At 69.7% G+C, this 41,778-nt stretch carries 44 protein-coding genes and 2 pseudogenes; 21 read left to right on the forward strand and 25 right to left on the reverse strand.

Annotated elements, in window-relative coordinates:
* Both QH470_RS24800 and QH470_RS24805 read left to right on the forward strand, forming a co-directional pair.
* The coding region (locus QH470_RS24800) for an amidohydrolase family protein (RefSeq protein WP_280274743.1) at positions 1-893 on the forward strand (893 nt) is incomplete at its 5' end.
* A gap of 157 nt (positions 894-1,050) precedes the next feature.
* Complete coding sequence (locus tag QH470_RS24805; protein ID WP_280274744.1) at positions 1,051-2,574, forward strand: flavin-containing monooxygenase; 1,524 nt, start codon at positions 1,051-1,053, stop codon at positions 2,572-2,574.
* Here the strand turns inward: QH470_RS24805 and QH470_RS24810 are convergent.
* Genes QH470_RS24810 through QH470_RS24820 form a run of 3 tightly spaced genes read right to left on the reverse strand, consistent with a single transcriptional unit; the run spans position 2,532 to position 6,938 of the window.
* The gene (locus QH470_RS24810; protein ID WP_280274745.1) at positions 2,532-3,326 is read right to left on the reverse strand and encodes a helical backbone metal receptor; all 795 of its coding nucleotides are present in this window, start codon (positions 3,324-3,326) and stop codon (positions 2,532-2,534) included. The genes QH470_RS24805 and QH470_RS24810 overlap by 43 nt on opposite strands.
* A gap of 5 nt (positions 3,327-3,331) precedes the next feature.
* Entirely contained in the window at positions 3,332-4,102 is a 771-nt protein-coding gene (locus QH470_RS24815; protein ID WP_280274746.1) for an SWIM zinc finger family protein, read from the reverse strand.
* A 13-nt stretch (positions 4,103-4,115) separates the two neighbouring features.
* Positions 4,116-6,938: a DEAD/DEAH box helicase gene (locus QH470_RS24820; protein ID WP_280274747.1), complete on the reverse strand. Its 2,823-nt coding sequence runs from the start codon at positions 6,936-6,938 to the stop codon at positions 4,116-4,118.
* A 187-nt stretch (positions 6,939-7,125) separates the two neighbouring features.
* Between QH470_RS24820 and QH470_RS24825 the strand changes: the two genes are divergently transcribed.
* On the forward strand, positions 7,126-7,398 hold the full coding sequence (locus tag QH470_RS24825) for a hypothetical protein (RefSeq protein ID WP_280274748.1): 273 nt from the start codon (positions 7,126-7,128) through the stop codon (positions 7,396-7,398).
* Positions 7,399-7,516: 118 nt separating this feature from the next.
* Entirely contained in the window at positions 7,517-8,185 is a 669-nt protein-coding gene (locus QH470_RS24830) for an HNH endonuclease family protein (protein WP_280274749.1), read from the forward strand.
* A gap of 19 nt (positions 8,186-8,204) precedes the next feature.
* Here the strand turns inward: QH470_RS24830 and QH470_RS24835 are convergent, their stop codons facing one another.
* From QH470_RS24835 to QH470_RS24845, 3 genes and pseudogenes are all read right to left on the reverse strand, one after another.
* Entirely contained in the window at positions 8,205-9,026 is an 822-nt protein-coding gene (locus tag QH470_RS24835) for a sulfurtransferase (RefSeq protein ID WP_280274750.1), read from the reverse strand.
* Positions 9,027-9,139: 113 nt separating this feature from the next.
* Positions 9,140-10,292: pseudogene (locus tag QH470_RS24840) on the reverse strand (benzoate/H(+) symporter BenE family transporter).
* A 131-nt stretch (positions 10,293-10,423) separates the two neighbouring features.
* Positions 10,424-10,984 carry an Lrp/AsnC family transcriptional regulator gene (locus tag QH470_RS24845; protein WP_280274751.1) on the reverse strand — a complete coding sequence of 187 codons (561 nt, stop codon included), beginning with the start codon at positions 10,982-10,984 and terminating at the stop codon, positions 10,424-10,426.
* Between the two features lie 210 nt (positions 10,985-11,194).
* Between QH470_RS24845 and pdhA the strand changes: the two genes are divergently transcribed.
* The 3 genes from pdhA to QH470_RS24860 are packed head-to-tail and all read left to right on the forward strand — an operon-like array spanning position 11,195 to position 14,673.
* Complete coding sequence (gene pdhA, locus QH470_RS24850) at positions 11,195-12,292, forward strand: pyruvate dehydrogenase (acetyl-transferring) E1 component subunit alpha (protein WP_280274752.1); 1,098 nt, start codon at positions 11,195-11,197, stop codon at positions 12,290-12,292.
* Positions 12,289-13,269, forward strand: a complete 981-nt coding sequence (locus tag QH470_RS24855; RefSeq protein ID WP_280274753.1) for an alpha-ketoacid dehydrogenase subunit beta — start codon at positions 12,289-12,291, stop codon at positions 13,267-13,269. The genes pdhA and QH470_RS24855 overlap by 4 nt, the downstream gene beginning before the upstream one ends.
* 27 nt (positions 13,270-13,296) lie before the next feature.
* Positions 13,297-14,673, forward strand: a complete 1,377-nt coding sequence (locus tag QH470_RS24860; protein WP_280274754.1) for a dihydrolipoamide acetyltransferase family protein — start codon at positions 13,297-13,299, stop codon at positions 14,671-14,673.
* On the opposite strand, the gene QH470_RS24865 is transcribed toward QH470_RS24860, so the two are convergent.
* Together QH470_RS24865 and QH470_RS24870 are read right to left on the reverse strand one after the other, a co-directional pair.
* On the reverse strand, positions 14,674-15,066 hold the full coding sequence (locus tag QH470_RS24865; RefSeq protein WP_280274784.1) for an acyl-CoA thioesterase: 393 nt from the start codon (positions 15,064-15,066) through the stop codon (positions 14,674-14,676).
* Between the two features lie 71 nt (positions 15,067-15,137).
* Positions 15,138-16,184, reverse strand: coding sequence for an AraC family transcriptional regulator (locus QH470_RS24870; protein ID WP_280274755.1), 1,047 nt, complete (start codon positions 16,182-16,184; stop codon positions 15,138-15,140).
* A gap of 237 nt (positions 16,185-16,421) precedes the next feature.
* On the opposite strand from QH470_RS24870, the gene QH470_RS24875 reads away from it, so the two are divergent.
* The 4 genes from QH470_RS24875 to QH470_RS24890 all read left to right on the forward strand — a co-directional run bounded on the left by QH470_RS24875 (position 16,422) and on the right by QH470_RS24890 (position 19,590).
* The gene (locus QH470_RS24875) at positions 16,422-17,855 is read left to right on the forward strand and encodes an MFS transporter (RefSeq protein ID WP_280274756.1); all 1,434 of its coding nucleotides are present in this window, start codon (positions 16,422-16,424) and stop codon (positions 17,853-17,855) included.
* A gap of 10 nt (positions 17,856-17,865) precedes the next feature.
* Positions 17,866-18,441, forward strand: coding sequence for a TetR/AcrR family transcriptional regulator (locus QH470_RS24880; RefSeq protein WP_280274757.1), 576 nt, complete (start codon positions 17,866-17,868; stop codon positions 18,439-18,441).
* A 72-nt stretch (positions 18,442-18,513) separates the two neighbouring features.
* Complete coding sequence (locus QH470_RS24885; RefSeq protein WP_280274758.1) at positions 18,514-19,302, forward strand: oxidoreductase; 789 nt, start codon at positions 18,514-18,516, stop codon at positions 19,300-19,302.
* 24 nt (positions 19,303-19,326) lie between these two features.
* Entirely contained in the window at positions 19,327-19,590 is a 264-nt protein-coding gene (locus tag QH470_RS24890) for a ribosomal protein L7/L12 (protein WP_280274759.1), read from the forward strand.
* Positions 19,591-19,602: 12 nt separating this feature from the next.
* Here the strand turns inward: QH470_RS24890 and QH470_RS24895 are convergent, their stop codons facing one another.
* Complete coding sequence (locus QH470_RS24895) at positions 19,603-19,887, reverse strand: hypothetical protein (protein WP_342213874.1); 285 nt, start codon at positions 19,885-19,887, stop codon at positions 19,603-19,605.
* A gap of 203 nt (positions 19,888-20,090) precedes the next feature.
* Between QH470_RS24895 and QH470_RS24900 the strand changes: the two genes are divergently transcribed.
* Positions 20,091-20,876, forward strand: coding sequence for a maleylpyruvate isomerase family mycothiol-dependent enzyme (locus QH470_RS24900; protein WP_280274761.1), 786 nt, complete (start codon positions 20,091-20,093; stop codon positions 20,874-20,876).
* A 66-nt stretch (positions 20,877-20,942) separates the two neighbouring features.
* Here QH470_RS24900 and QH470_RS24905 read toward each other — a convergent pair whose 3' ends face one another.
* From QH470_RS24905 to QH470_RS24915, 3 genes are read right to left on the reverse strand one after another with little or no spacing between them, the layout of a single operon-like run.
* Positions 20,943-22,355, reverse strand: coding sequence for an NAD(P)(+) transhydrogenase (Re/Si-specific) subunit beta (locus QH470_RS24905; RefSeq protein WP_280274762.1), 1,413 nt, complete (start codon positions 22,353-22,355; stop codon positions 20,943-20,945).
* Between the two features lie 3 nt (positions 22,356-22,358).
* Entirely contained in the window at positions 22,359-22,682 is a 324-nt protein-coding gene (locus QH470_RS24910) for an NAD(P) transhydrogenase subunit alpha part 2 (RefSeq protein ID WP_280274763.1), read from the reverse strand.
* The gene (locus QH470_RS24915) at positions 22,682-23,809 is read right to left on the reverse strand and encodes a Re/Si-specific NAD(P)(+) transhydrogenase subunit alpha (protein ID WP_280274764.1); all 1,128 of its coding nucleotides are present in this window, start codon (positions 23,807-23,809) and stop codon (positions 22,682-22,684) included. Before QH470_RS24915 ends, QH470_RS24910 begins: the two co-directional genes overlap by 1 nt.
* Positions 23,810-24,078: 269 nt before the next feature.
* Here QH470_RS24915 and QH470_RS24920 point away from each other — a divergent pair, with 269 nt between their 5' ends.
* The 4 genes from QH470_RS24920 (at position 24,079) to QH470_RS24935 (ending at position 26,915) form a co-directional block, all read left to right on the forward strand.
* Positions 24,079-24,528, forward strand: a complete 450-nt coding sequence (locus QH470_RS24920; RefSeq protein ID WP_280274765.1) for an HIT domain-containing protein — start codon at positions 24,079-24,081, stop codon at positions 24,526-24,528.
* Positions 24,525-25,349 (forward strand): maleylpyruvate isomerase family mycothiol-dependent enzyme, encoded by an 825-nt coding sequence (locus QH470_RS24925; protein WP_280274766.1) that lies wholly within the window; start codon positions 24,525-24,527, stop codon positions 25,347-25,349. Before QH470_RS24920 ends, QH470_RS24925 begins: the two co-directional genes overlap by 4 nt.
* Position 25,350: 1 nt before the next feature.
* Entirely contained in the window at positions 25,351-26,019 is a 669-nt protein-coding gene (locus QH470_RS24930) for a Type 1 glutamine amidotransferase-like domain-containing protein (RefSeq protein WP_280274767.1), read from the forward strand.
* 224 nt (positions 26,020-26,243) lie between these two features.
* Positions 26,244-26,915, forward strand: a complete 672-nt coding sequence (locus QH470_RS24935) for an MFS transporter (RefSeq protein WP_280274768.1) — start codon at positions 26,244-26,246, stop codon at positions 26,913-26,915.
* Between the two features lie 71 nt (positions 26,916-26,986).
* Here QH470_RS24935 and QH470_RS24940 read toward each other — a convergent pair whose 3' ends face one another.
* Positions 26,987-27,307, reverse strand: a complete 321-nt coding sequence (locus QH470_RS24940) for a GroES family chaperonin (protein WP_280274769.1) — start codon at positions 27,305-27,307, stop codon at positions 26,987-26,989.
* 41 nt (positions 27,308-27,348) lie between these two features.
* Between QH470_RS24940 and QH470_RS24945 the strand changes: the two genes are divergently transcribed.
* Both QH470_RS24945 and QH470_RS24950 read left to right on the forward strand, forming a co-directional pair.
* On the forward strand, positions 27,349-28,707 hold the full coding sequence (locus tag QH470_RS24945; protein WP_280274770.1) for an FAD-binding oxidoreductase: 1,359 nt from the start codon (positions 27,349-27,351) through the stop codon (positions 28,705-28,707).
* A gap of 39 nt (positions 28,708-28,746) precedes the next feature.
* A complete protein-coding gene (locus tag QH470_RS24950) occupies positions 28,747-29,037 on the forward strand; it encodes a GNAT family N-acetyltransferase (protein ID WP_280274771.1) in 291 nt (96 codons plus the stop codon).
* A gap of 15 nt (positions 29,038-29,052) precedes the next feature.
* Here QH470_RS24950 and QH470_RS24955 read toward each other — a convergent pair whose 3' ends face one another.
* The 5 genes from QH470_RS24955 to QH470_RS24975 form a co-directional block, all read right to left on the reverse strand.
* Positions 29,053-29,391 carry a hypothetical protein gene (locus QH470_RS24955; RefSeq protein WP_280274772.1) on the reverse strand — a complete coding sequence of 113 codons (339 nt, stop codon included), beginning with the start codon at positions 29,389-29,391 and terminating at the stop codon, positions 29,053-29,055.
* 98 nt (positions 29,392-29,489) lie between these two features.
* Positions 29,490-30,647 (reverse strand): acyl-CoA dehydrogenase, encoded by a 1,158-nt coding sequence (locus tag QH470_RS24960; RefSeq protein WP_280274773.1) that lies wholly within the window; start codon positions 30,645-30,647, stop codon positions 29,490-29,492.
* A 170-nt stretch (positions 30,648-30,817) separates the two neighbouring features.
* Positions 30,818-31,471: a TetR family transcriptional regulator gene (locus QH470_RS24965; RefSeq protein ID WP_280274774.1), complete on the reverse strand. Its 654-nt coding sequence runs from the start codon at positions 31,469-31,471 to the stop codon at positions 30,818-30,820.
* A gap of 15 nt (positions 31,472-31,486) precedes the next feature.
* Positions 31,487-31,990, reverse strand: a complete 504-nt coding sequence (purE, locus tag QH470_RS24970; RefSeq protein WP_280274775.1) for a 5-(carboxyamino)imidazole ribonucleotide mutase — start codon at positions 31,988-31,990, stop codon at positions 31,487-31,489.
* Positions 31,983-33,155, reverse strand: coding sequence for a 5-(carboxyamino)imidazole ribonucleotide synthase (locus QH470_RS24975; RefSeq protein WP_280274776.1), 1,173 nt, complete (start codon positions 33,153-33,155; stop codon positions 31,983-31,985). Before QH470_RS24975 ends, purE begins: the two co-directional genes overlap by 8 nt.
* 121 nt (positions 33,156-33,276) lie before the next feature.
* On the opposite strand from QH470_RS24975, the gene QH470_RS24980 reads away from it, so the two are divergent.
* Positions 33,277-33,822 (forward strand): GtrA family protein, encoded by a 546-nt coding sequence (locus QH470_RS24980; RefSeq protein ID WP_280274777.1) that lies wholly within the window; start codon positions 33,277-33,279, stop codon positions 33,820-33,822.
* 153 nt (positions 33,823-33,975) lie between these two features.
* On the opposite strand, the gene QH470_RS24985 is transcribed toward QH470_RS24980, so the two are convergent.
* From QH470_RS24985 to QH470_RS24995, 3 genes are read right to left on the reverse strand one after another with little or no spacing between them, the layout of a single operon-like run.
* Entirely contained in the window at positions 33,976-35,289 is a 1,314-nt protein-coding gene (locus tag QH470_RS24985) for a sensor histidine kinase (RefSeq protein ID WP_280274778.1), read from the reverse strand.
* A gap of 7 nt (positions 35,290-35,296) precedes the next feature.
* Positions 35,297-35,974 (reverse strand): response regulator transcription factor, encoded by a 678-nt coding sequence (locus QH470_RS24990; RefSeq protein WP_195100056.1) that lies wholly within the window; start codon positions 35,972-35,974, stop codon positions 35,297-35,299.
* Positions 35,975-35,999: 25 nt separating this feature from the next.
* Positions 36,000-36,533, reverse strand: coding sequence for a PH domain-containing protein (locus QH470_RS24995; RefSeq protein ID WP_280274779.1), 534 nt, complete (start codon positions 36,531-36,533; stop codon positions 36,000-36,002).
* 199 nt (positions 36,534-36,732) lie between these two features.
* Here QH470_RS24995 and QH470_RS25000 point away from each other — a divergent pair, with 199 nt between their 5' ends.
* Complete coding sequence (locus tag QH470_RS25000) at positions 36,733-37,683, forward strand: acyl-ACP desaturase (RefSeq protein ID WP_280274780.1); 951 nt, start codon at positions 36,733-36,735, stop codon at positions 37,681-37,683.
* 29 nt (positions 37,684-37,712) lie between these two features.
* Here QH470_RS25000 and QH470_RS25005 read toward each other — a convergent pair whose 3' ends face one another.
* The 4 genes and pseudogenes from QH470_RS25005 to QH470_RS25020 form a co-directional block, all read right to left on the reverse strand.
* The gene (locus QH470_RS25005) at positions 37,713-38,513 is read right to left on the reverse strand and encodes a biotin--[acetyl-CoA-carboxylase] ligase (protein WP_425302773.1); all 801 of its coding nucleotides are present in this window, start codon (positions 38,511-38,513) and stop codon (positions 37,713-37,715) included.
* 69 nt (positions 38,514-38,582) lie between these two features.
* Entirely contained in the window at positions 38,583-38,774 is a 192-nt protein-coding gene (locus tag QH470_RS25010; protein WP_280274781.1) for a hypothetical protein, read from the reverse strand.
* A 144-nt stretch (positions 38,775-38,918) separates the two neighbouring features.
* Positions 38,919-39,257, reverse strand: coding sequence for a hypothetical protein (locus QH470_RS25015; RefSeq protein ID WP_280274782.1), 339 nt, complete (start codon positions 39,255-39,257; stop codon positions 38,919-38,921).
* A gap of 125 nt (positions 39,258-39,382) precedes the next feature.
* Positions 39,383-39,763: pseudogene (locus tag QH470_RS25020) on the reverse strand (DUF1707 SHOCT-like domain-containing protein); the annotation flags it as partial.
* Positions 39,764-39,880: 117 nt separating this feature from the next.
* On the opposite strand from QH470_RS25020, the gene QH470_RS25025 reads away from it, so the two are divergent.
* Positions 39,881-41,575 (forward strand): serine/threonine-protein kinase, encoded by a 1,695-nt coding sequence (locus QH470_RS25025; RefSeq protein ID WP_280274783.1) that lies wholly within the window; start codon positions 39,881-39,883, stop codon positions 41,573-41,575.
* The last annotated feature ends 203 nt before the right edge of the window (positions 41,576-41,778 follow it).

Below are 41,778 nucleotides of genomic sequence, written 5' to 3' on the forward strand. Positions count from 1 at the left end.
TGCCCGCCGACTACCGGGCCGATCTGGGCGCCGTGCCGGTCGAGGCGCTCGTGCACGTCGAGGTCGAATGGGCGGGTAAGGCGCCGGCGGCCAAGGCCGACGAGACGCGCTGGGTGGCGAGCCTGCCCTTCGGCGTCGACACGCCCGCCCTGGGCGCGATCGTCGGCAGCGGCGACCCCGCGGCCGAGGGCTTCGCCGCGCTGATCGACGCGCATCAGTCGGCGTCGTCGCTGTTCCGCGGCATCCGGACGATGGTGGCGCATCACCCCGACCCCAGCGTGCGCTCGTTCTGTCCGGTGCCGGGCGCGCTGACCACCAAGGCGTTCCTCGACGGTTTCGCGGTGCTGGCCGAGCGTGGGCTGTCGTTCGACGGCTGGGTGTACTCGCATCAATTGCCGGAGGTGACCGCGCTGGCGCAGCGCTATCCCGAGGTGACCATCGTGCTCGACCATCTCGGCACGCCCGCCGGGATCTTCGGCCCGGTCGGCAAGCGCACCGGCGTGAATCCCGGGGCGCGGCGCGAGCTGTTCGTCCGGTGGCGCGACGATATCGCCACGCTCGCCACCCATCCGAACGTGGTGGCCAAGGTGAGCGGGATGGCCATGCCGATCCTCGGCCACCCCGTCCCGGCGCGCGGCAATCCGACCCCGGCGCCGGAACTGCTGGAGCGGGCCGCGCCGCTGCTGCACCACGCCTTGGATGTCTTCGGCGCGCAGCGCCTGATCTGGGGCTCCGATTTCCCGGTGGACAAGCCGATCACCAGCGTCGGCAACAGCGCCCGGGTGGTGGTCGACGTGCTCGCCGACCACGGTGGCGGAGCGGCGGAACTCGACCAGATCTTCCGCGGCAATGCCCAGCGGGTGTACGGGATCGACGCCGAGCTACTGGCCTGACCGAATCCCATTGCCCACCAGGCTATTTCACCGTGTCACGCGACGACTTCACCACCACCGCCCTGCGGGCGCTGGGTGGCGGCTGAGCGCGGTGCTGGCGTCAGGGGTCCGTTCGTGGCCTAATGGTGGCGGGCGGCCAGTGGCGGCAGGAGGGTCCATGAGCGAGCAGACGACGCGGTCCGCGGATTACGAGGTGATCATCGTCGGGGCCGGGTTCTCCGGGATCGGCGCGGCGATCAAGCTGCGCGAAGACGGGTTCGAGGATTTCCTGATCGTGGACGATGCCGACGGGGTGGGCGGCACCTGGCATTGGAATACGTATCCCGGTATCGCCGTGGATATTCCGTCGTTCAGCTACCAGTTCTCGTTCGAGCAGAGTCCGGAGTGGTCACGGGTGTACGCGCCCGGCCGCGAACTCGCGGCCTACGCCGAGCACTGCACCGACAAGTACGGGCTGCGGCCGCGAATCCGCTTCCGCACCACCATCTCCGACGCCGAGTTCGACACGGACGGCGACCTCTGGCGATTGCGCACCACCGACGGCGACGAACTCACCGCGCGCTATGTCATCGCGGCCACCGGCGTGCTCACCCGGCCGAAACTGCCCGACATTCCCGGTGTGGAATCGTTCGCGGGCCGCACCATGCACACCTCCCGCTGGGACCATTCCGCGGACCTGCGCGGCAAGCGAGTCGCGATCATCGGCACGGGGGCCTCCGCGATACAGGTCATCCCATCGATCGCGCCGGACGTCGAGCGGCTGGTGGTCTTCCAGCGCACGCCGATCTGGTGCCTGCCGCGGCCGGACGCGACGCTGCCCCCGCCCGTGCGGTGGGCGCTGCGGCACCTGCCGGGCGGGCCAACGCTGGCGCGGCTGGCCAGCCAGGCGTTCGTCGAGCTGACCTTTCCCCTGTCGGCGCACTACTACTCCACCCTGCCGCTGGCGAAGCTCGGCGAACGCAGCGGGCGGGCGCATCTGCGCAAACAGGTGCGCGACCCGGCGATCCGGGACAAGCTCACCCCGCGCTACGCGCTCGGCTGCAAGCGGCCCGGATTCTCCAACGACTACCTCGCCACCTTCAACCGCGACAACGTGCTGCTGGAGACCGACCCGATCGCCGAGATCACCCCGACCGGCGTGCGTACCCGCACCGGCGCCATCCACGAGGCCGACGTACTGATCCTGGCGACCGGCTTCAAGGTGATGGAGGCCGGGAACATGCCGACCTTCGCGCTGCGCGGCGTCGACGGGCTGGACCTCGAGAAATGGTGGGACGAGAACCGTCTGCAGGCCTACGAGGGCGTGAGCGTGCCCGGCTTCCCGAATTTCTTCTCCATCATCGGGCCCTACGGATACAACGGGTCGTCGTACTTCACACTCATCGAGATGCAGACCCACCACATCCTGCGGCTACTGCGGCACGCCCGCCGCAAGCGGGTCACGCGGGTGGAGGTGACCCGCGCGGCCAACGAGCGGTACTTCCGCGAGATGCTGGATCGCCGTGCCGGACAAGTGTTCTGGCAGGACAGCTGCACGGTGGCCAACAGCTATTACTTCGACAAGAACGGCGATGTGCCGCTGCGCCCGATGAGCACCGTCGAAGCCGCTTGGCGGGCAGCGCATTTCGACCTCGGCGACTATCGGTTCGAGTCGGGGGCCACGGACGCCCGGGCCAGCTGAGCGGTGAGTTCGGCCCGCGCGGTGACCAGTGACGGGCCGTACCAAGTGAGGCTGCGGCCGGACACCAGGGCCACCGGAATACCCGGAAACGCCTCGGGCCCATCGGTTTCGGTGAACACGTAGGGCTCGTCCGGCAGCACGGCCAGTTCGACGCCGGCGGTCAGCTCCGGCCCGGACACCGTGGGGTAGCGCTCGTCGCGGTCGGCGTGCACGAGCCGCAAGCCGAGACGGCGGGCCAGATCACCGGTGAAGGTGTCGCGTCCGACCACCATCCACGGATCACGCCACACCGGGATCACCGTGTCGCGCAACGGTTCCGGCGCGGGCGCGGCCCAGACCTCTTCCGCCGCACGCAGCCAGGCGGGCGAACGGATACCGAGGGCCAGTTCGAACAGCCTCGTCATGGCGGTGAACGCCGCCGGTACCGTCTCGATCCTGGTGACCCACACCGGAATTCCCGCCGCGCGCAGGCGGTCGACATCGAGGCGCCGGTTCTCCTCCTGGTTGCAGACCACCAGGTCCGGGTCCAGCTCGGCGATGCGCCGGACATTCGGGTTCTTCGTCCCGCGTACCCGCTCGACCGCGAGATCGCCGGGGTGCGTGCACCATTCCGTGGCCGCGATCAGCCGCTCCGGGCAGGTCGCCGCGATGGCCTCGGTGAGCGACGGCACCAAGGAGACGACCCGGCGTACCGGGCGGCGCACCGGCACCTCCGTATCGAGATCGTCGCGCGGGATGTCGGCTGTGGTCATCGGTTCTATCCCCTGCCCAGCGCCCGGTAGCGGTCGCGCAGTTCCCGCAGGCCGGTCTCGGCGATGTGCTCGTCCTCGGCGGTCATCCGCAGCGCGCGGCGCAGCGGGACCGGGTCCAGGTCGTCGAGGGCGGGGCGGAACTCCGGCCGCGGGAGGCCGGGCAGCGCGATGTTCTCCCCGTACAGGTCGTCGGAGACCGTTGTGCCCGCGTCGTTCTGGACGCCGCTGATCAGCGTGTCCAGTTCGAGGCCGCGCAGCGTGAGCATGATCGACGGCTCGGCGTCGAGGCGTTCGGCGACGATGTAGCAGACCGCGGCCACGTGCTTGCACGGCCAGCCGGAATCGGGGCAGCTGCAGCCGAAGTCGAGTTCGGCGGCCGTGGTCGGCAGCAGTAGTGGTCCGAGTTCCTGCGGCAGGGCGCCCGAGGCCAGCTGGACGAGCATGCCGGGTGTATCGCGGACCAGGTCGATCAGTTCGTCCAGCCGCTCGTCGCGCAGTTGCCGCAGGGTCAGCACAGAGGTGAACGGGCGCGGCTGGCTGCCCTGCACCTCGGCCGTCACCGCGCCCGGCTCGACGTGGTAGGTCACCACCTGCCCGGAGCGGGCGTAGGTGCGCCCGCGCGTCAGCCGTCCCGCGTCGGCGACCTGCTCGACCGCCTCGATGAACGACCGGCCCCACCAGGTGCGGGCGAACGACCCGCGCCGACTGCGGGGTTCGACCCCGCCGCGCACCGGGCGGCGCTTGCCGTACTGGCTGTAATCGGTGAACGGGCTCATGCCGCCGCCTCGCTCATTCGCCCACCGCCTCGGACCCGAGGGTGAACAGTCGCTGGATCTCGTCGTTGCTGAATTCGGTGATCCAGTTCTCGCCGGTGCCGACGGTCAGATCGGCCAATTCCTGTTTGCCGCTGATCATGTCGTCGATGCGCTCCTCGATGGTGTCGACGCAGACCAGCTTGCGCACCTGGACGTCGCGGCGCTGGCCGATCCGGAAGGCGCGGTCGGTGGCCTGGTTCTCCACCGCCGGATTCCACCAGCGGTCCAGGTGCACCACATGATTGGCGGCGGTGAGATTCAGCCCGGTGCCACCGGCCTTGAGCGACAGCAACATCAGCGGCGGGCCGACGACGCTCTGGAAATTCTCGACCATGCCGTCGCGCCGCTTCTTGGACACCCCGCCGTGCAGGAACGGGATCGGAGTGCCGAACCGCTCGGTCAGGTACGGCTCGACCAACTCGCCGAACTCGCGGAACTGGGTGAACAGCAACGCCTTCTCGCCGTCGGCGAGTACCGCCTCCAGGACGTCCTCCACCAGCGCCAGTTTGCCCGAGCGGTGCTGCCCGCGCCGCAGCACCGCGGAGCCGTCGCCGAGGAAATGCGCGGGATGATTGCACACCTGCTTGAGCCGGGTCAGCGCGGCGAGCACCACGCCCTTGCGCTGAATGTCCTTGGACTGCTTCAGTTTCGCCATCATGTCGTCGACGACGGCCTGATACAGCGCGGCCTGCTCCACGGTGAGGTTGGCACGCACCGTCATCTCGATCTTGTCGGGCAGGTCGGAGATCACCGCGGGATCGGTCTTGACCCGGCGCAGCACGAACGGCGCGGTGACCGTGCGCAGCCGGGTGATCGCGTTCTCGTCGTGCTCGCGTTCGATCGGCACGGCGAAGCGGGCGTGGAACTGCGAGGCCTTGCCCAGCAGGTTCGGCGCCGCGAAATCGAGGATCGAGCGCAGTTCCTCCAGCCGGTTCTCCACCGGGGTTCCGGTGAGCGCCAGGCGTTGTCGCGCCGGGATGTGGCGCGCGGCACGGGACTGGCGGGTATTGGCGTTCTTGATGTGCTGCGCCTCGTCCAGCACCACCCGCTCCCACGGCTGCCGTTTCAGCTCCTCGACATCGCGGGCCAGCAGCGCGTAGGTGGTGATCACCAGGTCCGAATCCGTCACGGCCGCATCGAATTTCGCACCGGATCGGCGACCGGCGCCGTGATGCACCAGCACGCGCAGTTCGGGCGCGAAGCGCTCGGCCTCGCGCTGCCAGTTGCCGACCACCGACATCGGGCACACCAGCAGGGTCGGGCCCGGCGCGGAAGCTCTTGCGGCGGTTTCCCTTTCGTGCAGCAGCAGGGCGAGCACCTGCACCGTCTTGCCCAGGCCCATATCGTCGGCCAGGATGCCGCCGCAGCCGTACCGGTTCATCGTGGCCAGCCAGGACAGGCCGCGCAGCTGATACGGCCGCAGCTCCGCCTTCAGGCCCGCGGGCGGGTCGACCGGCTCGGCCGTGCGGGTCGACTCGAGCAGTCCGGCCGCCCAGCCGGTGGCGCGCACCTGCTCGATCGGCACGTCCTTCACCTCGGTCGTGGCGATCTGGGCGAGCAGGTCGGTGAGCGTGCCCGTCGTGTCGGAGGTGCGGCCGTCCAGGTAGGCCGCGGCGGCGGCCAGCGCCCGGTGGTCGGCCTGGACCCACTGCCCGCGCAGCCGCACCAGATCCGATTTGGACCGGACCAGCCGGGCCATCTCGGCCGGGGTCAGCACGATGTCGCCGAGCGCGAGTTCCCAGCGGTAGGAGACCAGCCCGCTCAGGCCGACCGCGGTCTCGGTGGCGGCCGGGCTCTGCACGGCCAGGCGCATGCTGGGGGCGACGATCCGCCAGGCACGCGGCAACAACAGTTGCACACCGGCCGCGTGCAGCGCGTGCGCGCCGTGCGCCACCAGGTCCTGGACCACCGCGGTCGGGAGCAGGAAGTCCAGGCCGCCCGGGTCGCGCGGCAGTTCGCGCAGCATCGGGTACGCCTGGACCGCCGCGGCCACCTTCTCCGTCGTGAGCTTCAACTGGCCCGGGTCGCCCTGGATCGGAACCGGTTGCGGGGCTTCGCCTTCCGCGCGCAGACACACCTCGAGCCGCCAGAGCGCGTCGGTGTCTGCCGCGCCCGTCTCCGGCTCCTCCTCGGGCTCCAGCAGGCGCAGCACCAGTTCCGGCTCGCCGAGGGTGAGGCTGGTGCGCCACTCCTCCAGCGCCGCGGACACTCGGTGCGACCCGGTTTCCAGCGGCACGTCCTCGGTCAGGGCCGCAACCAGCGGGTGGGTGTGCCGCGCCGCGACCAGATGCGCGCGGGCGACCGGATCCGCCAGCTCGCTCACCATGTTCTCGAGCACGGCGGAGGGGCGGGCGCCGACCCGCAGCGCGGGCGGCATCGCGGCGGCCAGCTCGGCCAGCCAGGCGCGCTGCCGCTGCCCGCCGACCAGCCGCCAGCGGACCCACCACGCGCCGTCGTCGCGACGGAGTTCGGGCACCACCCGCCCGGCCCGCACCCACCGATCGATGCCGTGCGCGACGTGCGCGAGGAACCGCAGATCGGCGGCGACCAGATGGTCAGGCAGCCGTTGGAGCAGCACCTCGGCGGCGGCAGACGGGGTCAACGCGTGCGCGCGCACCTCGGTGAGTTCCGGGCCCTCGGCGCCCGCGACCAGCACCTGTGCCCGATGTCGGAACCGCGCGCCCGTGAGCACCGCGCCCAGCGGATCGGGCAGGGCGGACTGCGCATCGGGTGCGCCGGATTCGGGATGGCGCCACAGCACCAGCCCCGCTCCGGGAGTCCACAACCCGTGCAGCATCCATCCATCCAATCAGCCGCCACCGACACGACTCGCGGCCGTCCCGCCGCACTGTGAGCAGAACGGTGTTTCCGCCGACAGCTGTCAGGCTACGAATAAGCAGCGCTCCGTCGGCCCGGACGACGGAGGCTCGTAACCCATCGACCGGGACGAGGATCGCGCCACCCGGCGCGCAGTAGGAGGATACGTGCGACCTGTCAAAGCCGGAATCGTCGCCGCGGCCCTGACCGCCGCCACCCTCGCGGCGGCCACCCAGCCCGCGGCCGCCGACGAGCCCGCGCCCAGCGGACCCGACGAGATCATCTCGATCGATATCAACCTGCTCGGCTGCTCCCTCGGCGCCGGCCTGGGCCTGGATCTGCTGCTCGCGCTCACGGCCGGGAACGGTTCGAGCGCCGTCGTGGGTTCCGGCCTGGCAACCCGGCTGCGCGCCGCCGGTTGCCTCCCGTGGAAGCCGTAACTCGGCATTCCGAGTGAAACAGCTTGCCCGGAACTGATTCCTGTCGGTGCCCGGGTGTAGACCTGACTTCGTGCGATGGGGAGGGCGCGGCGGGTGGGCGGCGGCAGCAGCCGTCGTAGTGGCGGCTGTCGGGGCGTTGGTCGCGGGCTGTTCGATTCTTCCCGGCGATCCGCCCGCCCCGGGCAGTCCTACGCGAACGCAGTTGGAGAGTCTGCTCGTGGCGGTGCGTGTCGTCGACAAGCGCGCCCGTCCCGGCGGATATCAGCGCGGCTGCCGCGCCGGGGAGGGGTGCGTCTTCGGCGCGGCCTGGTCCGACGACCACGACGGCCCCGGCGGACACGACGGCTGCGATTCCCGCAACAGCGTGCTCACCCGGCAACTGACCGCGGTGCGGCACCGTCCGGGCACCCGCGACTGCGTGGTGCTCGCCGGTGTCCTGCAAGATCCCTACACCGGCAAGCGCATCGACTTCGACAAGTCCCGCGCACGGGCGGTACAGATCGACCACGTCTATCCCCTGGCCGCCGCCTGGGACATGGGCGCGGCGAATTGGCCCCTCCCCCAACGCCTCCGGTTCGCCAACGACCTCGACTTCAATCTCCTCGCCGTAGACGGCCCCACCAACGAGGACAAGGGCGACCGCACTCCCGCCGACTGGCTCCCACCCGCCCACGCCTACCGCTGCTTCTACGCCGGTAAATACCTCACCGCCGCAACCCGATACGACCTCCCGATCACCACCGCCGACCGAGACGCCCTACGCCGGGTGACCCGAGGCTGCCCCTGAAGACACCTCGGGCGGGATCTCAGTCGGTGGCGACCGGACGCTTGGGGTCGTTGGACCATTGCGACCAGGAGCCGGGGTACAGGGTGGCGTCGATCCCGGCTACCGCCAGGGCGGCGACCTCGTGGGCCGCCGTGACTCCGGAGCCGCAGTAGACCGCTACGGCGTCCGAGTCGAGGTTCGCGAAACGGGCTCGCAGTTCCTCGGGGGATTTGAATGTGCCGTCGGCTCTGAGGTTTTCGGCGGTGGGCGCGCTGATCGCGCCGGGGATGTGACCTGCGCGCGGGTCGACGGGCTCGGTCTCGCCGCGGTAGCGCTCCCCGGCGCGGGCGTCGAGTAGCGAGCCCGGCCAGTTCGCCGCGCCGTCGGCGTCGGTAACGGGCAGGTTGTTCGGGGTGAGCACCACATCGCCGGGCGTGGGGTCGGGCTCGCCGCCGGTGGCGAGTTCGCCCCCGGCGCGCTCCCAGGCGGGCAGCCCGCCGTCGAGAATCCGCACGTCCGGCACCCCGGCCCAGCGCAGCAGCCACCAGGCCCGGGCGGCCGCCATGCCGCCGGTCGCGTCGTAGACGACGACCGGCTCACCCGACCGCAACCCCCAGCTCCGCGCGTACCTCTGCAAATGGGCGAGTTCGGGGAGCGGGTGCCGCCCGCGGGCCGGGGAGGGAGGATCGGCCAGCTCGGTCTCGAGATCGACGAACACGGCACCGGGTATGTGGCCGTCCAGGTAGTGCTGCGGTCCGTCCGGGTCGCCCAGCGCCCAGCGCACATCCAGCAGATGTACGCGGGACTCACTGTCGGACAGCACTTTCCGAAGATCCTCGGCCGAAATCAATACCGCGGTCAAGCCAGCTCCTCTGTCAGATCTGTACCCGGGACCGAACACCCTCACCCTACGACAGCACCGCGCCGCGCGACCGGATCCGCATCACCGGGAGTCGAATTCACCGGGAGCCGCAGTCACCCCGCGGGCCGCCGCAGCACCCAGCGCACCAACAGTCCCGCGGCCAACGCCCAGAAGGCAGCGCCGATCCCGAGCAACGCGACGCCCGAGGCCGACACCAGGAAGGTGACAGCGGCGGAGGTCCGGTGCTCGGTCGTCCCCAGCGCGGCGTGCAACGCCGCGGCCAGGGCGGCGATCAGCGCGAGCCCCGCGACGGTCTCCAGCACACCCCGCGGGGCGGCGGCCACCAGCGCGACCAGCGCGGCGGAGGCCGGCGCCAGCACCAGGTAGCAGCACCCCACACTGAACGCGGCGATCCAGCGCCGCCGCGGATCCGGGTGCGCGGCGGGCGCGGCCGCCAGCGCGGCGCTGATCGCGGCGAGATTGATCGCGTGCCCGCCCGCGAAACGCACCCGCGACCGTGCCGAGCCCGGTCGTCCCCATCGCCGCCCGCCACGGCACCCGGTAGCCGAACGAGCTCATCAGGGCCGTCCCGGGAATGTTCTGCCCGGCCATGGTGACGATGTACAGCGGGACCGCGACCCCGATCACCGCCTGCCAACTCCAGTGCGGCACAGTGAATTCCACGTGGGGCACCATCGCGCCGACATCGATCCGGCGATGGGTGAGGGCGATGTCGACGCCGGCACCGATCGCGGCGGTCACGAAGGCCGCGGGCACCGCCCAGCGCGCGGCAAAGCGCTGCAGCGCCAGCCACACCACCAGCACCGGGATCACCACGGCCGGGCTGGTGCGCAGCGCCCCCACCGGCGCCAGGCACAGCGGCATTAGCACCCCGGCCAGCATGGCCTGCGCGATCTCGACCGGGATCGCCGCGATCAGCCGTCCCAGCCGATCCCACCACCCGGTGAGCACCACGAGCGCTCCGGTCACCACGAACGCCCCGACCGCCGCGGGCCAGCCGCCCGCGACCGCGCCCGTGCTCGCCAGCAGGGCGGCGCCGGGCGTCGACCAGGCCAGCGTGATCGGCATCCGATAGCGGCGGCTCAGCAGCAGGATCCCGACGGCCTGCGTGACACACACCGCCAGCAGTCCCGACGCGGCCTGCGCGGGCGTGGCGCCCATTGCCGTGAGCCCGGCCAGCACCACCGCGAACGAACTGGTGAACCCGACCAGCGCCGCCACCACCCCGGCGCCCACCGCGTGCAGCGGCCCGGCGTCGGGCGGAGTGGCGGTGGTCGGCGCGGAGGCAGCGGTCGCAGTCACCGCGCCATAGTCGCCAACACCGAGCAGTCCAGTCACGAGCCAATCCCTCGAAACTGGCCTGAATTACCGACAATTCAGCGCGGGCGGGCGTTCCCGCCGCCGGAACCGTCCTCGGCCGCGGTGGCGGGCCGGGGTGCGATGCCGGTCGGATTCGACATCCGCCGCAGCAGCGGCGCCGAACGCGGACCGACCAGCTGCCGCATGACCAACGCCATATTGGTCCGTTCGACACCGGGGATCTTCAGGATCCGCCCGGCGATGCGGTAGAGATCGTCGGCATCGCGCGCGACCACCCGGACCGTGAGATCGGTCGGCCCGGTCATGCCGCACACCTCCGTCACCTCGGGCACCTCGGCCAGCTCATCGACCACCGAATCCAGGGTGTGCTGGTCGACCACCACCGCCACGAAGGCGGCCAGCGGATAACCCAGCGCGCGCGGATCGACCCGGCGCTCGAAACCGGCCAGCACGCCGCCCGCCTCCCAGCGGGCGAGCCGAGCCTGCACGGTATTGCGCGACAGCCCGAGCCGGGTAGCCAGTTCGACTCCGGTGGCGCGGGGGTTGGCGACCAGTTCCAGCAATAGCCGCGCATCGGTCGCATCGACCACGGCCCCGGCAGGCTCTCCACTCGACATGCACGCAGTATGACAGCCATCACTGCGTCGGCCAATCTGATCAAGGCAGGCAGTATGCCCGCGAACGTCCGAACCGTGACGAGCACTTTGCACAGTTCGCGTGTCGTCACTTGCGCAACAAGCTCAACCGTGGATGCTGTGTGATACAGCACACTCTCACGTCGCCGAGTACGGAGACCCCGGCGGGGCGACGGACAGGAGGGGATGGTTATGGCCGACCCGCTCACCTACCCGGTGCAATTGGTCCAGCCCGACGGCCGCCGCGTGCACGATCGCGAGCACGCCGCCCTGGTATCCGATGTCGGACCCGAACGGCTGCGGCAACTGTACGAGGACATGGTGGTCGCCCGCCGCATCGATGTGGAGGCGACCGCGTTGCAACGCCAGGGCCAGCTGGGCCTGTGGCCCCCGCTGCTCGGGCAGGAGGCGGCACAGATCGGTTCCGCCCACGCCCTGCACCCCGACGACTACGTGTTCTGCAGTTATCGCGAGGCCGGCGTCGCCTACTGCCGCGGGGTCGACCCGGGCGAGATCACCCGGTTGTGGCGCGGCGTGGCACACCACTGCTGGGATCCGGCCGAGATCAACATGACCAATCCGGCCATCGTGGTCGGGGCGCAGGGCCTGCACGCCACCGGTTACGCCTACGCCGCGCACCTCGACGGCGCCGAGATCGCGGTGCTCACCTACTTCGGCGACGGCGCGACCAGCCAGGGCGACGTGGCCGAGGCGCTCGGCTTCGCCGCCTCGTGGAGCGCGCCGGTGGTGTTCTTCTGCACGAACAACCAGTGGGCTATCAGCGAACCCGTGCGCGTGCAGAGCGCGACCCCGATCGCGCGGCGCGCGTACGGCTACGGCATCCCGGGTGTGCAGGTCGACGGCAACGACGTGCTGGCGGTGCTCGCGCTGACCCGCCAGGCGGTGGCCCGTGCCCGGACCGGCGGCGGGCCGTCGTTCATCGAGGCCATCACCTACCGGATGGGCCCGCACACCACCGCCGACGATCCCTCCCGCTACCGCTCGGCCGCCGAGACCGAGCTGTGGCAGCGCCGCGACCCGATCGACCGGATACGGCGCCTCCTCGAACGAGAAGGCCTGTGGGACAGTGCCTTCGAGAAACGCGTCGGCGCTCGCTCGGACGAGGTCGGCGCCCGGCTGCGGGCGGCGACGATCGAGATGCCCGACCCCGACCCGGCGCAACTGTTCGAGCACGTCTACCGCACCGCGCACCCCCTGATCGAGGAGGAACGCCAGGAGTACGCGGAATACCTGGCAGGCGACCACATCTCGGAAGGAGTCCGGCCATGATCACCACCTTCGCGGGCGCCCTGAACACCGGACTGCGCCGCGCTTTGGAGGACGACGCCAAGGTCGTGCTGATGGGCGAGGACATCGGGCGGCTCGGCGGCGTCTTCCGGGTGACCGACGCGCTGCAGAAGGACTTCGGCAACAACCGCGTCATCGATACGCCGCTGGCCGAATCCGGCATCATCGGAACGGCTTTCGGCATGGCGCTGCGCGGCTACCGGCCGGTCTGCGAGATCCAGTTCGACGGCTTCGTGTATCCGGCGTTCGATCAGATCGTCTCCCAGGTCGCCAAGATCCACTATCGCACGCAGGGAAAGGTGTTCGCGCCCATCACGGTCCGCATTCCGTGCGGCGGCGGCATCGGCTCGGTGGAGCACCACTCCGAATCCCCGGAGGCCTATTTCGCGCACACCGCCGGATTGCGCGTCGTCATGCCCAGCGATCCCGCCGACGCCTATCTCATGCTCCGCCAAGCGATTTCGCTGGACGATCCGGTCGTCTTCTTCGAACCCAAGCGCCGCTACTGGGACAAGGACGACGTCGATTTCACCGCCCTGGACGACGACCCGTTCCCGCTCGACCGGGCCCGGATCCGCCGCGCGGGTGACGACGCCACCGTGGTGGCCTACGGCGGCATGGTCCGTACCGCACTGACGGCGGCGGAAATTGCGGCGAGCGAGGGCCGTTCGCTGGAGGTGATCGACCTGCGTAGTCTGTCGCCGATCGATGTCGACACCATCGCCGAATCGGTCAATCGGACCGGACGGTTGATCATCACTCACGAGGCGCCCGTCTTCGCCGGTCTGGGCGCCGAGATCGCCGCCCGCGTCACCGAACGGTGTTTCTACTACTTGGAGGCGCCGGTACTGCGCGTCGGAGGCTTCGACATCCCGTATCCCCCCGCTAAGCTCGAACGGCACCACCTGCCCGACCCCGACCGCATTCTCGCCGCGGTCGACCGCACGCTCGCCGCCTGACCAGACCGCTCAGACAGAAGGTGCCCGTTGGACGACTCGGTTGCAGCAGACCAGAACCACGTGCTCGAGTTCCGGCTACCCGATCTCGGTGAGGGTCTGACCGACGCCGAACTGGTGTCGTGGGCGGTGGCCGTCGGCGATCGGGTGGAACTGAACCAGACCATCGCCGAGGTCGAGACCGCCAAGGCGCAGGTGGCGCTGCCCAGCCCGTTCGCCGGCGAGGTGCTGGAGCTGCTGGCACAGCCAGGCGACACCGTGCCGGTCGGCGCGCCGCTGATCCGGGTCGCCACCGAGTACCAGGCCGCCGCGCCGCAGACCCCGCCCGCCGAGCGGCAATCGGTGCTGGTCGGCTACGGCCCCGAGGGCGAGACCGTCTCTCGCCGTGCCCGCCCGGCCGCGAAAACCCCTGTGGTGCATGCTGATCCCGCGCTCACCTACCCGGAGATCCCCGGCCGTCCCCCGGCCACGCCCGCCGCCCGGAAGCTGGCCCGCGAACTCGGCATCGATATCTCCTTCGTCGCCGGTTCGGGCCCCGGCGGCGCGGTGACCGTCGACGATGTGCGGCATGCGGTGCCGGTGTCGCAGCCGCCCGCCCGGATCCAGCCCGAACCCGGCACGGAATCCGACGACGCACCACGCCCGAGCAAACCGCCGGTGCCGACGATGCGCCCGGACGGCGGCATCATCCGCCCCACCCCGTCCGCGCGGGAGACCCGCACCGCGGTCAGCGGGGTCCGCAAGCGCACCGCCACGGCCATGGTGACCAGCGCCCGCACCATCCCGCAGGCCAGCGCGTTCGCCACCACGGATTTCACCGCGTCGATGGAACTACTGGACCACCTGCGCAGCACCGAATCCTTCAGCGGACTCACCCTGACGCCGCTGGCCCTGGTGGCGAAGGCGACCCTGGCCGCGATGGCCGAATTTCCCGAGATCAACTCGTGGTGGGACGACGAGCGCAAGGAGATCGTCACCAAGCACTACGTCAACCTGGGCATCGCGGTGGCCACCGACCGCGGCCTGCTGGTGCCGAACGTCAAGGAGGCGCAGACGCTGAGCATGCGCGAGCTGTGCCGGGAGATCGGCTGGCTGGCCGACGTCGCCCGGACGGGCAGCGCCCGGCCCGCCGATCTGCGCGGGGGCACGTTCACCATCACCAATGTCGGCGTGTTCGGCGTCGATACCGGTGTGCCGCTGGTGAATCCGGGCGAAGCCGCGATCCTGTGCCTGGGCTCGATCCGCAAGCAGCCCTGGGTCTATCGCGACGAGCTGGCCGTCCGCTGGGTCACCACGCTGGGCCTGAGCTTCGACCATCGCATGATCGACGGCGAACTGGGCGCGCGGTTCCTCTCGACGGTGACCTCACTGCTGGAGGATCCGCTCACGCTGCTGGGCCGGGTGTGATCAGTCGGTGACGAGTTGTGTTGCGGCACTGCGGATCACGTCCGGGATCTCGACCGGTTTGCGGGTCTGCTCGTCGACGTAGACGTGCACGAACGTGCCCGTGGCCGCCAACTCCAGCGCGTCGCCGTCCTCGCGGAAGATGGCCAGGCCGTAGGTGATGCTGGTGCGGCCGAGCCGGGTGATCCGCAGGCCCACCCGCAGCCGGTCGGGAAAGCTGAGTGAGCCGTGGAACCGGCAGGATGTCTCCGCGACCACGCCGATGGCGGGCAGGTCGCGGATATCGGTGCCGGTGGCGTGGATCAGCCAGGCGTTGACCGCGGTGTCGAAGTACGAGTAGTACGTCACGTTGTTGACGTGCCCGTAGTGGTCGTTGTCCGCCCAGCGGGTCGGCATCGGCCAGAGCACCGGATAGTCCTGCTGCGTCGTCACCCGGCCGACAATAGCCAGGCCGCCGCCCGAACCGGTCAGCGCCCGGCGGAGGATGCCCGCGCGAGGGCGTCGGTCCCGCGTTCGGCCGACATCCCGCTCTGCCGGTGCTCGCGCGGGCTGCGGCCGTAATGCCGCTTGAACGCCGTGCTCAGCGCGAAGGCGCTGCCGTAGCCGACGCGCCGGGCGATGGACTCGACCGTGGCGTCGGAATCTTGCAGCAGATCCGCGGCCAGGGCCAGACGCCAGTCGGTGAGGAAGGCCATCGGCGGCTCTCCGACCAGATCGGTGAAACGCCGCGCGAGCGCCGCCCGAGACACGCCGACCTCGGTGGCCAGCGCGGCGACCGTCCAGGGGTGCGCCGGATTGTTCTGCAGCAGGCGCAGGGCCTTGCCCACCAGCGGATCCGCGTAGGCGTGGTACCAGGCCGGCGCGTCGTTACGGGAGAACCAGGCGCGCAGGGTGGCGATGAGCAGCAGATCCAGCAGGCGATCCAGCATGGCGCCCTGCGCCGGTCGATCCTTGGCGCTCTCCTCGACCAGCAGATCCAGTACCGGACTGTCGAGTTCGGCCCGGGGCAGCACGATCAGCGGTGGCAGGGCGCGCAGCAGGCGGCGGCTGGCGGCGCTCTCCTGCTCGTAGGTGCCGGTGACGAGCATGGTCGCGGCGTCCGGATTCGGGCCCCAGCCGCGCACCCCGAGATTCCACACCTCGCACAGCACCTCGCCCTCGGGCGTCGTGGTGATCTGGCCGGGGTTGATGTACACCTGCGGCGCCGTGGCCGGATCGTCGGCGACGGTGTAATGGTCGGGGCCGCGAATGATCGCCACGTCGCCCTCGCGCAGCTGCCGGGGCGCGGTCGTGCCGGTGCCTGGGAAGCCGACGCGGCACAGTTGCGCCGATTCCGCGCTGCCCGCGCCGCTGTGGGGATCCGGGAGCACCCAGCCACTGCCCCGGACCAGCGCCACCACCGTCAGCGGCGACTCGTCCCGGACACGGAGCGACCAGGGCGGGTCGAGCAGCGACCGCATGACGAACGCGCCACGCGCCCGCGGGCCCTCGAGCAGGCTTTCCAGCGGATCCACCCTCAAACCTTGGCAGATGACCAGGGGCTTCTCAACCCCGGTGCGTCCGTCCGCCCGCGACCCTGATTTTGCGGGCCGGAACTTGTCGGTGCCCCGCCCTAGAATCGAAGCGAAACCGGTTGAACCGGGACACTATTCGGCACCTGCCCGCCGGCGTCGACGAGGCCGTGGGCGGCAGGGCAACGGGGAGCTGCCGGGCAAGGCCGCGGGTGCGGCCGTGCCGGTACCGTCGAATCAATGGCTGCTTCGACGCTCGCTCCCCCGGTCCGGATGGCCCGCGCCGCGGTCTTCGTGGTGTTCGGGCTCAACGGGTTTCTGGCCGCCATGTGGGTGGTGCACATCCCGGCGATCACCGAGCGCACCCACGTGTCGAACGCGACGCTGGGCATGCTGATCCTGCTCATGGCGGGCAGCGGCATCGTCGGTATGCAGGCCGCCGGCCCGCTGGCCGACCGCTTCGGCAGTCGTGTGCTGGTGGCCGCGGCGGCGTGCTGGCTGTCGGTGGCGGTGCTCGGCCCGGGGCTGGCGACGAACCCGTGGTCGCTGGCCGTGGCGCTGGCGGCCTTCGGCTTCGGCAACGGCGCGCTGGACGTGTCGATGAATACCCAAGCCGTCCAGGTCGAACGCGAATACCCGCGGCCGATCATGTCGGCCTTCCACGCGCTGTTCTCCTGCGGCGGCCTGGCCGGTTCGCTGGTCGGCGCCGCGGCCCTGCACCGCGACTGGGATCCGCGCGCGACGCTGACCCTCGCGGGAGCGATCGGACTCGCCCTGACAGCAGGGTGCACGAAAAGACTGCTCCCCCACACCGGACCCCCACCGCACGCAACCGCACCGGCCGATTCCCCACCAGCAAGCACACCGGCCACAACCACACAGAGCGACACTCCACCCGCAAGCACACCGGCCAACACCTCCTCCGCAAGCACATCGGCCACAAGCACACCGGGCGACACTCCACCCGCAAGCGCACCGGCCAACACCTCCTCCGCAAGCACGCCGGTCACAAGCGCACCGAGCGGCACCCCACCCGCGAGCGCACCGGCCGATATCCCACGCGGGAGCGCGCTGCCGGTCAGTCCATCGGACGACTCCCCCGCGCCGCGCCGATTCCGCGCGTCCCGCAAGGTATTCGCGCTCGCCGCCGTCGCGTTCGCGCTGCTGATGACCGAGGGGGTGGCCAACGACTGGAGTGCGTTGCAGTTGCGCGAGCATCTCGGGGCGGACGAGGCGACCGCGGCGCTGGCGTTCGGCGCGTTCTCCACGACGATGACCGTCGGACGGTTCGGCGCGGATCGGGTCAGCGGGCGCTACGGACCGGTCGCGGTGGTCCGCTGGGGGGCGCTGCTGGCCGCCGCCGGACTGGTGCTGATCATCGCCTCGATGTGGGTGCCGCTGACCTTGTGCGGCTGGGCGCTGCTGGGTATCGGGCTCGCCGGCGGTGTACCCCAGATCTTCAGCGCCGCAGGCAATCTGGGTACAACGACGGCCGCGACCGACATGTCGCGGGTGTTCAGCCTCGGATATCTCGGCTTCCTCGCGGGGCCGTCGGTCATCGGCTGGCTGTCCGAGCCCACCTCGCTGACCACCGCCCTGATCTTTCCGCTCGTACTGGTGGTGCTGTGCGCGTGCTTCGCGTCAATAGTTGACCCCGAGGACAAAAACTCGTAGGGTCGGTCACATGGCCAGACCGCGCAATTTCGAACCGGAGACGGTGATCGATCTGGCGATGGAGACGTTCTGGACCCACGGCTACGCCAACACCTCCCCGGCGCAGCTCGCCGAGTGCACGGGCATCGGAAAAGGCAGCCTGTACAACACTTTCGGCAGCAAACGGGAACTGTTCGCCCGCGTCCTCGAGCGCTACGACCGGATGGGCTCCGAGCTGGCGGCCGAGTTCATGTCCCGGCCCGGCGGCACGCACGAATGCCTGCGCGCGTTCCTGCGCTTCCTCGTCGACACCGACACGTCCCAGCCCGTCCGGCGCGGCTGCCTGGCGGTGAACACGGCCACCGAGTTCGCCGCCCAGGACCCGGAGATCACCGCGGCCGTCCGGGCGATGCAGGAACACACCACGGCCGCCTTGGCCGCCCGCATCGACCAGGGCCGCCGCGACGGCGATGTGCCGCGCGACACCGACCCCCGGGCGGCCGCGGAATTCCTCATGAACACCATCGTCGGCCTGCGAGTACTGGCCAAGACCAACGACATTCGCACCCTGCACCGGATCATCGAGACCGCACTGACCACGATCTGACACCCCCGCCGCGCCACGCGGCCCTTCTTCCTGTCCTAGTTTTTGACCCGTAGTTCAAGAAAGGACCATCTCATGGAACTCGACCTGACCGGCAAGACCGCCGTCGTCACCGGCGCCGGCCGCGGCATCGGACTGGCCGTCGCCGAAGCGCTGACCGCGGAGGGCGTGCGCGTGGTGGGCGCCGCGCGCACCATTACACCGGAACTCGAAAAGGCCAGTGTCGCAGCCGTTTCGGCGGATCTCGGGACGGCCGACGGCGCGACCGCGTTGATCGACGCCGCCCTGACCGAGCTGGGCGGCATCGACATTCTGGTCAACAATGTCGGCGGCGGTGACGCGGATCGTTTGGGGCTCGGCGGATTTCTCGACGTCTCCGACGAGCAGTGGCGAATCCTGTTCGACCTCAACCTGTTCAGCGCGGTCTGGGCCACCCGGGCGGCGCTGCCGAGCCTGCTGGAGCGTCGGGGCGCGATCGTCAACGTGTCCTCGATCAACGCCCATCTCCCGGCGGCCGGTCCGGTCGGCTACAGCGAGGCGAAGGCCGCGCTCTCCAATCTCGGCAAGCGGCTCAGCGAGGAGTTCGGGCCGCGCGGCGTACGGGTCAACACCGTGTCCCCCGGCGTGGTGGGCACCCCGCTGTGGCGGGATCCGAGCGGTTTCGGCGCCAAACTCGCCGAGTCGCAGGGTATTTCGCACGAGCAGCTGCTGGCGAGCATCGGCGAGCAGTTCGGCATCGCTTCCGGCCGGATCTCCGAGCCCGAGGAGGTCGCGGCGCTGATCGCGTTCCTGGTGTCGCCCCGGGCCGCCAATATCGTCGGCGCCGACTACGTCATCGACGGCGGCACAGTGAAGACCGCGTGAGCCGCAACCCGCTACAGTGCGGGAATGTTCGACAATCGCCGTCTCGAGCGCCTCGAGCGCAAACTCGATCTGATCATGCGTCACTTGCAGATCACCGACCCCGACGCGCCGCAGCACATCTCCTCGACCGTCGCGCCGGGCGAAGGAATCCGGAACGCGGAGATCGATGAATTGCTGGCGCAGGGGAAGAAGATCCAGGCCATCAAGGTCTACCGAGACCTTCATCCCGAACTGGGGCTGAAGGAGGCCAAGGACGCCATCGAGGCGCGCGAGCGGCGATACTTCTGAGCCGGGCCCGCGCTACCGGGTCTCGGTCCGGTGGAACGACAACTCGGGCCACGGCGGGCGGCGCAGCACCGCGAGCGTGGCGAGGGTGGCCGACACCAGGCCCGTCAGCACCGCGATGAGGGCGATCCGGCCCTCGTCGACGGCGGGCCTCCAGGTCACCTCGCCCGCGTGCACCACGAATACGCCGACGGGACGCAGCCCGGGCCGGAACAGGCCAGGCCGGGCCACCGTGATCACCGTGGACCCGTCCGGCGTCTCGTGCGGGACGCCGTAGACCAGCGAAGCGTCGACGGTCACCGGAAGATCGTGCTTCTCGCGCAGCGTCATTCCCGCCCTTTCGATCAGCGCGGCGAGCCGACCTCGACGCGGTGAGCCATACCCGGCCAGCGTAACGCCGCGCGACTCGGCCCGACAGCGTCAACTCCAGCAGCGGCAGCCGAATTCGCTGACGGCACAAGCCCGCTGTGCCCGGCGGGACCCGCATCGGCATGATGGTGATCATGACCGATTACCCCAACGGGCTGCTGACGGCGGCCGACTATCAGGTGCGGCTGCAGCAGGCGGCCGACTCGATGGTCGCGGCGATACAGGCGGGACCGCTGGACGCGATCGTGCCGGCTTGCCCGGGCTGGACCCTTCGCGACCTCGTCGTCCATGTCGGCGAGGTGCATCAGTGGGCGCGCGCCAATATCACCGACCTCGAGCGAGCGCCCCGGCACACCGCTGTCCCGCCGAGCCCCGACGAGGACCTGTCTGCTTGGTACCGGCGCTGTTTCGACGAACTGGCCGAGGTCCTGGAGTCGACCGATCCGTCGGCGCCCGCTTGGACCATGCAGCCGTCGAACCGCACGGCCGGGTTCTGGTCGCGCCGGCAGTGCCACGAACTCGCCATGCACGTCGTCGATGCCCGGCAGGCGCAGAACGCGGTCACGTACTACGAACCCGATCTCGCCGTCGACGGGCTGTCGGAGATCTTCGACGTGTGGGTGTACCGCCGGTCGGCTTGGCGGGTGCCGCCCGTGGATCTGGCTGCGCCGGTTGAGGTTTCCTGCACCGACCGGGACGCACGCTGGGTGCTGACGCCGACCGGTTCCGCCGAACCACCGGAGTACGAGGCGTTCGGGCCGACCCCGCCGGCGACGGCGCCCGCGCCCGCGGCGGTGGTCCGGGCAGAATCGGCACAGCTGCTGCTGATGTTCTGGGGACGCGCCGATCGGTCGTCGGTCAGCATCGACGGCGACCCGGAACTGGTCCGGCGACTGCTGGATTCACGCATCACGCCCTGATCGGTCCGGAAAAGGCAACGGCCCGCACCCCTTTCGGTAGTGCGGGCCGCTGCATATCCGGAATGCCTACAGCGCCTTGAGTTCCTCGGTGACCGCGCCGACGGACTTCTTCGCGTCGCCGAACAGCATGGAGGTGTGGTCGGCGTAGAACAGCGGGTTGTCGATGCCCGCGAAACCGGAGTTCATCGACCGCTTCAGCACGATCACGCTCCTGGCCTGATCGACGTTGAGCACCGGCATGCCGTAGATCGGGCTCGAAGAGTCCTCCCGCGCGGCCGGGTTGGTGACGTCGTTGGCGCCGATCACCAAAGCCACATCGGTGCGGGAGAATTCGCCGTTGATGTCGTCCATTTCCTTGAGCGCGTCGTAGGACACCTCCGCCTCGGCCAGCAGCACGTTCATATGGCCGGGCATGCGGCCCGCGACCGGGTGAATGGCGTACTTGACCTCGACGCCCTTGGCCTCGAGCAGGTTCGCCATCTCCTTGACCGCGTGCTGGGCCTGGGCCACGGCCATGCCGTAGCCGGGGACCACGATGACCTGATTGGCGTAGGCCATCTGAATCGCGGCATCGGCGGCGCTGGTGGCCTTGGCCTGCTTCTGTTCGCCGCCACCCGCCCCGGGAGCCGTTCCGCCGCCGCCGAATCCGCCCGCCACGATCGCCGGGATGGAGCGGTTCATGGCCTTGGCCATCAGGTTGGTCAGAATCGAACCGGACGCGCCGACGATCATGCCGGCCACGATCATGGCGGTGTTGTTCAGCGCCAGACCCGCTGCCGCGGCGGACAATCCGGTCAGCGCGTTCAGCAGCGAGATGACCACGGGCATGTCGGCGCCGCCGATGGGCAGCACTACCATCAGCCCGAGCACCGCGGCCAGCACGAGCAACAGCACCATCCACCAGCCCGGCGCACCGTCGCCGGTGGCGCCGACGCCGATCACCACTGCCGCCGCGACGGCGCCGAGCAGCAGCAGAATGTTCACGGGCTGCTGGAGTTTTCCGGCGCCGATCGGCTTGCCGGGCAGGATCTCCTGGAGCTTGCCGAACGCGATCAGCGAGCCCCAGAACGAGATCGAGCCGATGATCGCCGCGAACAGCGACGCCACCACGATGTGCACGGTCGGCTCTTCCGGGATGCGCGAAAAGCCTTCGGTATTCAGGAATTCCGACCACGCGATGAGTGCGACGGTACCGCCGCCGACACCGTTGAACGCGGCCACCAACTGCGGCATCGCCGTCATCTTGGTGAACTTCGCCGGCGGCACACCGAGCACCACACCGACGACCAGGCCCGCGACGATCAGAATCCAGTTGCCGGTGTCGCGCACCGCGATCAGGGTCGCGATCACCGCGATACCCATGCCGACCGCGGCGATCCAGTTGCCGCGCACCGCCGTCTTCGGGCCGGTCAGGCCCATCAGGCCGTAGATGAACAGCGCGAACGCGACGATATAGAGAATGTTGACCAGGTTGTCCATGGGTTACTTCCCCGCCTTCGCGTTCGCACCCGCACCGGGCTTCTTGCCCTTGAACATGCCCAGCATCCGGTCGGTCACGACGAAGCCGCCGATGACGTTGAGGGTTCCGAACACCACGGCCACGAACAGAATGATCTGCGTCGCCACCGACGGGTCCTCGACGCGGCCCAGGGTGACCAGCGCACCCAGCACCACGATGCCGTGAATGGCGTTGGTCCCCGACATCAGCGGGGTGTGCAGCGTATTCGGGACCTTCGAGATCACGGCGAAGCCGACGAACCCCGACAGCACCAGAATCGCGATATTGGCCAGCAATTCGGTGTACATCAGCTCTGCTCCTTCTCCGCCTCGCGGGTGACGCAGGAATCGGCGAGCACCTGGTCCTCGAAATCGGGCGCCAGCTTGCCGTCGACCACCATCAGCTCCAGCAGGGCGGCGATGTTCTTCGAGTACAACTCCGAGGCGTGCTCGGGCATGGTCGCGGGCAGATTCAGCGGGGAGGCGATGGTGACTTCGTGCTTGACCACCGTCTCGCCCGGCTCGGTCAGCTCGCAGTTGCCGCCGGTCTCACCGGCCAGGTCCACGATCACGCTGCCGGGCTTCATGCCCTCCACCGCGGCCGCGGTCACCAGCCGCGGCGCGGGCCGCCCGGGGACCAGCGCGGTGGTGATCACCACGTCGAAGCCCTTGATGGCGTCCTCGAGGGCCTGCTGCTGCTTCGCCTTCTCCTCGTCGGTGAGTTCGCGGGCGTACCCGCCCTCACCGGCGGCATCGATGCCCAGATCGAGCCACTGCGCGCCCACCGAGCGGACCTGATCGGCGACCTCGGGCCGCACGTCGTATCCGGTGGTCCGGGCGCCGAGCCGCTTCGCGGTGGCCAGTGCCTGCAGGCCCGCCACACCCACGCCGAGCACCAGCACCGTCGCGGGTTTCACCGTGCCCGCGGCCGTGGTCAGCATCGGGAAGAACCGCGTCGACTCCGACGCCGCCAGCAGCACCGCCTTGTAACCCGACACGTTCGCCTGCGAGGACAACGCGTCCATCGCCTGTGCCCGCGAAATGCGCGGGATCGCCTCCACCGCGAAGGACTGCACTCCCGCGGCCCGCAACGCGCCGATCTTGTTGTCGGCGTTGCGCGGAGCAAGGAACCCGATCAGCGTCTGTCCCGCGGACAGCTTCGCGATCTCGGCATCGCTCGGCGGCGCGACCTTCGCGATCACTTCCGCCGACCACGGGTCGCCGATGGTGGCGCCCGCCTCGACATAGGCCTCGTCGGGGATCAGCGCGCCCAGTCCGGCACCGGACTCGACGACGACCCGCACCCCCAGCTTCTGCAGGGCAGGAACGATCTTCGGCACCAACGCGACGCGTCGCTCGCCGGCGCCCGATTCGCGCACGACTCCGACAGACGTCCCGCGCGGCGCGTCCGCGTCTGCGCTTTGCGTTGTCTCCACTGGTCAACTTCCTTACTCGTGGTGGCAGCTGGCCCCCGACACCATGGTGGGCCGCTGTGCCCGGTCAAGTTTTCCGGAACTTACTTTTCAGTAGGTTCCAGCGAATCCTCGCAACTGTACCCGGCACGCGGTGAGCGTAGCCGAGATCAACGTCACATGGTGAGGGTGCATTCCTCCCTATTGCCGGAATTAAGGGGTACGCCGCAGGCCGGAGAATCGCCGAGGCCGCGGGCTGTCACCGAGCGGTCGTACGCCGTAATGTCGGGCGAGTGAGTGGCTGTATCTTCTGCGGCATCGTCGCGGGCACCGCACCGGCGACCAAGGTCTACGAGGACGAGACCCTGTGCGCGTTCCTCGACATCCGGCCCATCACCCGCGGGCACACGCTGGTGATCCCCAAGCAGCACGCCACGAACCTGGACGATCTGGAGCATGAACTCGGCGCGCGGATCTTCACCCTCGGGCACCGCCTCGCCAAGGCGCTGCGCCGCAGCGATCTCGCCGCGGACGGCGCGAATCTGCTGCTGAACGACGGCAAGTCGGCCTTCCAGACGGTGCATCACGTCCACCTGCACGTGGTGCCGCGCCGGCGGGGCGACCTGTTCACCTTCGCCCGCGGCTTCGTGCTGCGCCGTCCGCACGAACCCGCGGCCACCGCCGCCGCCATCCGCGCCGGACTGGACCGGCTCGATACCGAGGAGAGGGAGACTCGCGCATGAGCACGCCGCCACCGAATCACGCCGAACTCACCGCCGCGCTGTCCGAGCAGTGGGACGCGCTGGCCCGGCTGGTCGCCGAGCTGGACGAAAAGGCTTGGCGCACACCGACAGCGCTACCCGGCTGGACCGTTTTCGACGTCATCGCCCACGTCATCGGCATCGAATCCATGCTGCTGGGCCTGCCGGCTCCGCGGCTCGACACCGACGTGCGCGGATTCGAGCACGTGCGCAACGAGATCGGCGCGCTCAACGAGGTCGCGATCGAGTCGCGGCGCGGTCGGTCCGGCGCCGAGTTGCTCGGTGAATTCCGCGAGGTGACCGACCAGCGGCGGAAAGCCTTGGCGGAGACGAGCGCCGACGCCTGGGCCGCACTCACCGAATCCCCCGTCGGCACCGTGCCTTACGGGCGATTCATGCGGGTCCGGTTGTTCGACTGCTGGATGCACGAGCAGGATATCGCCGACGCCCTCGGCGTCACCGTGGACGAGGGCGGGCCGCGCGCGGAGTTCGCCTTCGCCGAGCTGATTCCCACCATCGGCCGCGCGGTGGTGAAAAAGGCGCAGGCGCCGGACGGTGCACAGCTCACCATCGCGCTCACCGGTCCCGTGACCCGGCAGCTGCACATCGTCGTGGACGGCCGCGCCGAGCTGGTCGACGCCCTGGACGGTCCCGCGACCGTGACCATCGAGCTGTCCTCCGGGCTGTTCGCCCGCTTGCGCGGCGGGCGCACCGACGCCGACGCCCACCTCGACGAATTCACCATCGTCGGCGACAAGGAACTGGGCGACCGGCTGATCCGCAACCTCGCCTTCACCATCTGAGATGCGACTGTTCCTGTCCAGCTACAGATTCGGCGCGCATTACGACCGGCTCGCCGCGTTGATCGGCATGCCCGGCCGGGTGGCGGTGATCCCGAACGCCTGTGACGCGTGGCCCGCGATGTGGCAGGGCGCCGTCAGCAGTGACGTGAATCCCTTGCGGCGGTTGGGTTTCCGGCCAGACGTGGTCGATCTGCGCGAATACGTCGGGCGGCCGGAGGAATTGGAGCAGGTCCTGCGCGGCTACCCGATGCTGTGGGTGCGAGGGGGTAATACGTTCGTACTGCGCGCCCAATTCGCCCGCAGCGCGGCCGATCTGGTGCTTGCCCGGCTGCTCGCCGAGGACGCGCTGGTCTACGCCGGCTACAGCGCGGGGGCGTGCCTACTCACGCCGGACCTGCACGGCCTGGAGGAGGCCGACGACCCGGACGAGGTCCTCCCCGCCTGTGGCATCGAAACCCGCTGGGACGGGCTGGGTTTGGTGGACCACCGCATCGTCCCGCATGTGAACTCCCCCGGCACCGATCCTGACGGCTGTGGCGACCGTCTCGCCGCGCACTTCCGCGCCGAAGGGGTCCCGCACTGGGCGCTCACCGACGACGACGCGGTGATCGTCGATGGCGAGCGGATCGACGTGCTGACGTCGGATAACACTCCCCCTGGGGCGCAGTAGCTTTCGCCGCCACCACCCGCCGGACCGCGTCCTCGAGCCACGAGCGCCACGCCTCGGGGTCGTCGTCCCCGCCGATCACGAAGCGGGCCGACTGCGGGAGCGCCTCGCGATAGTTGATCATGCCGGTCAGCAGGGTGAGCAGGTAGCCGGCAGGACTCGAATCTCCTTCCGTCCCAACCACTGTCGCCCCTGCCGGACCGGCGCCGTACGCCGCGCGGTGGCGGGTGCTGCCGGTGGTGCTGAGCGCCGTATTCATGGCGATGTTCGACTGGTTCGTGGTCAATGTCGCGGCCTCCTCGCTGCAAACCGACCTGCACGCCGGGGAGGCCGCGCTGGAGCTGATCGTCGGCGGTTACGGCTTCGCCTTCGCCTCCGGCCTGATCACCGGCGGGCGACTCGGCGACCTGCACGGTCATCGCCGGTTGTTCGCGATCGGCATGGTCGCCTTCGCGGCCGCCTCACTGCTGTGCGGACTCGCGCCCAACGCCTGGGCGCTGGTGGTGTTCCGCGTCCTGCAGGGCGGGACGGCGGCGCTGATGGTGCCGCAGATGCTGGCGCTGATCAACACCATGTTCCCGGCCGCCGAGCGGCCGCGGGCGATGGCCGCCTACGGCGCGACCATCGGCACCGGCGCGGTCGCCGGGCAGGTACTCGGCGGCGTACTGCTGGACGCCGACCTGTTCGGCATGGCCGCGGGTGTCCTCACCACCGCCAAGCAGTTCGGCAATGCCGTCGGCGCCACGGTCCTCGGCACCATCTTCTTCTCGGTCCTCGGATCCGCAAGCGGCACCGGCGATTACGTGACCGCCATGCAAGCAGCCGCCCTGGCGGGGCTCGTCGTCCTGGCCATTGTGTTGGCGGCCGCCTTCACGTTGCCGCGGCGTGCCACCCACTGATCACCTTGCCCCGTCATCCCGGCGAAGAGCATGCCGGAATGACGGGATGAAACGCGCTGGCGGGACCGCACTTACAGATACAGGCCGGTGCCGTGTTCCGGGCGTTCGCTCGCCACGGCGTGCAGGTCGCGTTCGCGCAGGACGAGGTACGGGTGGCCTTGGACCTCCACCTCGAACTGGTCCTCGGCGCTGAACAGGACCCGATCGCCGACCGCGACGCTGCGCACGTGCGAGCCCACGCCGGACACCTCGCCCCAGATGAGCCGCTTGGCCACCTGCGCCGTGGCCGGAATCAGAATGCCTCCGCTGCTGCGTCGCTCACCGGGCTCCTGCGCCACGCGCACCATGACCCGATCGTGCAGCATCTGGATCTCTAGCTTGGCATCGGACACCGCGGCAGTGTACCGGCACCGGACGACGTAGTTTCGGGGGTGTGGATCCGAACATCCTCGCCGCGCAGCTTCCCGACGGCGTGCTCGTCACCGACCCGGACGTCCTCACTGGATATCGCCAGGACCGCGCGCTCGACCCCGCCGCGGCCATGCCGGCCGCGCTGCTCCGCCCGCGCACGACCGAGCAGGTCGCGACCATCCTGCGGTGGGCGCACGAACACCGGGTTCCGGTCGTGCCGCGGGGCGCGGGCACCGGCCTGTCGGGCGGGGCGACGGCACAGGCAGGGGCCCTGCTGCTCAGCACCGAACGCATGCGCGACATCACGGTCGACCCGGTGACCCGCACCGCGGTGGTCCAGCCCGGCCTGCTGAACGCCGAGGTCAAGCGGGCCGTCGCGGAACACGGCCTGTGGTATCCGCCGGATCCGTCCTCGTTCGAGATCTGCTCGATCGGCGGCAATGCCGCCACCAACGCCGGTGGGCTGTGCTGCGTGAAGTACGGCGTCACTACCGATTACGTCCTCGGCATGGAGGTGGTGCTGGCCGACGGCACCCCCGTGCACCTGGGCGGTCCGCGATTGAAGGACTCCGCGGGCCTGGCCCTGACGAAACTGTTCGTCGGCAGCGAGGGCACCCTCGGGGTGATCACCGAACTCACCCTGCGCCTGCTGCCCGCACAACCGCCGCAGAGCACGGTGGTCGCGTCGTTCGCGACGCTGACCGCCGCGACCGACGCGATCCTCGCCGTCACGGCCCGGCTGCGCCCGTCGATGCTGGAGTTCATGGACGCGGTGGCGATCAACGCCGTCGAGGACGAACTGCGGATGGGCCTGGACCGTTCGGCCGCGGGGCTGCTGGTGGCCCGCTCCGACGCACCCGGCCGCTACGCCGCCGAGGAGGCCGCCGTCATCGTCGCCGCCTGCGAGCAGGCCGGTGCCACAGAGGTTTTCAGCACCGAGGACCCGGAGGAGGGCGAAGCCTTCACCGCCGCACGGCGATTCGCCATACCCGCGGTGGAACGCAAAGGGCCGCTACTGCTCGAGGACGTCGGGGTGCCGCTGCCGCGGCTCGGCGAGCTGATCACCGGCATCGCCGAGATCGCCGCCCGTCGCGACGTGCTGGTGTCGGTGATCGCGCACGCCGGCGACGGCAACACCCACCCGCTGATCGTGCACGACCCGGCCGATGCCGACCAGAGCGCCCGCGCCCATCAGGCCTTCGGAGAGATCATGGACCTGGCCATCGCGCTGGGCGGCACCATCACCGGCGAGCACGGCGTGGGCAGGCTGAAGAAGGCGTGGCTGCCCGATCAGCTCGGCCCGGACGTGATGGCGCTGACCCGCCGCGTCAAGGACGCGCTGGACCCGCACGGCATCCTGAACCCGGGCGCCGTGCTGTAGGACTGGAACAACAGCCGCCATCGAGGAGTTTTACCGACCATGACCACCAGGTTCGAGCACAATGTCGAGGCCACCCGCTACGAGGTCTACCTCGACGACACCCTCGCCGGTTACGCCGACTACAGCGAGCGGACCACCGGCGATCGGAAGGTCCGGGATTTCCAGCACACGCTGACGTTCCCCGAATTCCGCGGGCGGGGCGTGGCGGCTCAGGTCGTGGAATTCGCCCTGCGCGATACGCGCGAGGCGGGATTCGCCGTCGTACCCACCTGCTGGTACGTCGAGCAGTTCATCGGCGAGCATCGCGAATACGCCGATCTGGTCGCGTAGTTCCGCACCGACCGGCTAGTTCCGGGCGGGCGAGCCGCCCTTCGCGGGACTCTTGCGCCGCCACACCAGAAACTGCCGGTCGGTCACGCTCCCCATCGCCTCCACCACTTTGGTGTTGTCGAAACCCGGCAGCCGTTGCAGCCGGACCAGGAAACCGGAGTCGGCCGCCGAATGCGGCACCACACAGCCGTTACCCTTCGCGCCGATCAACACGAAAAAGACATCGTCGGCGAACGGTCCGTCCGCCGTGGTGATGATCCGCACCTCCGTAAGATCGTGCCACGCAACCTCTTCGATCCGTCCGTTGTCCAGCGTGCGCCGGACGAATCTGTCGTTGATCTCGACGCCGGCCATGCCTCAATAGTGCTCCGTGCACGGCCGGTCCGATAGCCCTAATTCGCCCGATTGCGACTGAAATTACCGATGTAAGAACAGATCTGGGCGGTCGAGATTCACCGGAGGATTGCGCGCGACATGACCATGCGCTGAATCTGGTTGGTGCCCTCGTAGATCTGCGTGATCTTGGCATCGCGCATCATTCGCTCGACCGGGAAGTCGGTGGTGTAACCGGCGCCGCCGAACAACTGCACGGCATTCGTGGTGACCTCCATCGCCACATCCGAGGCGAAACACTTCGACGCCGCGGAGATGAAACCTAGGTTCTTCTCGCCGCGCTCGGCGCGGGCCGCGGAGGTGTAGACCATCAGTCGCGCGGCCTCCACCTTCATGGCCATATCGGCGAGCATGAACTGGGTGTTCTGGAAATCGGCGATCGCCTTGCCGAACTGCTTGCGGTCCTTGGTGTAGGCGATCGCGGCGTCCAGCGCGCCCTGCGCCAGGCCCACGGCCTGCGCGCCGATGGTGGGGCGGGTGTGGTCGAGCGTCTCGAGGGCGGTCTTGAAGCCGGTGCCCTCGGCGCCGATGATCCGGTCGCCCGGGATGCGGCAGTTCTCGAAGTACAGCTCCGCGGTCGGCGAGCCCTTGATGCCCAGCTTGTGCTCGAGCGGGCCGACGACGAAGCCCGGGTCGTCCTTGTGCACCATGAACGCCGAGATGCCGTTGGCGCCCTTGTCCGGATCGGTCACCGCCATCACGGTGTACCAGGTGGACTGGCCGCCGTTGGTGATCCAGCACTTGGAGCCGTTGATCACCCAGTCGTCGCCGTCGCGGCGGGCCCGGGTGCGCATGCTCGCGGCGTCGGAGCCGGCCTCCCGCTCGGACAGGCAGTAGGAGGCCATCTTCCCGTCGACGAGGTCGGCGAGCACCTGGTGCTTGAGTTCCTCCGAGCCCTTCAGGATCAGGCCCATGGTGCCGAGCTTGTTGACCGCCGGGATCAGCGACGACGAGCCGCACACCCGCGCGACCTCCTCGATCACGATGCAGGTCGCGACCGAGTCGGCGCCCTGGCCGCCGTAGGTCTCAGGGACGTGCACGGCGTTGAACCCGGCGGCGTTGAGCGCGTCCAGGGCCTCCTGCGGGAATCGGGCCTGCTCGTCGACGGCCTTCGCGTGCGGCGCGATCTCCTTCTCGGCCAGGCCGCGGATGGCCTCGCGCAGTTCGTTGTGGATGTCGTCGAGTTTGAACAGGTCGAAGTCGGGATTGCCCGCCATGGGTTCACTCCTGGTCGTCGGGTCGGAATCGCCTGGTTCCGCAAATCGTCAGCAGGTCGGCACTCAGTGCCATCGAGGATTGAGTATACGCCGCGATATCGCAGCCACATGCGCCTATGTCCGGCAGATCACCTGGCACTGAGTGTCACTTGGGCGACCCAGCGCCGTCCCTACAGGTTACCGAGCCGATGCGACAGCAGGTCGGCAACCCGGCGGGGTGGCATGTCCCGCGGAAACACCGCCACCACCAGCTCCTCCGACTGCTCCCGCCCGGCCCGCGGGATCGCGGCCAGCGCCGCGCGCAGGTCCGACGCGGCGGCCTCGCCCTCGCCCCGCACCATGCGGCGCAGCAGATAGTTGTGCGTCGCCGTGACGGCCGCGGTGAACTGGATCAACGTCAGATCCGGCGCCTGCGGCAGCCGCCGCCGCAAATAGTCGGTGAACAGCCGCTCGTACCGGAACACGGTGACGATCTCGCGATCGCGCAGCGCCGGGACTTGACGGACCACCCGGTAGCGCCGCGCGGCCAGCTCGCGCGTCTGGGTGAACCGCTCGAACACCCCGACCACCGCCTCCGCCACCGCATCCCACGGATCACCCTGCGCCGCAGCGAGATACGCCTGCGCCTGCGCCAATTGCGCCTCGTGGTCGGCGAAGACGACATCCTCCTTGGACCGGAACTGCCGGAAGAAGGTGCGCCGCGAGATACCCGCGGCTTCGGCGATCTCGTCGACCGTCGTTGCCTCGTAACCCTTTTCGGCGAACAGCCGCAGTGCGTGATCGACGACGGCGAGCTTGAAACCGGAGTCCCCGGCGGTGCTCATCGGCGGGCCGCCCGCTCAGCCGAGCAGCCGAGCGCGCAGCGCGTCGTCCTTCTCCAGCACCAGCTGCTCCAGCCCGGCCTGGAATTGTTCCATGCGCGAACGCAATTCGGCGTCGGCGGCGGCGAGGATGCGGACCGCCAGCAGCCCGGCGTTGCGCGCACCACCGACCGAGACCGTGGCCACCGGCACCCCGGCGGGCATCTGCACGATCGACAGCAGCGAGTCCAGGCCGTCGAGGTACTTCAGCGGCACCGGCACACCGATCACCGGCAGCGGCGTCGCGGCGGCCACCATGCCCGGCAGGTGCGCGGCGCCACCGGCGCCGGCGATGATCACCCGGATCCCGCGCTCCGCCGCGCCGCGGGCGTAGTCGAGCATGCGCTGGGGCGTGCGGTGCGCCGAGACCACGCCGACCTCGAAGCGAATGCCGAACTCCGCCAACGCTTCCGCGGCCGCCTCCATCGTCGGCCAGTCGGAGTCGCTGCCCATGATCAGGCCGACCTGCACTGTGTCACTCATGGGGATCCCATCCGTCGGTCCATACCGCGTGCGACATCCACTGTGCCGCTCGCTCGGCCTTCTCGCGCACCTCGGCCACGTCGTCACCGAGAATGTTGACATGCCCGATCTTGCGGTCGGGCCGCTCGCCCTTGCCGTACAGGTGCACCCGCGCCTCGGGCAGGCGCGCGAACAGGTGATGCAGCCGCTCGTCCATCGACTTCGCCGGGGCCTCGGGGGCGCCCAAGATGTTGGCCATCACCGTGACCGGCGCCAGCGGCGTGGTGTCGCCGAGCGGGTAGTCCAGCACCGCCCGCAGATGCTGCTCGAACTGGCCGGTCACCGCGCCGTCCATGCTCCAGTGCCCGGAGTTGTGCGGCCGCATCGCCAGCTCGTTCACCAGCAGCTCGCCGGCGTGGGTCTCGAACAACTCCACCGCCATCGCGCCGGTCACACCCAGTTCGGCGGCCAGCCCGAGCGCCAGCGCGGAGGCCGCGGCCGCCGCGTCCTCGGACAGGCCGGGCGCGGGCGCGATCACCACCGCGCACTGGCCCTTGCGCTGCACGGTCTCCACCACCGGCCACACGGCGGCCTGACCGAACGGGGAGCGCGCCACCATGGCCGACAGCTCCCGGCGCAGTTCCACCTTCTGCTCGGCGAGCAGCGTGACGCCCTTCGACAGCTGGTCGCGGGCGATCGACTCCGCTTCCGCGGTCGACTCCGGCATCCACACACCCCGGCCGTCGTAGCCACCGCGCACCGCCTTCAGCACGCAGGGCCAGCCGTGCTGGTCACCGAACGCCACCACGTCGGCGACGGACTCGACCGCGACGAAGGCCGGGACGGGGATGTCCAACTCGGCGAGGCGGCGGCGCATAGCCAGTTTGTCCTGGGCGTAGACCAGCGCCTGCGGGGGCGGCTGCACGTTCACACCCTCGGCGACCAGGGCGCGCAGGTGCTCGGTCGGCACGTGCTCGTGGTCGAAGGTGAGCGCGTGCGAACCGACCGCCGCCTTGCGCAATGCGGCCAGATCGGTGTGCGAACCCAGCACGACCTCGGGAGTGACCTGGGCGGCCGGGTCGTCGAGTCGCTCGGCGAGCACGCGCAGGCGCTGGCCCAGCGCGACGGCCGCCTGATGGGTCATCCGCGCCAGCTGGCCACCGCCGACCATGGTCACGGTCGGCATCACAGAAGCATCGAAGGGACGGGTACTGGGCTCGTTCACGGCCCCCAATATTGTCATGGCACCGCCCTCGCAACTGCGGTCGGGTTGGTTGCCGAAAAATCGAGCGACGTAGACTCGGTCCGTGTCAATCGTCGACAACGTGGTCAGCGCCCTACCCAGAACGCTTCGGGATCTCGCCTATCGCCATCACGAACTGATCAAGTTCGCGATTGTGGGGGCCACCACGTTCGTCATCGACAGCGGCATCTTCTACATCCTCAAATTGACGGTACTGTCGCCGAAGCCGGTTACCGCCAAGATCATTTCGGGTGTCATCGCGGTCATCGCCTCCTACATTCTCAACCGGGAATGGTCGTTCAAGGGGCGCGGCGGTCGCGAGAAACACCACGAGGCCCTCCTGTTCTTCGCCGTCAGCGGCATCGGCGTGGTCCTGAGCTTCCTGCCGCTGTGGGTATCGCGCTACTGGCTCGACCTCCAGGTCCCCCACATCAGCCTGGCCGCCGAGAACATCTCCGACTTCCTCAGCGCCTACCTGGTCGGCAATATCCTCCAGATGGTCTTCCGTTTCTGGTCCATGCGCCGCTGGGTCTTCCCGAACGAAATCGACACGCTCGTAGAAGAATTCGAGGAATTGTACGAAGAGGAAGAGCAACTGGGGCACAGTTGATTCGGCGTCGGCTCCGCCGCCGCGGTTCGCGGCCCTGTGACCCCGAGTCTTCCCTCCTCCGCTCCTCCGCTTCGCTCCCCCGCTCCGTCAGTCCAGACTCGGGGACGGGCCGCGAACTTTCAGGTATTCGTCAGTAGGGGTGACGCCGACCCATTATCGCGGTTCGCTGGTCGCGGTGCCGTTCTCGCCCTTCGCCGCGCTGGGCTTGCCCAGGAATATCGCGAACAGGGCGGGGCGGCGGCGGTGTAGTTCGAGGCGGCCGCCGTCGGCCTCGATCAGGGCGCGGGCCAGGGCCAGGCCGACGCCGGTGGATCCGGCGCCGGAGAAGCCGCGGTCGAAGATGTGCGGGGCGAGGTCGTCGCTGACGCCGTCGCCCTCGTCGGCCACCTCGACGGCTACCAGGGGTTCGCGGTCGGGGCCACCGTAGACGGTGCGCACCGACACCGTGCAGTCGCCGCCGCCGTGCATCAGGGCGTTGTCGACCAGCACCGCCAGCGCCTCGCGCAGCCGGGAGCCGGTCACCGGGGCGGTCAGGGTCGGGTCGCCGGACAGGATCAGCTTGCGGCCCGCCTCGGTGAACGGGTGCCGCCATTCGGCCACCACACCGCGCAGTTCCTCCACCACGGGGACCGGGTCGCGGTCGGCGGCGCCCTCGTCGCGGGAGGCGCGCACCAGATCGTCGATGGCCTCGGTCAGGCGGTCGACCTGCGCCATCGCCTCCTCGGCCTCGTGCACCACATCCGGATCGTCGTGCACCGACAGCTCGTCCAGCCGCAGCCGCACCGCGGTCAGGCGGCTGCGCAACTGATGCGAGACATCGGCGACCAGCGCGTGCTCGCGTTGCAACCGCCCGGCGATCTCGACGGCGGCCGCATCCAATACGTCGGACACGCGATCCAGTTCCGTGATGCCGTGCCGCCGCGCGTCCAGCCGGAAGTCGCCGACCGCGATCCGCGCGGCGCGGGCCGCGACATCGCGCAGCGGATCGGCCACCCGGCGCGCGGTCACCACCGCCACCGCCGCACCCGCCGCCAGCGAGGCCAATGCCACCAGCGCCACCGCGCCGACCGCCTGGCGCTGCATCGAATGCATCGGCGCCGCCGGAACTTCCAGGCGCAGCGAACCCGACGTGCCCATGGACAGCGACTCCACCACCGGGTCGTCCACCCCCGGCACGCCCGCGTCGACGCGCATCGCGGAATCCTCCGGCGTCGGATACACGACCGTGAGCCGCCCGCCGGGCGGGATCAGCGGCCGCACCGAGCGCAGGTCCAGCGCGCCGTGCACCTGCCCGTCGTCGCGCTCCTGGGCGACGATCTCCACGGCCATCCGGTCCAGCCGCGCCCGCAGGTCGCCGCGGGTGATGTCGGCCACCCACTGCCAGGCGGTGAAGCCGAGCGGGATGCCCAGCACCACCGTGGTGAGGGTCAGGGCAGCGAGCATCGACAACAGTATTCGGCGGCGCATGGGCTCCTCAGTCGGTGTTGAACCGGAAGCCGACGCCGCGCACGGTCACGATCCGGCGCTCGGCCACCGGCCCCTCGTCCCCGATCTTGCGACGCAGCCAGGACATATGCATATCGAGCGTCTTGGAGCCGCGCAGATCGGCGTCGCCCCACACCTCCCGCAGGATCGTCTCGCGCGGCACGACCTGACCTGCCTTGTCTATGAGCACCTTCAGCAGTTCGTACTCCTTGTTGGCCAGGTTCACCTCATGCCCGTTGACCAGCACCCGGCGCGCCTGCGGCTCCAGCCGGATACCGCCCACCTCCACCGCCTCGTCGCCGATTCCGCTCCGCCGCAACAGGGCCCGCACCCGGGCCAGCAACTCCGCCAGCCGGAACGGTTTGCCCACGTAATCGTCCGCGCCGGCGTCCAGGCCGACCACGAAGTCGACCTCGTCGGTGCGCGCCGTGAGCATCAGCACCGCCAGATCGGCCCCGCGCGCACGCACCTGGCGGCATACCTCCAGACCGTCCATGCCGGGCAGGCCGAGATCCAGGATCAGCAGGTCGTGCCCGCCCTCCAGGGCGCGTTGCAGCACCGCGGGACCGAAACTCTCCACGGTCACCGAGTAGCCCTCGCGCCCCAGCGCCCGGGAGAGCGGGGCCGCGATGGCCTCGTCGTCTTCGGCCAGCAGTACAGCGGTCACGCTCCAAGATTACGCAGCCGCGGCGCTAACGTCGGCCGGACCGGCCGTGGTCGTAGGGCGGGCTGTGCGGATTGTCGAAGACCTCGTGGTACAGCAGCGCGTGCACCTTCTGTACCTGCGGGATGTCGTCGTACTCCAGCGGATCGCCGGAGGCCGCGTCGATGATCAGGGTGCCGGTGCCGAGCATGCGATCGGAAAGCCCGTGCCGGAACTGGATATTGGCGATCCGATTCATCGGGATGTCGATACCGGTATGGGTGAGGACGCCCTCGCGGACCAGCACGCGCCGGTCGGTGATGATGAAATGCGTTGACTTCCACCGGAGTACGGGCGCCGCGCAGCGCCACAGCAGCAGTGCCACCCAGATCACCACGACGGCGATGAGCACAGCGCTGCGGGTGGTGCCCTCGGTATTGCGGTAGGCGAAGCCCCCGGCGAACCCGGCGACGGCCGTGGCCACGATCAGCGTGATCGCGGGCCAGAACAGCATCTTCCAATGCGGATGACGGTGCAGCAGCAACCGCTCCTCGGGTGCGAGCAGCTCCTCCGGGTAGCCCATAATCGAACCCTACCGCGTGAAGATACGAAATTTCCTGACAGCGAACGCCGTTGTGCTGCACAATTTGCAGCTACCGCGACCGGAGCCACGTGACGCCAGCACGGCGCACGGACGGCACGCGCGGATCTCCATGGCTCTTCCTGCAGCACCGAAGGACGACCCGGCTTTTTCCTGTCGATTTGCGATAGCGGAGGCGTGCGTGACCGAGGAACTGACTCAGCTGGAAATACTGCGAGAGCTCGAGCCGGTGGCCGAGCAGAACCTGAACAGGCATCTGTCGATGGCCAAGGACTGGCACCCGCACGACTACGTGCCCTGGGACCGGGGCCGCAACTTCGCCGCCATGGGCGGAGTGGATTGGGCGCCCGAACAATCCACGCTGAGCGAGGTCGCCAAGGTCGCGATGATCACCAATCTGCTCACCGAGGACAATCTGCCCTCCTACCACCGCGAGATCGCCGAGAATTTCTCCCAGGACGGCGCCTGGGGCACCTGGGTCGGCCGCTGGACCGCCGAGGAGAACCGCCACGGCATCGTGATCCGCGACTATCTGGTGGTCACCCGCGGCGTGGACCCGGTCGCGCTCGAACAGGCCCGGATGATCCACATGACCAACGGCGCCCACTCGCCCGACGACTGGGGCGGCTTCCTGGAGAACGTCGCCTATGTGACGTTCCAGGAGCTGGCCACTCGCGTCTCGCACCGCAACACCGGCCGGGTGTGCGACGACCCCATAGCCGACCGCATGCTGCAGCGCGTGGCCGCCGACGAGAACCTGCACATGATCTTCTACCGGACGCTCTGCGCCGCGGGCCTGGATCTGGTGCCGGACCAGGCGATCGAGGCGATCGTCAAGGTGCTCACCAACTTCACCATGCCCGGTTACGGCATGCCTGACTTCCGCCGCAACGGCGCCATGATGGCCAAGCACGGCATCTACGACCTGCGCCAGCACCACGAGGAGGTGGTGGCGCCGGTGCTGAAGAACTGGAACATCTTCGAGCGCAACGATTTCGGGCCGGGTGGCGAACAAGCCAGGGAGCGTCTCGCCGCCTATCTGGAGAAGCTGGCGCAGGATGTGGTCAAGTTCGAGGAGCAGCGCGATCGGCTGCTGGCGCGCGAGCGGGCACGCGAACTGACACCGGTGTAACGGCGTAACCTCCTGCGCCGCAGTGACTCTCAGTCCTGCGGCCGCAGGTGGGTGACATCGCCCGCCGACACCGGCCGGTCGCCGATCAGCAACCGCCCCTGACTGTCCACGTCGGCGGCGGTTCCGGTCAGCACCTCGCCACCGGGCAGCTCCGCGCGCACGGCCATGCCGAGAGTGGCGCAGCGCGTTCGGTATTCGCGCGCCAGGCCGGACGGGTCCCAACCGGCGGCGCGCCACGCGGTGAAATACCCGGCGATTTCGCGCAGCATCGACCGCACCAGCGCGGTGCGGTCGACCTCCGCGGCGCCGGCGAGGACCAGCGACGTGGCGTGCGGGACCGGCAACTCTTCCTCGGTCAGGCTGACGTTGAGGCCGATACCGAGCACCACTGCCGGGCCGTCCGGTCCCGGCGCGACCTCGGCCAGGATGCCCGCGGCCTTGCGGCCGTCGATCAGGACGTCGTTGGGCCATTTCAGGCTCGCCCGCAGGCCGGTGGTGGCCCGCACCGCGTCCACCGTCGCCACGCCCGCCAGCAGCGGCAGCCAGCCCAGGGCGGACGGGTCGACGCCGCGCGGTCGCAGCAGCACCGACATCGCGATCTGCGCACGCGGCGGGCTCACGAAGACCCGATCGTGGCGGCCGCGGCCGGTGCGCTGCGTCTCCGCGACCAGGACGCGGCCGTCCGCACCCGGGTCGTCGGCCAGCGCCAGCAGGTCGGCGTTGGTGGAACCGGTCGACTCCACCACGTCGATGCGGGAGAACAACGACAACTCCGGGAGTTCGGCGACGCCGCGCCGCAGGAGTCCGGCATCCAAGGGTGGCCTCTGCACTCCCGCAGGCTACTACTGCGGTACGAACACGGCGCCGCACCCGTGCGGATGCGGCGCCGTGGCACGCGTTCAGGCGATGAGGCAATACTCGCCGAGCTGTGCGGATACGGAGATCGCGTCGGCATCGTCGCGATCGTTGTCGTGCTCGGTGTTCTCCCGCCAGGTCTCGGGGTCGACCACGGTCGGCCGCGGTTCGCGAGCCGACCCGGTCCACACCGCGGCGGCGGCTCGTTCGGCGACGGTTCTACTCCACTCCCACATGTTGCGCCTCCCCAACGCTCGACAACGGGGGGTGTTCACCGTAACTCGCGAGATAGGTGTCGCGACAGTGAATATTCGGCGGCGCGGTACCTTGAATGAGCAGAAGCTATTGCTGTGCAACGCTTTTCGCGTCGAATCAGGACCTCAGATCGGTTGCAGACCCAGCGCACCGGCGACGAAACGGCGCACGGCCTGCTCACCGGATTCCAGTGCACCGTCGTAGCTCTCGCGGGCCCAGCCCGAAATATCCGCGGTGCCATCGGGATTCGGCGTGACGACGATCTCGGCCACCATTTCCGCGGTGGTCGGTTCGCACACCGCCCACGAGTAGTGGGTCTGCGCGGCCCATTCGCGGGCGCGGCGGTCCACGTACTCCGGATCGGTGATGCCGCCGTCGGCGAGGGCGGGGCGGTCGTCGATGCGGTCGTCGGCGCGCAGGGCGCGCAGGTACCAGCCGCCCGCGTTGATCTCGATCGGCTCCATTACCTGCCCCGCCGCCGGTCGCGGTGCTGCTGCCGGAGTTCGCGCGCTTGCTGCTTCATCTCCCGGCGGTGCTGCTCGATCTCCAGCCGGTGCGCCTCGGCCACCAGGTGCCGCTCTTCCCGGATCTCGTGGCGACGCCGATGGCCGCCGTGCCCGAGCGAACCGATCAAGATGCCCGCAGCCGGGATCATCAGGAACCACAGCCAGCTGCCGGTGGTGAAGAACAGCACCAGCGCCAGGATGACGGTCAGGCCCATCGCGGGACCCTGGATCTGCGGCCGACCACCCGACCGGGGGCGCGGTGCGCGGGGCTCGTCGGCCACCGGCTGCGGCAGATCGGCGAAGACCGGTGCGAGGTCTCCGCGCGTCACCGCCGCGGCGATCACACCGCTGCGTTCGTCGAACTCCGCCACCGAGAGCCGCCCGGCGGCGAAATGCTGGGAGAGCTGCTCCATGGCCTTTTCGCGCTCCGCGGTACCGATGCGGACGTCGGGAGTATCAGCCATGACACGAGATTAGCGCTTCCCACTGTCGCACGGCCCACACTGGTCTCGTGCGGTGACGCCGGTTTAGGGTCGAACCATGTTCCGGCAGCGCGGCACCCGTCTCACCTGGAGGCGCTGATGGCGGCGCGGACGTTCGGCAAGTACCGGCTCGACCGGATGATCGGGCGGGGCTCGGTCGGTGAGGTGTGGCTGGCCCGCGACACGGCCGCCGATCGTTCGGTGGCGCTGAAGATTCTCACCATCACCGCGGCCGAGGACCCCGACTATCGGCGGCGGTTCGAACGCGAGGCGCGCATCGGCGCGAGCCTGAGCAATCCGCACATCGTGCCGATCCACGACTTCGGGGAGCAGGACGGGCGGCTGTTCCTGGACATGGCGCACGTGCCCGGCACCGATCTGGCCCGGCGGCTGCGGCCCGGGCCGATCGGGGCGCCCGAGGCCGTCGACATCGTGTCCCAGATCGCCGAGGCGCTCGACGCGGCGCACGCGGCCGGGCTGATCCACCGCGACGTCAAGCCCGCCAACATCATCGTGCACGCGAGCGGTTTCGCGTACCTCATCGATTTCGGCATCGCGCGGGCGCCGAACCAGACCACCATCACCGCAACGGGTTTCACGGTGGGGACGCTGGCGTACATGGCTCCGGAGCGGTTCACCGGCCAGGGCGACGCCCGCTCGGACATCTACTCGCTGGCCTGTGTGCTGTTCGAATGCCTCACCGCCCAGCGCCCTTTCGGCGACACCGACCCGGTCCAGCAACTACACGCCCACCTGCGCGAGGACCCCCCGCGCCCGTCGGCCGACAACCCCGCGATCCCGCAGGCCCTGGACGCGGTCATCGCCCGCGGCATGGCGAAGAACGCCGAGCACCGCTACCCCACCGCCGGCGACCTCGCCGCCGCCGCCCGCACCGCCATCGGCATGCCCCACCCCGTCCCCCGCACCCCACCCCTCCCCGAACAGTCCGAACCACTCACCCAGGCAACAGGCCAACCCGCATCACCCTGGGCCTCCTCCCCGAAATCCACCTCCGTTCTCCCCGCACCCCCATCCGGCACAGACACGCCCGGACAGCCCCTCCGCCCAACCAGAGCACTTCCGGAAACCCCACTCGCACAGGCGCAACCGAACACTGCCGAACCGAACCACCAAGCCGCGCAGGCACACTCACCAAGTCATCCACTACAACCCACTCGCGCGATGCCGGAAAGCCCGGTCGATGCGGCCGGTCAGCCGCTGCGGGCGACGCGGGTCATGCCGCAGGATCCGGTCGATGCGGCTGGGCAGTCGCCGCAGGTCGATTCGGCCGGGCGGCCGTTGCGGCCCACTCGCGTCATGCCCGGGCCCGGTGGGGGGCAACCGCCGTGGCGGCCGGGTGGGGCCGGGGGTGGGACGGCTCGGCAGCCGGTGCGGCCGGAGCCGCGACAGCGGTCGGTGGTCAAGATCGCGACCGTGGTGGTGGGTGTCGCCGTGCTCGGGTTCGCTCTCGTCGCGGCCTGTACGGCGGTGCTGACGCAGGGTGGGGGTGGGCAGCCGGGGCGGCAGCCCGCTGTCTCCGCGACCGCGACTGCCGAGCCGCAGGCGAGCACCGTCGCGCCGACGGGTAAGGACTGGCCGCCGCCGGGATACACGCTGCCGTTCCCGACGGGATTCCCCACATCGTTCCAGATCCCGATCCCCACACTGCAATTCCCGACCCAGCAACCGCAGTCCCAGGCGCCACCTATCCAGCTCCCGGGTTTCCTCGCCCCGGCGGACCAGTCCGACCACCACAAGCCGAACAAGGAAGACAAGAAATCGGAGCAGCGCTGAATCCTTCGGTTCTCACATCGGCCGCAACTCACATCGGACGGCGAGAAGTGGGAGCGCCAGGGCACTACCGCCCACAGCAAGGCCCGATCCGACAACAAGACCCGGGCGCGGCGCGGGGGGGCCGGGGCGCGCGGAAAACCCCGGGGGCGACATGTTATAGGGGCGCCCCGGGCCCGGCGGGGTTGGGGCGGCGGGCCCGCGGG

Origin of the sequence: Nocardia wallacei, from assembly GCF_029868745.1 — a bacterium.
GTDB classification, from domain to species: Bacteria; Actinomycetota; Actinomycetes; order Mycobacteriales; family Mycobacteriaceae; genus Nocardia; species Nocardia wallacei_B.

What these genes read in the sequence shown, in the direction of transcription:
- QH470_RS24955 (WP_280274772.1), bottom strand. Translation starts at nt 29,391, where the DNA reads ATGGCCGGCGTCGAGATCAACGACAGATTCGTCCGGCGCACGCTGGAC.
- pdhA (WP_280274752.1), top strand. Translation starts at nt 11,195, where the DNA reads ATGGCCGACCCGCTCACCTACCCGGTGCAATTGGTCCAGCCCGACGGC.
- QH470_RS24905 (WP_280274762.1), bottom strand. Translation starts at nt 22,355, where the DNA reads ATGGACAACCTGGTCAACATTCTCTATATCGTCGCGTTCGCGCTGTTC.
- QH470_RS24925 (WP_280274766.1), top strand. Translation starts at nt 24,525, where the DNA reads ATGAGCACGCCGCCACCGAATCACGCCGAACTCACCGCCGCGCTGTCC.
- QH470_RS24960 (WP_280274773.1), bottom strand. Translation starts at nt 30,647, where the DNA reads ATGGCGGGCAATCCCGACTTCGACCTGTTCAAACTCGACGACATCCAC.
- QH470_RS24985 (WP_280274778.1), bottom strand. Translation starts at nt 35,289, where the DNA reads ATGCGCCGCCGAATACTGTTGTCGATGCTCGCTGCCCTGACCCTCACC.
- QH470_RS25010 (WP_280274781.1), bottom strand. Translation starts at nt 38,774, where the DNA reads ATGTGGGAGTGGAGTAGAACCGTCGCCGAACGAGCCGCCGCCGCGGTG.
- QH470_RS24910 (WP_280274763.1), bottom strand. Translation starts at nt 22,682, where the DNA reads ATGTACACCGAATTGCTGGCCAATATCGCGATTCTGGTGCTGTCGGGG.
- QH470_RS24845 (WP_280274751.1), bottom strand. Translation starts at nt 10,984, where the DNA reads ATGTCGAGTGGAGAGCCTGCCGGGGCCGTGGTCGATGCGACCGATGCG.
- QH470_RS24995 (WP_280274779.1), bottom strand. Translation starts at nt 36,533, where the DNA reads ATGGGCTACCCGGAGGAGCTGCTCGCACCCGAGGAGCGGTTGCTGCTG.
- QH470_RS25025 (WP_280274783.1), top strand. Translation starts at nt 39,881, where the DNA reads ATGGCGGCGCGGACGTTCGGCAAGTACCGGCTCGACCGGATGATCGGG.
- QH470_RS24805 (WP_280274744.1), top strand. Translation starts at nt 1,051, where the DNA reads ATGAGCGAGCAGACGACGCGGTCCGCGGATTACGAGGTGATCATCGTC.
- QH470_RS24820 (WP_280274747.1), bottom strand. Translation starts at nt 6,938, where the DNA reads ATGCTGCACGGGTTGTGGACTCCCGGAGCGGGGCTGGTGCTGTGGCGC.
- QH470_RS24930 (WP_280274767.1), top strand. Translation starts at nt 25,351, where the DNA reads ATGCGACTGTTCCTGTCCAGCTACAGATTCGGCGCGCATTACGACCGG.
- QH470_RS24855 (WP_280274753.1), top strand. Translation starts at nt 12,289, where the DNA reads ATGATCACCACCTTCGCGGGCGCCCTGAACACCGGACTGCGCCGCGCT.
- QH470_RS24810 (WP_280274745.1), bottom strand. Translation starts at nt 3,326, where the DNA reads ATGACCACAGCCGACATCCCGCGCGACGATCTCGATACGGAGGTGCCG.
- QH470_RS24880 (WP_280274757.1), top strand. Translation starts at nt 17,866, where the DNA reads ATGGCCAGACCGCGCAATTTCGAACCGGAGACGGTGATCGATCTGGCG.
- QH470_RS24885 (WP_280274758.1), top strand. Translation starts at nt 18,514, where the DNA reads ATGGAACTCGACCTGACCGGCAAGACCGCCGTCGTCACCGGCGCCGGC.
- QH470_RS24900 (WP_280274761.1), top strand. Translation starts at nt 20,091, where the DNA reads ATGACCGATTACCCCAACGGGCTGCTGACGGCGGCCGACTATCAGGTG.
- QH470_RS25015 (WP_280274782.1), bottom strand. Translation starts at nt 39,257, where the DNA reads ATGGAGCCGATCGAGATCAACGCGGGCGGCTGGTACCTGCGCGCCCTG.
- QH470_RS24965 (WP_280274774.1), bottom strand. Translation starts at nt 31,471, where the DNA reads ATGAGCACCGCCGGGGACTCCGGTTTCAAGCTCGCCGTCGTCGATCAC.
- QH470_RS24890 (WP_280274759.1), top strand. Translation starts at nt 19,327, where the DNA reads ATGTTCGACAATCGCCGTCTCGAGCGCCTCGAGCGCAAACTCGATCTG.
- QH470_RS24815 (WP_280274746.1), bottom strand. Translation starts at nt 4,102, where the DNA reads ATGAGCCCGTTCACCGATTACAGCCAGTACGGCAAGCGCCGCCCGGTG.
- QH470_RS24865 (WP_280274784.1), bottom strand. Translation starts at nt 15,066, where the DNA reads ATGCCGACCCGCTGGGCGGACAACGACCACTACGGGCACGTCAACAAC.
- QH470_RS24875 (WP_280274756.1), top strand. Translation starts at nt 16,422, where the DNA reads ATGGCTGCTTCGACGCTCGCTCCCCCGGTCCGGATGGCCCGCGCCGCG.
- QH470_RS24950 (WP_280274771.1), top strand. Translation starts at nt 28,747, where the DNA reads ATGACCACCAGGTTCGAGCACAATGTCGAGGCCACCCGCTACGAGGTC.
- purE (WP_280274775.1), bottom strand. Translation starts at nt 31,990, where the DNA reads ATGAGTGACACAGTGCAGGTCGGCCTGATCATGGGCAGCGACTCCGAC.
- QH470_RS24975 (WP_280274776.1), bottom strand. Translation starts at nt 33,155, where the DNA reads ATGCCGACCGTGACCATGGTCGGCGGTGGCCAGCTGGCGCGGATGACC.